38 protein-coding genes, 5 pseudogenes and 1 other annotated feature (1 of these 44 running past the window's edge) are annotated in these 57,671 nt (G+C 67.8%); of the genes and pseudogenes, 19 read left to right on the plus strand and 24 right to left on the minus strand.

The window, feature by feature from the left end; all coding sequences use genetic code 11:
* A pseudogene (locus ACFPMG_RS30730) lies at positions 1–609 on the plus strand (hypothetical protein); the annotation flags it as partial.
* Here ACFPMG_RS30730 and ACFPMG_RS30735 read toward each other — a convergent pair.
* Positions 521–947, minus strand: a pseudogene (locus tag ACFPMG_RS30735) (Tn3 family transposase); the annotation flags it as partial. The pseudogenes ACFPMG_RS30730 and ACFPMG_RS30735 overlap by 89 nt on opposite strands.
* Before the next feature lie 391 nt (positions 948–1,338).
* On the opposite strand from ACFPMG_RS30735, the pseudogene ACFPMG_RS30740 reads away from it, so the two are divergent.
* Positions 1,339–2,569, plus strand: a pseudogene (locus ACFPMG_RS30740) (IS3 family transposase).
* Positions 1,623–1,739: a sequence feature (AL1L pseudoknot), on the plus strand. It overlaps the preceding pseudogene by 117 nt.
* 36 nt (positions 2,570–2,605) lie before the next feature.
* On the opposite strand, the gene ACFPMG_RS30745 reads toward ACFPMG_RS30740, so the two are convergent.
* On the minus strand, positions 2,606–3,175 hold the full coding sequence (locus tag ACFPMG_RS30745; protein ID WP_376999364.1) for a hypothetical protein: 570 nt from the start codon (positions 3,173–3,175) through the stop codon (positions 2,606–2,608).
* Between the two features lie 132 nt (positions 3,176–3,307).
* Between ACFPMG_RS30745 and tnpC the strand changes: the two are divergent.
* Positions 3,308–4,076: pseudogene (gene tnpC / locus ACFPMG_RS30750) on the plus strand (IS66 family transposase); the annotation flags it as partial.
* Between the two features lie 314 nt (positions 4,077–4,390).
* On the opposite strand, the gene ACFPMG_RS30755 reads toward tnpC, so the two are convergent.
* Genes ACFPMG_RS30755 through ACFPMG_RS30765 form a run of 3 tightly spaced genes read right to left on the minus strand, consistent with a single transcriptional unit; the run spans position 4,391 to position 18,240 of the window.
* Positions 4,391–4,927: an invasion associated locus B family protein gene (locus tag ACFPMG_RS30755; RefSeq protein WP_376999366.1), complete on the minus strand. Its 537-nt coding sequence runs from the start codon at positions 4,925–4,927 to the stop codon at positions 4,391–4,393.
* 30 nt (positions 4,928–4,957) lie between these two features.
* Entirely contained in the window at positions 4,958–6,733 is a 1,776-nt protein-coding gene (locus ACFPMG_RS30760; RefSeq protein ID WP_376999368.1) for a ShlB/FhaC/HecB family hemolysin secretion/activation protein, read from the minus strand.
* The gene (locus ACFPMG_RS30765) at positions 6,733–18,240 is read right to left on the minus strand and encodes an MBG domain-containing protein (protein WP_376999370.1); all 11,508 of its coding nucleotides are present in this window, start codon (positions 18,238–18,240) and stop codon (positions 6,733–6,735) included. The genes ACFPMG_RS30760 and ACFPMG_RS30765 overlap by 1 nt, the downstream gene beginning before the upstream one ends.
* Before the next feature lie 294 nt (positions 18,241–18,534).
* Between ACFPMG_RS30765 and ACFPMG_RS30770 the strand changes: the two genes are divergently transcribed.
* Entirely contained in the window at positions 18,535–19,620 is a 1,086-nt protein-coding gene (locus ACFPMG_RS30770; RefSeq protein ID WP_376999372.1) for a helix-turn-helix domain-containing protein, read from the plus strand.
* A 304-nt stretch (positions 19,621–19,924) separates the two neighbouring features.
* Positions 19,925–20,956: a helix-turn-helix domain-containing protein gene (locus tag ACFPMG_RS30775; RefSeq protein ID WP_376999374.1), complete on the plus strand. Its 1,032-nt coding sequence runs from the start codon at positions 19,925–19,927 to the stop codon at positions 20,954–20,956.
* A 164-nt stretch (positions 20,957–21,120) separates the two neighbouring features.
* On the opposite strand, the gene ACFPMG_RS30780 is transcribed toward ACFPMG_RS30775, so the two are convergent.
* The 4 genes from ACFPMG_RS30780 to ACFPMG_RS30795 all read right to left on the minus strand — a co-directional run bounded on the left by ACFPMG_RS30780 (position 21,121) and on the right by ACFPMG_RS30795 (position 26,977).
* Positions 21,121–22,125, minus strand: coding sequence for an IS481 family transposase (locus ACFPMG_RS30780; protein ID WP_376999376.1), 1,005 nt, complete (start codon positions 22,123–22,125; stop codon positions 21,121–21,123).
* Positions 22,126–22,408: 283 nt separating this feature from the next.
* The gene (locus ACFPMG_RS30785; protein ID WP_376999378.1) at positions 22,409–22,609 is read right to left on the minus strand and encodes an SDR family NAD(P)-dependent oxidoreductase; all 201 of its coding nucleotides are present in this window, start codon (positions 22,607–22,609) and stop codon (positions 22,409–22,411) included.
* Positions 22,610–22,733: 124 nt separating this feature from the next.
* A complete protein-coding gene (locus tag ACFPMG_RS30790; protein ID WP_376999380.1) occupies positions 22,734–25,844 on the minus strand; it encodes an efflux RND transporter permease subunit in 3,111 nt (1,036 codons plus the stop codon).
* Positions 25,844–26,977 carry an efflux RND transporter periplasmic adaptor subunit gene (locus ACFPMG_RS30795; RefSeq protein ID WP_376999382.1) on the minus strand — a complete coding sequence of 378 codons (1,134 nt, stop codon included), beginning with the start codon at positions 26,975–26,977 and terminating at the stop codon, positions 25,844–25,846. Before ACFPMG_RS30795 ends, ACFPMG_RS30790 begins: the two co-directional genes overlap by 1 nt.
* A gap of 155 nt (positions 26,978–27,132) precedes the next feature.
* On the opposite strand from ACFPMG_RS30795, the gene ACFPMG_RS30800 reads away from it, so the two are divergent.
* The 6 genes and pseudogenes from ACFPMG_RS30800 to ACFPMG_RS30825 all read left to right on the plus strand — a co-directional run bounded on the left by ACFPMG_RS30800 (position 27,133) and on the right by ACFPMG_RS30825 (position 34,141).
* On the plus strand, positions 27,133–27,948 hold the full coding sequence (locus ACFPMG_RS30800) for an oxidoreductase (protein ID WP_376999384.1): 816 nt from the start codon (positions 27,133–27,135) through the stop codon (positions 27,946–27,948).
* A 143-nt stretch (positions 27,949–28,091) separates the two neighbouring features.
* Entirely contained in the window at positions 28,092–29,426 is a 1,335-nt protein-coding gene (locus ACFPMG_RS30805) for an MATE family efflux transporter (protein WP_376999386.1), read from the plus strand.
* A gap of 73 nt (positions 29,427–29,499) precedes the next feature.
* A complete protein-coding gene (locus tag ACFPMG_RS30810) occupies positions 29,500–30,078 on the plus strand; it encodes a TetR/AcrR family transcriptional regulator (protein WP_376999388.1) in 579 nt (192 codons plus the stop codon).
* Between the two features lie 18 nt (positions 30,079–30,096).
* Positions 30,097–30,750, plus strand: coding sequence for a TetR/AcrR family transcriptional regulator (locus ACFPMG_RS30815; protein WP_376999390.1), 654 nt, complete (start codon positions 30,097–30,099; stop codon positions 30,748–30,750).
* Positions 30,751–30,950: 200 nt separating this feature from the next.
* A pseudogene (locus ACFPMG_RS30820) lies at positions 30,951–31,409 on the plus strand (DUF4158 domain-containing protein); the annotation flags it as partial.
* A gap of 497 nt (positions 31,410–31,906) precedes the next feature.
* Positions 31,907–34,141 (plus strand): Tn3 family transposase, encoded by a 2,235-nt coding sequence (locus ACFPMG_RS30825; protein WP_376999392.1) that lies wholly within the window; start codon positions 31,907–31,909, stop codon positions 34,139–34,141.
* A 296-nt stretch (positions 34,142–34,437) separates the two neighbouring features.
* Here ACFPMG_RS30825 and lipA read toward each other — a convergent pair whose 3' ends face one another.
* From lipA to ACFPMG_RS30860, 7 genes are read right to left on the minus strand one after another with little or no spacing between them, the layout of a single operon-like run.
* Positions 34,438–35,394, minus strand: coding sequence for a lipoyl synthase (gene lipA, locus ACFPMG_RS30830; protein WP_376999394.1), 957 nt, complete (start codon positions 35,392–35,394; stop codon positions 34,438–34,440).
* Positions 35,391–35,885, minus strand: coding sequence for a MaoC family dehydratase (locus tag ACFPMG_RS30835; protein WP_376999396.1), 495 nt, complete (start codon positions 35,883–35,885; stop codon positions 35,391–35,393). Before ACFPMG_RS30835 ends, lipA begins: the two co-directional genes overlap by 4 nt.
* 22 nt (positions 35,886–35,907) lie before the next feature.
* Entirely contained in the window at positions 35,908–36,144 is a 237-nt protein-coding gene (locus ACFPMG_RS30840) for a lipoyl domain-containing protein (RefSeq protein WP_376999398.1), read from the minus strand.
* Between the two features lie 10 nt (positions 36,145–36,154).
* Positions 36,155–36,946 carry an enoyl-CoA hydratase/isomerase family protein gene (locus tag ACFPMG_RS30845; protein WP_376999400.1) on the minus strand — a complete coding sequence of 264 codons (792 nt, stop codon included), beginning with the start codon at positions 36,944–36,946 and terminating at the stop codon, positions 36,155–36,157.
* Positions 36,943–37,923 (minus strand): alpha-ketoacid dehydrogenase subunit beta, encoded by a 981-nt coding sequence (locus ACFPMG_RS30850; protein WP_376999402.1) that lies wholly within the window; start codon positions 37,921–37,923, stop codon positions 36,943–36,945. The genes ACFPMG_RS30845 and ACFPMG_RS30850 overlap by 4 nt, the downstream gene beginning before the upstream one ends.
* A gap of 5 nt (positions 37,924–37,928) precedes the next feature.
* Positions 37,929–38,885 (minus strand): thiamine pyrophosphate-dependent dehydrogenase E1 component subunit alpha, encoded by a 957-nt coding sequence (locus tag ACFPMG_RS30855; RefSeq protein WP_376999404.1) that lies wholly within the window; start codon positions 38,883–38,885, stop codon positions 37,929–37,931.
* Positions 38,886–38,905: 20 nt separating this feature from the next.
* Entirely contained in the window at positions 38,906–40,057 is a 1,152-nt protein-coding gene (locus ACFPMG_RS30860) for an acyl-CoA dehydrogenase family protein (RefSeq protein WP_376999406.1), read from the minus strand.
* Between the two features lie 362 nt (positions 40,058–40,419).
* On the opposite strand from ACFPMG_RS30860, the gene ACFPMG_RS30865 reads away from it, so the two are divergent.
* The 4 genes from ACFPMG_RS30865 (at position 40,420) to ACFPMG_RS30880 (ending at position 45,662) form a co-directional block, all read left to right on the plus strand.
* Entirely contained in the window at positions 40,420–42,000 is a 1,581-nt protein-coding gene (locus tag ACFPMG_RS30865; protein WP_376999408.1) for an AMP-binding protein, read from the plus strand.
* A gap of 31 nt (positions 42,001–42,031) precedes the next feature.
* The gene (locus tag ACFPMG_RS30870; protein ID WP_376999410.1) at positions 42,032–42,622 is read left to right on the plus strand and encodes a TetR/AcrR family transcriptional regulator; all 591 of its coding nucleotides are present in this window, start codon (positions 42,032–42,034) and stop codon (positions 42,620–42,622) included.
* A gap of 182 nt (positions 42,623–42,804) precedes the next feature.
* The gene (locus ACFPMG_RS30875; RefSeq protein ID WP_376999412.1) at positions 42,805–44,052 is read left to right on the plus strand and encodes a CaiB/BaiF CoA transferase family protein; all 1,248 of its coding nucleotides are present in this window, start codon (positions 42,805–42,807) and stop codon (positions 44,050–44,052) included.
* 14 nt (positions 44,053–44,066) lie between these two features.
* The gene (locus ACFPMG_RS30880; RefSeq protein WP_376999414.1) at positions 44,067–45,662 is read left to right on the plus strand and encodes an AMP-binding protein; all 1,596 of its coding nucleotides are present in this window, start codon (positions 44,067–44,069) and stop codon (positions 45,660–45,662) included.
* Positions 45,663–46,153: 491 nt separating this feature from the next.
* Here the strand turns inward: ACFPMG_RS30880 and ACFPMG_RS30885 are convergent, their stop codons facing one another.
* The 7 genes from ACFPMG_RS30885 to ACFPMG_RS30915 form a co-directional block, all read right to left on the minus strand.
* The gene (locus ACFPMG_RS30885; protein ID WP_376999416.1) at positions 46,154–46,807 is read right to left on the minus strand and encodes an EthD domain-containing protein; all 654 of its coding nucleotides are present in this window, start codon (positions 46,805–46,807) and stop codon (positions 46,154–46,156) included.
* A 33-nt stretch (positions 46,808–46,840) separates the two neighbouring features.
* On the minus strand, positions 46,841–48,022 hold the full coding sequence (locus ACFPMG_RS30890; RefSeq protein ID WP_376999418.1) for an NADH:flavin oxidoreductase/NADH oxidase: 1,182 nt from the start codon (positions 48,020–48,022) through the stop codon (positions 46,841–46,843).
* Between the two features lie 35 nt (positions 48,023–48,057).
* Positions 48,058–48,765, minus strand: coding sequence for an ABC transporter ATP-binding protein (locus tag ACFPMG_RS30895; RefSeq protein ID WP_376999420.1), 708 nt, complete (start codon positions 48,763–48,765; stop codon positions 48,058–48,060).
* Positions 48,749–49,510 carry an ABC transporter ATP-binding protein gene (locus tag ACFPMG_RS30900; RefSeq protein ID WP_376999422.1) on the minus strand — a complete coding sequence of 254 codons (762 nt, stop codon included), beginning with the start codon at positions 49,508–49,510 and terminating at the stop codon, positions 48,749–48,751. The genes ACFPMG_RS30895 and ACFPMG_RS30900 overlap by 17 nt, the downstream gene beginning before the upstream one ends.
* Positions 49,511–49,519: 9 nt before the next feature.
* On the minus strand, positions 49,520–50,524 hold the full coding sequence (locus ACFPMG_RS30905; protein WP_376999424.1) for a branched-chain amino acid ABC transporter permease: 1,005 nt from the start codon (positions 50,522–50,524) through the stop codon (positions 49,520–49,522).
* Between the two features lie 8 nt (positions 50,525–50,532).
* Positions 50,533–51,399 carry a branched-chain amino acid ABC transporter permease gene (locus tag ACFPMG_RS30910; RefSeq protein WP_376999426.1) on the minus strand — a complete coding sequence of 289 codons (867 nt, stop codon included), beginning with the start codon at positions 51,397–51,399 and terminating at the stop codon, positions 50,533–50,535.
* Positions 51,400–51,475: 76 nt separating this feature from the next.
* Entirely contained in the window at positions 51,476–52,750 is a 1,275-nt protein-coding gene (locus tag ACFPMG_RS30915; RefSeq protein WP_376999428.1) for an amino acid ABC transporter substrate-binding protein, read from the minus strand.
* A 455-nt stretch (positions 52,751–53,205) separates the two neighbouring features.
* Between ACFPMG_RS30915 and ACFPMG_RS30920 the strand changes: the two genes are divergently transcribed.
* The 3 genes from ACFPMG_RS30920 to ACFPMG_RS30930 are packed head-to-tail and all read left to right on the plus strand — an operon-like array spanning position 53,206 to position 56,077.
* Positions 53,206–54,372 (plus strand): acetyl-CoA acetyltransferase, encoded by a 1,167-nt coding sequence (locus ACFPMG_RS30920; RefSeq protein ID WP_376999430.1) that lies wholly within the window; start codon positions 53,206–53,208, stop codon positions 54,370–54,372.
* A 27-nt stretch (positions 54,373–54,399) separates the two neighbouring features.
* A complete protein-coding gene (locus ACFPMG_RS30925) occupies positions 54,400–55,149 on the plus strand; it encodes an electron transfer flavoprotein subunit beta/FixA family protein (protein ID WP_376999432.1) in 750 nt (249 codons plus the stop codon).
* A gap of 1 nt (position 55,150) precedes the next feature.
* On the plus strand, positions 55,151–56,077 hold the full coding sequence (locus tag ACFPMG_RS30930) for an electron transfer flavoprotein subunit alpha/FixB family protein (protein WP_376999434.1): 927 nt from the start codon (positions 55,151–55,153) through the stop codon (positions 56,075–56,077).
* Positions 56,078–56,297: 220 nt separating this feature from the next.
* On the opposite strand, the gene ACFPMG_RS30935 is transcribed toward ACFPMG_RS30930, so the two are convergent.
* Positions 56,298–57,436, minus strand: a protein-coding gene (locus ACFPMG_RS30935; protein WP_376999436.1) for an IS3 family transposase whose coding sequence is annotated in 2 segments (ribosomal slippage) — positions 56,298–57,181 and positions 57,181–57,436 — 1,140 coding nt in all. Because the reading frame shifts where the segments join, the coding sequence is not laid out codon by codon here.
* Between the two features lie 108 nt (positions 57,437–57,544).
* Between ACFPMG_RS30935 and ACFPMG_RS30940 the strand changes: the two genes are divergently transcribed.
* On the plus strand, positions 57,545–57,671 hold the 5' portion of the coding sequence (locus ACFPMG_RS30940; RefSeq protein WP_376999438.1) for a hypothetical protein. 65 nt of this gene lie beyond the right edge of the window; the window shows 127 of its 192 coding nt (coding positions 1–127); its start codon is at positions 57,545–57,547; its stop codon lies beyond the right edge, outside the window.

The following is a 57,671-nucleotide window of genomic DNA, read 5'->3' on the forward strand; positions in this document are numbered from 1 at the left end:
GCCTTTCTGTGCACCGACCTGTCGGTGCCGCCACGTACGGTGCTGGAATGGTTCAACCGCCGCTGGGCGATGGAGACGACCTATGAGGAGAGCCGGGCCCTTCTCGGCATCGAAACCCAGCGACAGTGGGCTGACCCGGCGGTGTTTCGCACCGCACCGCTGCTGTTCGGGCTTTACTCGTTGATCACGCTGTACGTCCATCAGAATGCCGGCCGCCTCGCTCTCTCGCCCCGACGCGCCATCTGGTATCCGAAACCAGCGCCCACATTCGCCGACGCCTTGGCCCGTCTGCGCCAGCACCTGTGGTTCGAACAGGCCGCCATGTCGCCCGAAAGGCGACATGCTCAGAACGCCGCCGCCTCTCCTTCGACGGCTCGTCGACGTCGCCTGCTCCGCGCCGTAACCCCCGTCACCCCGCACTGCTGCTGGATGTGTGAACCGGCTCCCAACCGAGACGGCTGTCCCAAAATGCGCAAAGTCGAACGAACAGATTGTCCGGTTCGTGAGAACGGACCAGAAACTATGCTGCCAGCAGAGACATCGGCCGGCGGAGCGGCCGTAGTCCCTCTGTTGGCATCGGGTCGGCGCCCTAGACGTAGTCGCCGGTGAGGCCGATGTGTTCCCAGCCGAGCGGCGCGACGTGGCGGGCCAATTCCGGCCGGACATCAATTCCACTCTGACCGAGATTCCTCCAGGGCGGCCTGCAGATACCGGGTGTTCCACAGGATGATTGCCGACACGAGCAGGTTCAGTCCCGAGGCGCGGTAGGCTTGGTTCTCGAAGTTGCGGTCGCGCATTTCGCCGAGCCGGTTGAAGAAGATGGCCCGCGCCAAGGCGTTGCGCGCCTCGCCCTTGTTGAGCCCGGCGTTGGCCCGCCGCCGCAGCGCCGGATCGCGCAGCCAGTCCAGGGTTATGTGGAATCTGTCTGTCCAGCAAAATGGCCGTAGTCCGGCGGTGTTGGACAGCGCCTCCGGCATCCGGGCCGGATGGTCCGCCTTAGCCAGCCCCTGGTCAAGCCTGGCCCTGGCGGGCCACCGCCGGAGGCGGCGTTGGGCTTGACAAGGGCCTGTCGTCAGGCGGTTTTGTTCCACTATCGGATGCAGGGGCACGGGTCGCTGTTCCGTCAAAAGCGGCCCCGGCTGACGGTGCAGGGACCCTGGTCAGTTCGCGGGGAGTCGGACCGGCCGGCGTCGGGGTGTCGGCCAGCCGCTCCAGCAAGCGGTCGAGCGCATCACGGTCGTTTTCGACGGCGGCCTGCTCGTCCTCGGTCAGCGGAATCGTTGCCTGAACCGCGCCGGGTTTGTCGGAGGCTCCATTTCTTGAGAAGATGGAGTCATCATGACGAAGCAGAGATCAGCGAAATACGCCCCTGAAGTCCGCGAGCGCGCGGTTCGGATGGTGTTCGAGCATGAGGGGGATCACGCCTCGCAGGGGGCGGCGATCGGCTCGGTCGCGTCCAAGATCGGCTGCATGGCGGAGACGCTGCGGGGCTGGGTCCGGCAGGCCGAGCGCGACCAGGGCAAGCGGCCCGGCCCGACGACGGACGAGCAGGAGCGGATCAAGGCGCTGGAGCGCGAGGTCCGGGAACTGCGTCAGGCGAACGAGATCCTGCGCAAGGCGTCGGCGTATTTCGCCCAGGCGGAGCTTGACCGCCCGTTTCGGAAATGATCGCCTTCATCGACGCACACCGCGCCGTCCACGGGGTCGAGCCGATCTGCAAGGCGCTGCCGATCGCCCCGTCGACCTACCGCGCCCATGCCACCCGGCGGGCCGATCCGTCCAAGGCGCTGGCCCGCTCGCGAAGCGACGCGGAGCTGAGTTTGGCTATCCGACGGGTCTGGGATGCAAACTTCCAGGTCTATGGGGTACGGAAAGTCTGGCGGCAGCTGCGACGGGAAGGCATCGATGTGGCGCGCTGCACGGTGGCCCGGCTGATGAAGCACATGGGTCTGAAGGGGGTGACACGCGGCAAGGCGATGCGCACCACGATCAGCGACCGGGCGATGCCATGCCCCGCCGACCGGGTGAACCGCCAGTTCCAGGCGCCGCGTCCGAATGCCATGTGGGTGGCCGATTTCACGTACGTCGCCACGTGGCAGGGCTTCGTCTACGTCGCCTTCGTCATCGACGCATTCGCCCGCAAGATCGTGGGCTGGCGGGTGTCGCCCACCGCCTGCGCCGGCTTCGTTCTGGATGCCCTGGAGCAGGCGCTTTACGACCGCCGACCGGTTAAGGGTAGCGGTCTCATTCACCACTCGGATCGTGGGGCGCAATATGTTGCTATTCGGTATACGGAACGCCTCACCGAGGCCGGCGTCGAACCGTCGGTCGGCAGCGTCGGCGACAGCTACGACAACGCCTTGGCCGAGACGATCAAAGGCCTCTACAAGACCGAGGTGATTCGGCGCCGCGGACCCTGGCGCACACTGGAGGCCGTCGAGTTCGCCACCCTGGAATGGGTCGACTGGTTCAACCACCGACGTCTACTCGAACCCATCGGCAACATTCCCCCGCCGAGGCCGAAGCGCGCTACCATGCCCAAGCCGAGAATGTCGCCATCGCGGCGTGACTCAACAAAATCAGCCTCCGGGAAACCCGGGGCGGTTCAGCCCACCAGCGGGTCGACCGGCTTGGTGAACGCCGTGCCGGTCTTGTGGACCGGCACGTCGAGTAGGCACACCGGCGGGGCTGCCGGGTCGGCTGCGTCCGGCTGCCAACGTACGCAGCCCACGCGCAGGCGGACGATCTCGTCGCTGCGCTGGGCGGCGAAAAGCCAAGTGATCGCGAGCGCGCGCACGAGTTCGACCGGATACTCGCGTCGAACCTCGGGCGTCTGCGTGGCGGTGGCGAACCAGCGGTCCACCACGTCGAGCCATGCTGCCGGTACGCCCTCGACCGGCATCGACTGCCCGTAGGCCGGGATCGCGGGCGGGGTGGCGACTCCCAGCGCCGCGAGCGCCCGGTGAACGGCATACAGCCGGCCACCCGCCCACGCGGCGAACCCGGCATCGGCGCGCAGGCGTGCGAGAGCGTCGTCGGTGAGATCCTGGAGGCGAGGACTGCGGTTTCGGAGCAGGAGTTCACAGACGGTTGTGCGGATCATCGGATCATCCAATCCGGAGCGGTAGCCCAGGCGGGTCAGCGTGCCCGCGACCTCATCAATGGCCCGATCCACGGCCGCACGCCCGAACACCCGCCAGATCAGCGCGAAACAATTGAACGACCCGAGCTGGTGAAAGGAATCGAAGTTGCCGAGAAGGTAGGCGTAGGCGGCAACGCAGGAGCGGACCGAGGGGTCGAGCCAGCCAGGCCGCCGGCTGCGCTGTTTCACTATTCGCGCGACCGTAAGGGCGAACACCCCGAACGGCACCTGGCCGGCTTCACGGGCTGGCTCCAGGCCGATGCGTTCGCCGGCTACAACCGGCTGTACGAACCCGACCGCCGGCCGGGGCCGATCAGGGCCGCGCTGTGCTGGGCGCATGCCCGGCGCGGCTTCTTCAAGCTGGCCGACATCGCTGCGAACACGAAACGCGGCAAGGATGCCCCGCCGATCTCGCCGCTGGCGCTGGAGGCCGTGACGCGCATCGACGCCATTTTCGATCTCGAGCGCGCCTTGAACGGCAAGCCGGCGGCCGAGCGGCTAGCGGCACGCCAGGAACACGGCGTCACCCTGGTAGCCGCGCTGGAGAGCTGGTTGCGGACGGAGCGCGCCCGGCTCTCCCGCCATGCGCCCGTGGCCAAGGCGATGGACTACATGTTGACCCGCTGGGACGGCTTCACCCGGTTCCTCGGCGACGGCCGGCTGTGCCTGACGAACAATTCCGCCGAGCGTGGCCTGCGCGGGATCGCTTTGGGCCGGAAAGCGTGGCTGTTCTGCGGCTCCGATCGCGGCGGGCAGCGGGCAGCGGGCGGCGATCATGTACGGCCTGATCACCACGGCGAAGCTCAACGACGTCGATCCCCAGGCATGGCTCGCCGATGTGCTGGCGCGCATCAACGACATCCCCCAAACCCGCCTGCACGAACTCCTCCCCTGGGAATGGAAGGAAATCCGCGAGCAGACGAAAGCTGCCTGACCGCGGCACTCAGCGGATGCTTACAATCGACGGGCGGCAGCGTCGGCTTGGCAACCAGCGCTCTGGCGGCACCACCGAGTGCCAAAGCATCGCTTTGGCGATCCCGAAACGCCGCCTGCCAGTCCGCATCGTTGAGCAATTGGCCGATTCCTCTGCGCCAATGGCGTCCCTGCGCCTCATGCGACTGTATTCCGCGAGCCGCTGGACGTGACGACTGCAACTCATGCAAACCGTCTCGGTAATGTGACTGACGCCCGCGTCCTGCATCACGCTGAGAGATCCCGGAAGTCCCAAGGGTCGTTCACCATATCGCTTCAGCCTCCCTGCTTTCCTACGCTGGCCGCGTAGGCGTTGCGCAGCCCCTTGGCGGACAGCGGCAGGGTCATCGCCTTGCCGGGACCGTCGGAAAAACCCAGGCTGATCGGCTGGGATGCCGTCGCCAGGGCATCCAGACTCTGTTTCGAGAGATCCGCGTCGGCGTAGCAGGATTGCAGGCACCGACGGAAGGCGAGCGAGACAACCGGCTTGTCACCGACGCGAATGGTCGCCCCGTCAGGCAGCCACACGCCGGCTGGCAACTCGACGAGGATCTTGTCGCTGGCGGCTCCGGCCGGCCGGCCGATCACTGTCTGCGCGATGATGCGCCCATCCGGCCCGGCAACCGTCTGCACGCTCTCACAGACCTTCGTGTCCTTGGCACCGTCGCGCCCCATTTCGCAGCGCACGATCCAATCGTCATAGTTGGCCGTCGTCCGGTTCGGTGCCGGCTGCTGCGCCGATGCGGCACCGGCGGCAACGCAAAGCATCAGCGACAGAAGGGCAACACTCGGGCGGGTCATGGTTGCGATCATCGGTGGCCTTCTCAAGAGGGTTGCATAGGGTCAGTAGATGGTGGAGATCCGGACCCTCAGGTCGAGATCGCCGGCACGCCGCTTATCCTCGTCAAGCAGGGCGACGCCCGCGGTCAGCCCCATCGTCAGATGACCGGCGAAGCGGTAGTCGAGGCCGAGGCCGGTACCCGCGAGGGAAAGCGTGCGGCGCCCTCCGAAGTCGGTTCCGATGGCGCCGTCCAGGAAGGCGAAGGGGTGTACGGCATCGTCCCGGATCAGCGGGAAGCCGGGCAAACGCAGGTCGTTGCGCAGGATGAGGCCGCGATCGGCCACGCCGTCCCCAAGGTCGTATCCGCGCACCGCGTAGAGACCGCCGAGCGCGATCTGCTCCGTATCGGGCAGCGCCCGCCCGGCGAGTTGGACCGTCAGCTCGTTGACGAGGCCGAAGCCGTCGCCGAGGTCCGTGCTGCGGCTCGCCACGCCGGTCATGTACGCGTAGTCCAGACGCCGCACCCGGCCGTTCGAGAAAGCGCTCCAGCCCTGGTCGTCGTTGCCGGTCAGGACGCCGCCGGGATTGGCCTTGCCGGTCAGGCCGATCGCCGTCGTCCCCAGGCGGTCGCTCCAGCTCCGGTCCCAGCCGAGACCGATCTGGAAGAGGTCCACGCGCGCCCGGCCCAGCCACACATCCTGGAACGCGACCCGCCGCTCCAGCCTCTTGATCTCGATTCCGGCTTGGACGTCGCCGAAGTGGACGCCAGGGAGAAGGTCGGAAAGCGCGGAACGGTAGTAGACCGGCAGCTCGAAGAAGGTGTTGTCGGAGGTGAAGGGATCCGTCTTCTGACGCGTCGCCACAAAGTTCGGGCTGACCTCGATCGCCTGGCGATCGCCGGTCGGCAGAACGAAGCGGGCCGAATGGCTGAGATAGCGGGCGCGGTCGCCGTCACCCGGAAACAGACGCCCGGCATCGGAGAACAGGTCGCGCGATCCGGTCGTCTGCCAGGAGCCGTAGGCGTGGTTGAGCCCGGCAAGGCCGAACCCGCCGCCGACGAACAGGCGGTTGCGGTCGGTCTCGCGCGTGCCGGTGTTGGAATAGCCGGCGAAGACCTGCCAAGGCTTCTGCCGGGTCACTTCCAGCGTCAGATCGGACCGGCCGAAACCGTCGCCGGGTGAAAAGACGCCCTGCACCCGGCGGTAGGGATAGCGGTTGAGCCAACGCAAATCCTCGTCGATCCGCGCCGCCTCGATCCGCTCACCCTCGGCGCCACGAATCCGCTCCGCGACGGAAGCGCCGGGTTCATCCTCTTCCCCCTGGGTGGAGACCCGGCCCAATGCGAACTCGATCACCTGCAGGCTGAGGATGCCGGCGGAAATTTCCTGCGGGGGAACGCTGACCGAGACGAACGGGTAGCCGACGTCCCGATAGACCCCCGCGACGGCCGCTTGCGCATCGGCGATCAGCGCCATGGACAGCGGCCGGCCGATGAAGCCGGCGAGTGCCGCGCGCAACTCGCTCCGCAAGGCCGGATCGGGCTCCACACCTCCCAGGCCGATCCGGCCGATGACGACCTCGTCCCCCTCTGGAAGCGGGGCGGCCGCATCGCGGCCGATCAGGCGGAAGGCGCGCAGCGAGACGCCGAGCGGCGTTGGGTCCGCCGCCACGCGGCTGCCAGGATCGACCGTGATTGTGGCGGACGGCGCCGCCTGCTCCGGCGGCGGGTTCCGTTCGACCGGCACGGACTGCGCGAGCGCGCCGCCGCCCGACAGGACCAGGACCAGGACACCCAGGGCGAAGGCTTGGATGGGGAAACGGCAAGGGTTTGACGGCATCACGGGGATTTCACGCTCAGGAAGGTTCCCAGAACCCGGTTGGCGGGGTGGGGAAGGGATGCACAGCCTTCGCCGCCGGCCGCGCCGCAGGCGTCCTGGGTTCCATCGCCGCCCCCATCCTGTTCTGATGCGAGGCCCGGCGATCCGGCTTCGCTTCCCGAGCGGCCTGCAACGGGGGGCGCAGCCGGAGACGGCGCGACCGGATCGATGAAACGCGCAGGCAAGAAGGCGGCGATCCCGGACGGCGGAGGCAACTCCACCGGCACGCCCGGGGTGGCGCGCGGATCGCTTGCGGTTGGACGATCGGTGGACGGCGGATTGTCGGTGCCGGCCGGACGGGACGGGTCGTCAACGACCACCACCGGCGGGGGCTGGACGATCACCAGGTTACCATCGACATAGCGAAGCGTGTAGTTTCCTGCCGCATCTCCGGAGAGGACCCCGCCCGTCGCCGTGCTGACGTATCGTCCGACGCTCGACAGAGATGTGGCGCTGGTGGAGACGCCGACGCCGGACAACAGGGCGTCGCCTTGACCATTCTTCCAGCCCGACACGCTGTAGCCCAGCGACGGCACGCTGTCACCAAGGACCATCGTGCCGTTGGCTGCGGTCACGGTCAGCGGCGCCGGGGTCACCGCGAAGGCACCGTTGACGTAGCGGATCGTGTAGTTGCCGGCCGCCGCACCCGACAGCGTTCCACCCGTCGCCGCACTGGCATAGGCCCCGACGTTCGACAGCGCGGTGGCGTTGGTGGAGACGATGACACCGGACAGCAGGGCGTCGCTTTGGCCGTTTCTCCAGCCCGACACGCCGTAGCCCAGCGACGGCACGGCGTCGCCGTAGACCATCATGCCGTTGCCCGCCGTCACGGTCAGTGGCGCCGGGGTCACTGTGACGGTGCCGGTTATATGGCTGAGACTGTAGTTGCCCACCGCCGCTCCGGACAGGACACCGCCCGTAACTGTGCTGACATAGGCTCCGGCATTCGACAGCGACGTAACGGCGGTGGAGACGCCGATGCCGGAGATCAGGGCGTCACCCTGGCCGTTCTTCCAACCCGATGTGGTGTAGCCCAACGCCGGCACGGCATCGCCGTAGACCATTGTGCCGTCGGCCGCCGTCACCGTCAGCGTCGCCGGCGTCACCGCGAAGGTACCGCCCAGATGAGTGAGCGTGTAGTTTCCAGCCGCGGCGCCTGACAGAACCCCGCCCGTCGCCGTGGTGATGTAGGCGGTTCCGACATTCGACAAGGACGTGGCGTTGGTAGAGACGCCGACGCCGGACAGCAAGGCCCCGTTCTGGCCGTTCCTCCAGCCCGATACGCTGTAGCCCAGTGACGGCACGGCATCTCCATAGGCCATCGTGCCGTTGGCCGCGGTCACCGTCAGCACCGCCGGCGTCACCGAGAAGGCGCCGTTGACATAGCTGAGCGTGTAGTTGCCGGCCGCCGCCCCGGACAGCGTCCCGTCTGTCGCCGACGTGAGGTAGGCGCTGCCGACGTCGGACAGAGCCGTGGCGTTGGTGGACACGGTGACGCCGGACAGCAACGCGTCGCCCTGGCTGTTCTTCCACCCCGACACGCTGTAGCCCAGCGACGGCACGGCGTCACCGTAGACCCTCGCGCCGTTGCCGGCGGTCACGGTCAACGGCGCCGGGCTGATCAAGACGGTGCCGCCCACATGGCTGAGCGTGTAATTGCCGGCCGCCGCGCCCGACAACATCCCGCCCGTCGCGGTGCTGGCGTAAGTCCCAACATTCGACAGGGATGTGGCGCCGGTGGAGACACTGATGCCCGAGAGCGAGGCGTCACCCTGGCCGTTCTTCCACCCCGATGTGGTGTAGCCCAATGCCGGGACGTTCTCGCCGTAGATCATCGTCGCGTCGGCTGCCGTCACCGTCAACGTCGCCGGCGTCACCGAGAAGGCACCCCCAACGTAGGCGAGAGTGTAGTTGCCCGTCGCGCCGCCCGACAGCACTCCGCCCGTCGCCATGGTAAGGTACGAGGTTCCGACATTCGACAAGGACGTGGCGTCCGTAGAGATGCCGACGCCGGGCAGCAGGGCGTCGCTCTGGCCGTTCCTCCAGCCCGACGTCGTGTAGCCCAGCGACGGTACGGCATCGCCATAGACCATCGTCCCATTGGCCGCTGTCACGGTCAGCGTCGCCGGCGTCACCGAGAAGGCACCGTCGACGTAGCTGAGCGTGTAGTTGCCCGCCGCCGGCCCGGACAGCGTTCCGCCCATCGCCGTGGTGGTGTAGGCGGCCCCTACATTCGACAAGGACGCGGCGTCCGTGGAGACGGTGACGGCCGAGAGCAGAGCGCCGCCCTGACCGTTTCTCCAGCCCGACGTCGTGTAGCCCAGCGACGGCACGGCATCGCCGTAGACCATCGTCCCATTGGCCGCCGTCACCGTCAGCGTCGCCGGAATCACGGAGAAAGCGCCGTTGACGTGGTTGAGCGTGTAATTGCCGGCCGCTGCTCCGGACAGCGTTCCACCGGTCGCCGTGCTGGCGTAGTTCCCGACATTCGACAGCGACGTGGCGTCGGTGGAAACGCCGACGCCGGACAAGAGAGCGTCGCCTTGGCCGTTCTTCCAGCCGGAGATGGCGTAGCCCAGCGACGGCACGGCATCGCCGTAAACCATCGTGCCGCTGGCCGCCGTCACCGTCAGCGCCGCCGGCGTCACCGAGAAGGCCCCCCCGACGTAGGCGAGAGTGTAGTTTCCCGCCGCCGCGCCCGCCAGCGTTCCGCCCATCGCCGTGGTGGTGTAGGCGGCCCCCACATCCGACAGCGTGGTGGCGTCGGTGGAAACGCCGACGCCGGACAAGAGAGCGTCGCCTTGGCCGTTCTTCCAACCAGAACTGGTGTAGCCCAGCGACGGCACGGCATCGCCGTAGACCATCGCGCCATTGGCAGCGGTCACCGTCAGGATCGCCGGCGTCACCGAGAGGGAGCCACCGACGTAGCTGAGGGTGTAGTTGCCGACGGCCGCTCCGGACAACGCTCCGCCCGTCGCCGTGGTGAGGTAGAAGGTTCCGACGTCCGACAGGGATGATGCGTTGGTGGAGACCGTGACCCCTGACAGCAGGGCGTCGCTCTGGCCGTTCCGCCAGCCCGACACGCCGTAGCCAAGCGTCGGCGCGGCATCGCCGTAGACCATCGCGCCATTGGCGGCGGTCACCGTCAGCGTCGCCGGGGTGATCGTGACGGTGCCGGTCGCACGGCTGAGTGTGTAATTGCCCGCCGCCGCGCCCGACAAGATTCCTCCCGTTGTGGAGGAGGTGTAGAGCCCGACGTTCGACAGCGACGTGGCGTCGGTGGAGACGGTGACCCCGGAGAGCAGCGCCTCCCCCTGGCCGTTCTTCCAGCCCGCCACGCTGTAGCCCACCGACGGCGCCGTGTCACCGTAGACCATTGCGCCATTGGCGGCGGTCACCGTTAGCGTCGCCGGGGTCACCGAAAAGCTGCCGTCCACATGGCGGAGCACATAGTTCCCGGTTGCCGCGCCCGACAGCGTGCCGCCCGCTGCCGTGCTGGCGTAGACCCCGACGTTCGACAGCGACGTGGCGTCGGCGGAGACGATGACCCCGGAAAGCAGCGCGTCGCTCTGGCCGTTCCTCCACCCTGCCACGCTGTAGCCAAGCGACGGTACGGCGTCGCCATAGACCAACGTCCCGTTAGCCGCCGTCACGGTCAGCGTCGCCGGCGTCACCGAGAAGGTGCCGCCAACATGGCTGAGCGTGTAGTTGCCCGCCGCCGACCCGGACAGCGTGCCGCCCGTCGCTGTCGTGACATAGGCGCTCCCCACGTCGGACAGCGTGGTGGCGTTGGTGGAGACTGCGACCGCCGAGAGCAGCGCCCCGCTCTGGCCGTTCTTCCAGCCGGAGCTGGTGTAGCCCAGCGACGGCACGGCATCGCCGTAGACCATCATGCCGTTGCCCGCCGTCACCGTCAGCGCGGCCGGAGTCACCGAGAAGCTGCCGCCGACATGGCTGATGGTATAGTTGCCGGTTGCCGCGCCCGCCAACGTGCCGCCCGTCGCTGTGGTGATGTAGGCGGTTCCCACATCCGACAGTGACGTGGCGTCGCTCGAGACGGTGACGCCGGAGAGCAGCGCATCGCTCTGGCCGTTCTTCCATCCCGAAATCGTGTAGCCCAGCGAGGGTACGGTGTCGCCATAGATCATCGTGCCGTTGGCAGCCGTCACCGTCAGGGTGGCCGGAGTCACCGCGAAGGAACCGTTGACGTAGCTGAGCGTGTAATTCCCTGCCGCCCCCCCGGACAGCGTGCCGCCCGTCGCCATGGTGGTATAAGCACCAACGTTCGACACGGATGTAGCGCTTGCGGAGACGCTGATGCCCGGGAGCGAGGCGTCACCCTGGCCGTTCTTCCACCCCGACACACTGTAACCCAGCGACGGCACGGCATCGCCGTAGACCATCGTGCCGTCGGCAGCCGTCACCGTCAGCGGCGCCGGGGTGATCGTGACGGTGCCGGTCGCATGGCTGAGCGTATAGTTGCCGGCTGCAGCGCCCAACAACGTCCCACCGGTCGCCGTGCTGGTGTAGATCCCAACGTTTGACAGCGTGGTGGCGTTTGTCGAGGCGGCGACCGCCGAGAGCAGGGCATCGCTCTGGCCATTCCTCCAGCCCGACGTCGTGTAGCCCAGCGACGGTACGGCGTCGCCGTAGACCATCGTCCCATTGGCCGCCGTTACCGTCAGCGTCGCCGGCGTCACCGAGAAGGCACCGTCGACGTAGCTGAGCGTGTAATTGCCGGCCGCTGCTCCGGACAGCGTTCCACCGGTCGCCGTGCTGGTGTAGTTCCCGACATTCGACAGCGCTGTGGCGTTGATGGAAACGCCGACGCCGGACAAGAGAGCGCCGCCCTGTCCGTTCCTCCAACCGGACGTCGTGTAGCCCAGCGACGGCACGGCGTCGCCGTAGACCATCATGCCGTTGCCTGCCGTTACTGTCAGCGTCGCCGGGGTCACCGAGAAGGAACCGCCCACATGGCTGATGGTATAGTTGCCGGCCGCCGCGCCCGACAGCGTGCCGCCTGTTGCCGTGGTGGTATAAGCGCTCCCCACGTCCGACAGCGTGGTGGCGTTGGTGGACACGCCGACGCTGGACAGCAGCGCTCCGCTCTGGCCGTTCTTCCAACCCGATGTCGTGTAGCCCAGCGACGGCACGGCATCGCCGTAGACCATCGTCCCGTTGGCCGCCGTCACCGTCAGCGTCGCCGGCGTCACCGAGAAGGACCCATTGACGTGGCTGAGGGTGTAGTTGCCCGCCGCCGCGCCCGACAGTGTCCCGCCCGTCGCCGTCGTGACATAGGCGCTCCCCACATCCGACAGCGCGGTGGCGTTGGTGGACACCCCGACACCGGACAGCAAGGCGCCGCTCTGGCCGTTCTTCCAGCCGGACGTCGTGTAGCCCAGCGACGGCACGGTGTCGCCGTAAACCATCGTGCCGTCGGCCGCCGTCACCGTCAGCGTCGCCGGAGTCACCGAGAAGGACCCATTGACGTGGCTGAGCGTGTAGTTGCCCGCCGCTGCGCCTGACAGCGTGCCGCCTGTTGCTGTGGTGGTGTAGGCGGTTCCGACATTCGACAGTGACGTGGCGTTGGTGGACACGCCCACACCGGACAGCAGCGCCCCGCTCTGGCCGTTCTTCCACCCCGACACGCTGTAGCCCAGCGACGGGACGGCGTCGCCGTAGACCATCGTCCCATTGTCCGCCGTCACGGTCAGCGTCGCCGGTGTGATCGAGAAGCTGCCGCCGACATGGCTGAGCGTGTAGTTGCCGGCCGCTGCGCCCGACAGCGTGCCGCCTGTTGCCGTGGTGGTGTAGGCGGTTCCGACATTCGACAAGGACGTGGCGTCCGTGGAGACGGTGACGCCGGACAGCAGCGCGCCGCTCTGGCCGTTCTTCCAGCCGGACGTCGCGTAGCTCAGCGACGGCACGGCGTCGCCGTAGACCATCGTCCCGTCAGCCGCCGTCACCGTCAGCGTCGCCGGCGTCACCGAGAAGCTGCCGCCGACATGGCTGAGGGTGTAATTTCCCGCCGCCGCGCCCGACAGCGTCCCGCCCGTCGCCGTGGTGGTATAAGCGCTCCCCACGTCCGACAGCGCGGTGGCGTTGGTGGACACGCCGACACCGGACAGCAACGCCCCGCTCTGGCCGTTCTTCCAGCCGGACGTCGTGTAGCCCAGCGACGGCATAGCGTCGCCGTAGACCATCGTGCCGTTGTCCGCCGTCACCGTCAGCGTCGCCGGTGTGATCGAGACGGTGCCGGTCGTGTGGACAATCGTGTAGTTGCCCACCGCCGCGCCGGACAGAACCCCACCCGTCGCCGTGCTGGCGTAGTCCCCGACGTCCGACAGCGCGGTGGCGCTCGTCGACACGGCCACGCCAGACAGCAGAGCGCCGCTCTGGCCGTTCTTCCAGCCGGACGTCGTGTAGCCCAGCGACGGCACGGCATTGCCGTAGACCATCGTCCCGTTGGCGGCCGTCACCGTCAGCGTCGCCGGCGTCACCACGGCGCCCACATTCACCACACGGGCCGCCCCGCCCGCGCTGAAGGTGGCGGAAACCCCCGATGTGTCGAGGAAGTTCAAATAGGTTCCGACATTCGTACCGGCCGCCAGAGTGCTCGACGCCGAGCCGGTGACCCGGCTCCAGGCCCAACCGCCCAGCAGGGACACGGGCACCGTCTGCGGATCGTCGCCATAGACGGCGGACTGCACCACGCCGACCACGCCGGACACGCCATACAGCAGGGGCGCGTCCGTTCCGTCAGCCGGCGCCCAGACCATGCGGTCGAAGCCGGTGAAGCTGCTCGCGTCGCGCATCCCCGCGCTGTCCAGACCGGTCACGCCGGTGACCGACCCGGCCCCGGCGCCGGTCGCCATGCCGCTGGTCTGCGTGTTCCAGTAGGACAGCGTGGTCGTGCCGTCGTTGCGCCCGACCAGCCCGCCGAGCGCGGCGCCCTGCCCGGACACCGCGCCCGTGGCGTAGGATTGGGTGATGGAGCTGCCCGCGCCGTTGTTCCCCACCAGCCCGCCGGTGCCGAGGCCCTGCCCGGTCACTGCCCCGGTGGCGTAGGACTGGGCGATGGAGCCGCCCACGTTGTTGTCGCCCACCAGCCCGCCGACGCCGTCGCCCTGCCCGGTCACCGCGCCTGTGGCGTAGGACTGGCGGATGGTGGCGGTGTTGAGGCCCACCAGCCCGCCGGTGCCGAGGCCCTGCCCGCTCACGCCGGCCCACGAGAAGGACTGGAGGATGGTGCCGCCGTTCAATCCGGCGATGGCCCCGACCCGGTCGCGGCCGGTCACGGTGCTGGTCGCGTCCAACCCGACGTAGCCCACCGTCCCGCCCGAGCCGATCCCGCCGAACAGCCCGACGTCGTCGCTCGTCGGACGGTTGATGGTCAGCCCGCGGATCAGATGGCCGCGCCCGTCGAACCGACCGGTGAAGCCGGCGCCCCCCGTCCCCAAGGGCGTGAAGCCGCCCGCTCCCCAGACGCCGGCCGCATCGGCGCCTGACGTCGCCTGCGCGTCGATGTCCGCCCCGAGCCGGTAGGACCCCGCCGGGTTCGCGTCGATCAGTTGGAGCTGGTGGAGGTTGGTGACGGTGGCGACGCCATCGCTTCCCGGCGTCGCCGCCTCCCACCGCCCGATGGGCCGCATGTCCGCGGACTGGTACCAGTCCTTGGCGAAATCCCAGCCGACATAGGAGGATGCCTGGCGCGCCTCGGCGGTGGTCAGCCCGGTCAGGCCGGTCACCACCTTGTTGCCGACGCCATTCTGCTGCCCGCTGGTCTGCGTGTCCCAATAGGAGTTGGTGATGGTGCCTTGAGTATGCTGGCCGATAAAGCCGCCGACGTTGCTGGCTCCCGTCACACGGCCGGAAGCGTACGATTCGTTGATCTCTGCGGAACTTCTTCCGACAAGCCCTCCAGCCGAGCTTCCTGCAGCGGTGACCGATGCGGCCGCGTAGGATCGTTTGATCCGGTCCGTAGAGCTTGCGGCTCCAACAAGCCCTCCAACAACACTGTGGCCGGAAACAGTTCCAATGAAGTAGGAGTTCTCGACAATCACTCCTCCAGCTGTGCTACCGACAAGACCTCCGACAAAGATTGATGACGCCCCAGAGAATTGGCCATTGACAATCCCGATATTTTTGATGATGGCACTTCTGCTAGCCGATCCTGACGCCCGACCAAAGAATCCCAAGTTCGAGATTTGTGGACGATTGATAAAAAGATTGTTGATTACATGGCCATTCCCGTCGAAGGTCCCACGGAATGTAACGTCCCCTACCCCAATCGGGACGAATCCGCGCGTGCCCCAGATGCCTGCAGGGTTGAGGCCGGCGGTCTCGGACGCGTCGATGTCCATGCCCAGCCGATAGTTGCCACTGTAATATTGAAACCAATCGGTGGCTGCGTTTATCAGGACGAGCTGATGCAGATTGCTGACGACGGCATAACCGTCCGCTCCCTTCCTGGGCGCCTCCCACATCCCAATGGGCCTGAAGTCCGGATCGGGGTAGTAGAAATTCAGGTACCATTTGCTAGTACCGACGGCAAAATACTGGCCGTCCTGCACCACCGAGTCGGAAGTCCGGATCTCGTCTGAGGTCAGGCCTCTTATTCCGTTGGCCGTGCCGCTGCCGGTGCCGATGCCATTATTCCCAAGGCCGGTGGTCTGCGTGTCCCAAAAGGACCATTCGACCGTGCCGCCGTTGGCACCGATCAGCCCGCCGGCATCCTGCCCCGTCACGGCGCCGGTGGCGTAGCTCTCGGTCACCGTGCCGCCATTGTCGCCGATCAGGCCGCCGACCGACCTCGTTCCCGTCACGCTGCCCAGGGCGTAGGCTTCGGTCACGGACCCTGCGGTCATCCGTCCGACCAGCCCGCCCACCTGATCGCCCCCCGCCGTCACGGCGCCGCTGGCATAGGCCTGGAGGATCGTCCCGCTGTTGCTGCCGGCCAGTCCGCCGACAGCACCACCCTGTGCCGTCACCGCGCCGGTGGCGAAGGACTGGCCGACCGTCCCGGCATTGCTGCCGACCAGCCCGCCGACCTCGCCGCCCCGCCCGGTCACCGTGCCGGTGGCCGACGCCCAGGTCACCGTCCCGGCATTGCTGCCGGCCAGGGCTCCGACCCTGTTCGCCCCAAGCACGCTGCCGCCCACCATGCGGACGTCCCGCACCGCGCCGCTGGTGCCGACGACGCCGAACAGGCCGACATCGTCGCTGCCCGGCCGGTTGATCGTCAGCCCGTCGATGGCATGATCCCGGCCGTCGAACCGCCCTGTGAAGGGGGTGGCGGCGCTGCCCAGCGGGGCGAAGCCGGCGCCGCTGTTCCAGCCGGCGGTGGCCTGCGCGTCGATGTCGCGGCCCAGCGCGTAGGTGCCCGCCAGATTGGTGCCGATGGCCTGCAGATTTTCCGCCGTGTTCACCAGCATGTAGCCGGTCACCACCGTGCCCGCCCCGGCGATGCCGGAATAATCGGTCGGCGCGGTGTAGGCGGTGGGGTTGTAGAGGATGGACGCTCCGCCGGAGGCCGTGACGGTGGCTCCCGCGCCGAACCGCACCGTTCCCGTCCCGATGCCGCCGTAATCCGACCACAGCACCACCTTCGCCCCGCTCACGGCGGTGTTCACCGCGACGTCGCGCTTTGCCAGCAGCGAAACATCGGACCTGTTTTCGCCGGTGACGGCCGCGTTCACCGCGACGTCGCGACCGGCCATCAGCACGATCATCCCCTCGCTGCCTTGCGCGGTGAGGGCGGCGTTCACCGTGATGTCCCGGTAGGCCGACAGGGTGAGCGTCGTCGACGCGTTCCAGGTGAGCGGTGCCGCCACCGTGATGTCGCCGGCCTGGGTTCCGCCCTCCCCCGTCGTCACCAGAACGTTGGCGAAGTTCAACGCCGACTTCAGCGTGTTCACGTTCAGCACGCTGTCGTCGCCGCTGGCGCTGAAACCGGACATTCCGCTGTCGGCGGCGTCGGAGATGGTCAGGTTGTAGGGGTCGAGCAGCAGCGTGCCGAAGCCCGCCGTCCCGCGCAGGTCCGCCGTGCCGGTGAAGGCCAGACGCGCCTTGCCCGACACCTCCGCGTCGCCGCCCTTGGCGGCGCCCCGCGCCGAGATCGCCCCGGCGAAGGCGGTGTCGCGGTCGGACCACAGCACGACCCGGCCGCCGTCCCCCCGCGTGCCGTCGGCGCGGAGCTGCGCCCCCGCCTCCACCGTCACCGTCCGCGCCGTCGCCACCGGCTCGGCGAGGTAGCGCGTCGCCGCGTTCCGTCCGCCCTGGTAGTCGCCGCCGACCAGCAGCGTGCCGCCCGCCGTCCCGGACACGTCCAGCGCCGCCGTCCCGGACAGCACCACCGTCCCGCCGGTCGCCACCAGCGTCCCGCCCCGTCCGGTCGTTCCCGAGGCGTCGAGCGTTCCGGCGACCCTCACCGACTCGCCGGACACCCGGATGTCGCCGCCCGACACGTCCGGCCGCCGTGACGGCCGCGGCGGCCGCTTGGCCGCCCCGTCCCTCCGCCCCGGCTCCCGGACCTCCAGCGTCGGGCGCTCCGGCTTCGGGCGGTCCGGCTTCGGGTTGGCCTCGGCGGTCCGGCGCTGCGCCACCACCGGGCTGTCGACGGTCACCGCGCCGCCGTCCCCCGCCGTCAGGAAGACGCGGCCGTCCCGCGTGGCGGCCCCCGTCGCCTTGACCACGCCGCCGGTGTTGCCGGCCAGCGCGTAGAGGTTGCCGCCGTTCGCCCGCATCTCGGCGTTGGCCGCCGCCAGCGTTCCGGCGTTGACCGCCTCGGTGTCCGCCCCGCCGATCCTGACGACGAACCGACCGTCGGCGTCGGCCTTCTCCTTCGCCAGCACCTCGTAGCCCGCCACCAGGGCGGCGGTTCCCTTGGGCGCCGCGATGGTGCCCTCGTTGCGCACGGAGCGGGCGATCAGCGCCACGTCGCCGCCCCGCGAGGCGATCGTCCCCATGTTGACCACGGCGGCCTTCGACGTCCCCGCGAAGGTCAGGTCGCCCCGGGCGGCGAAGGCGGCGTCGGGCACGTCGTGGGTGGACGCGATGAAGCTGCCGCCGGTCGCGACCCGCCCCTCCTTGCCGACCACGATCCCGGCGCGGTTGACGAGATAGGCGGAGCCGGTCGCCGTCAGCGACCCGTCGATGCGCGAGGGCAGAGCGCCGGTGACGCGGTTCAGGGTGGCGCCGGCGCCGTTGTCGATGTGGACCGACTTCCCGGCGCCGATGGAGAAGCCCTGCCATTCGACGATGCCGGTGCGCGAGCCCTGGTCGATGCGCAGCCCGCCGGCCTGCTCGGCGATGCGCCCGCTCCCGGCGGTGAAGCGCCCGCCGGTCGGCAGCGCGTCGTCGGCAGCGGCCGAATGCAGGGGAGTGAGCGCCGTGCCGCTCAGCAGAAGGAACAGCAGGCTGCCACGGCCGATGGTCCGTCCGGTGGAGCGCCGGCGCCCCGTCGTCACGTTTTGCATTCCCTTGGCACCGGTCCCTGTCGGCATGGGCGGCAGCGTGGTCCGGGCGCGCCGGGTGCGGCCACGACACGGCCGCAATCCCGCTCCCCATCGACCGACCGGCCCACGGCTTACTCCTTATGGAGAGGGAAATTTATCGGATCGGTCCCGCCCCCGCCCGACGATCCGTCCCAAAAACTTGGCACCGCGTCTCACGGCGGCGGCCCGGCCCAACGTCCTGTTGCGGGCGGTGGGCGGAGCTTGCTAAAGGACACCGCCTCCGTCCCCGTCATGGGAAGCCCTGCGGTGCCCGCCGACAAACCCGCGATCCCGGTGCTGCGCTTCCCTCCCGATGGCCTGTCGGGCCGGGAGCGCGTCCGCCAGTGGCGCGACATCCTGTCGGTCTTCTTCGACGCCGAGCCGGTCGGCGCGATAGACGACAAGGAAGACCACACGGAGGACGGCGGGTCCGGCTTCGCCGGGTCGATGACGACCCACCACCTCGGCAGCTTGCTGATGGCTCGCATCGACGGGCCGCCGGCGACCCTGCGCCGCACGAGCGCCACCATCGCCCGCGGCGCCGTGGACCACTGCCTGATCCAGGTCTATCTCGACGGGGGCTGCACCGGCACGGCGGGCGAACGGGCGTTCGCGATGCGGGCCGGCGATGTCGGCGTTCTGGATTTCGCCCGGCCGCTGGCCGTCGAGACCACGGCTTTCAGCGCCCTGACGCTGGTGATCCCCCGCGCGGCCCTGATTTCCCCGAACAAGGCGCCGGAGGTCCTGCACGGGCTGGTGCTGCCGGCCGCGTCGGCGGTGGGAACGCTGCTGAACGACCATGTCCGCAACCTCCACGCCCAACTCCCCGGCCTGAGCATCAAGGTGGCCGCCACGGTGGCCGGCGGCACCATCGGGGTGATCGCCGCGGGCATCGGTTCGGCGCTCGACGCCCGCGGCCCGTTCGACGAGCCGCAGGGAGCCCTGCTCGACCGCATCACGGGCTTCATCGACCGGAAGCTCGACGCCGCCGACCTCGGGACCGATCTGATCTGCGACGCCTTCGGCCTGTCGCGCTCGACCCTCTACCGCCTGTTCGAGCCGCTGGGCGGGGTGGCGAAGCATGTCCGCGACCGTCGGCTGGCGCGGGCGCTGCACGATCTGGCGGCGCCCCAACCGGACCGGCCCCGGATCGCCGACATCGCCTATCACTGGGGATTCGGGTCGGAAGCCGCGTTCAGCCGGGCGTTCCGCGCCGCCTACGGCATGGCGCCGGGCGAGGCGCGGGACACCGCCGAACGCATGCGGCAGTCCGCGCCGAAGGACGATGGGGCGGCGGAGCGTGTTCTCGAACGGTGGATACGCTCCCTGACCCCGGGCGGCTTGCCGTCCTGACTCTCGCCGTTCCGGCCCATGTCTGTTCTCACCAAGCCATGAAGCCGTGCGCCATCGCGCGCCGGGAGCGCTGATTGATTGGCTGGAAAGATAATGTTCACCCACTCCTGTTCTTGCAAAGATTGAATACAGCACCGCCTCCGCCCGTCGAAGGGGGCGTCGTTGCAAGTCGGAGCTTATCCATCCGGGCCAAAGTTCGGCCCGGCCAAGCCACTGTTGCTTATAAAAGCCATGCCCGTTGAATCTTGACAGCGGTGCGGACGAGTGGCTTTCCTTCCCGAAGGGAATTGTTTGGGTACCATTGATGGCCGATACAACCCACGGCACCGCTCCGTTTCTTTCCTTCGACAGCCTGGAGAGTCCGGGAGAAGAAGGATTCTGGCTGTGGCGGGACCAGATGTCGCCGGTCTTCGACATCAGCCTGCCCAAGGAGGAGGTCGGCGCGTTCCGCGGAACGTTGCAGACCTATCATCTGGGCGGCGTGCTGCTCGGCCGCTGCGCCTCGGTGACGCAAACCTTCCACCGCACCCCCCAGGTCATCACCCGCAGCGGCATCGACCATTACCTGATCCAGGTGCAGCGCCGGGGCGGTTCCTGCGGGACGATGGGGCGGCGCGACGTCCAGGTCGGTCCGGGCGACGTCTGCGTCCTGGATCTGGCGCAGACCGTCCACACGGTCGACACCGACATGGACACTCTGACGCTCTGCCTGCCGCGGGAGATGCTGGCCCCGCTGGTGAGCGCGCCGGATGAATTGCACGGGATGGTTCTGCACGGCGACACGCCGCTCGGCGCCCTGCTTTCCGGTCACATCCAATCGCTGTACCGGGCGGCCGACGCTTTGTCGGCCCGCGAGGCCCTGATCCTGACCAAAGGCAGCGCCGCCTTCGTCGCCGGGTGCCTGGGCCCGACCGTCGATGCGCTGGATCTCGTCCGGCCGCAGATGCAGGCGTCCCGCATGGCGGCCATCAAGCGCCACATCGACGCGCGTCTCGGCGATCCTGATTTCGGAGCGGTCCAGGTCGCCGAAGCGTTCGGCCTGTCCCGCCCGACCCTGTACCGGCTGTTCGAGCCGCTCGGCGGGGTGTCCGCCTACATCCTGCGGCGTCGGCTCGACCGCTGCCTCGCTGAACTGACCGCGGCGCATGGGGGCCTCCGCATCGCCGAGATCGCGCACCGCTGGGGCTTCCGCTCCGAGGCCGCCTTCAGCCGGGCGTTCCGATCCGCGTTCGGGATGACGCCGCGCGACGTCCGCAACAACAAACAGCGCCCGCGCTCCCTGGCGGCCGGCTCGTCCGACGCCTTGAAGCGCTGGTTCCATGAACTGGCCGTTTGACGGCCAGCCACCAAAGTGTCCGGAAACCCGCGTTGACGACGGCTTTCCGGACACATAGTTTATCGGACGGGTTTCCGGACAAACGGAGCGGGCGATGGCGAACATCGGCTATGCCAGAGTCTCGACTGCCGATCAGGATCCGGCCCTGCAACTCGACGCCTTGGCTAATTGTCCGGTGGTGACACGTCCTTGGCGGCATACACCGTGAGCTGGGCGGCCAGCTTGGTTTTCGTGAGGTCGCACGGACTGGGCGACCGATAGGCCGGGTTGGCCAGTTCGGGTTTGTCGGCGAGGCGCTCACGGACGACGTCGTTGGGGGAGCGGCCGGTGAGGACGCGCTGTCGGCGGGCGTTGTAGGCGAGCCGGTAGCCGTTCAGCAGGCGCTCCAAGGCGTCGTGAGTGCCGATGCACATGACCAGCACCTCCCGTCCGATGCGGCCGTTGAAGCGTTCGACCATGCCGTTGGTTTGCGGCGTGTAGGGCTTGGTCGTGCGGTGCTGCACGCCCAGGGCGCGGCAGGCGGCCTCGAAGCCGGCGGCGGTGAAGCAGCTGCCGCGGTCGGTCAGGACGTGGGTGACCTGGAAGGGAAAGGCGGCGACGGCCTCTTTGAGGAAGGCGGAGGCGGCGGCTTCCGTCTCCTCGTCCTTGACCGCTAGGTGGACCATCCGCGAAGCGCGGTCGATGGCGACGTAGAGGTAGCGTTTGCGGGGGCCGGAGCCGATCACATGCAGTTTGGGCAGGTGTTTGATGTCGATGTGCAGGAAGCCGAGGTCGTACTCCTTGAACCGTTTGGTGCCCTTCTTGGGCGCCGTGACCGATGGGGCCGGCAGCCGGCCCAGGCCTTCAGCTTTCAGGATGCGGTAGATGGAGTCGCGGTTGAGGTGCGGCAGGAAGTGGCGGAGTGTAAAGGTGAGGTCGTCCAGAGCAAAGCCAGTGCTCCGGCGCAACTCGCAGACGATGGCCCGTTCTTCGTCGGAGGCTCTCCAGCGCAGATGTTGGGGCCGCGAGGGATGATCTTGGACGTCGTCCGGACCGCGCTTGCGCCATTTGCGGATGGTTTCGCTGCTGACGCCGTAGCGCTTGGCCAGCATCCCCGAGGGCTCCGCGGAGGCGGCGATGGCGGCGCGCACGGCCGGGGTGGTGCGGGCGTTGGGGTGGATCTGGAACATGGCGGCCCCCTTCCGGCTGGCACCGAAGGGCTCCCCGTCGCCGCCACAAGGGATGATGCCCGCCGCGGTCGGCCCGTCAACCCTGGCCCTGGCGGGCCACCGCCGGAGGCGGCTTCGGGGTTGACCGGCCGCCGCGCGACGGGCGCTTGGGGCTCGTCATGGCGACGACGGAGGACACTGCGCCGGGACCCGCCTCACGGCCGGTCCGCGGCCAGGCGCCCTTTGATCCAGCAGCTGTAGTCCTGAATGGCCCAACAGACCGGATCCCAACAACGTTCCGCCATCACACAGCCCCCGCCTGCATGGAGGCATCGTTGGTGACGTCCATCGCCAGGGTGCGGATGCCGGCCCCTGCCAACTGCTGCATCCGCTCCACGCGCCGGGCGGCGCCATAGACGGTGTAGCCGAGTTCCTTCAGTTTCCGTGCAGTGGCCTCCCCAATACCGGAGGAGGCGCCCGTGACGAGTGCGACTTTGGTGTCCATTTGGATTTCGCGTTCCAGTGGTGGTCCATTCGGCGCGATCGCCAAAAGGCCGCACCGGATGGGAACAACCCTATTCGCATCGACACGCCATATCATTGGCATCTGGCGCCATTTTAATTGCTCCTTACGCCAAATGGCGGTCTGGACACCCTTGCTGACGGGCATGGGAGCTTGACGTGTCGCTGACAGCTGCCGGCTTGATGCGGAACCATGCCGCATAGAGAGCGGGGAGGAACAGCAGGATCAGTACCGTGCCGACCGCCGTGCCGCCGATCAGCGTGTAGGCCATCGACCCCCAGAAGACCGAGTGCGTGAGGGGGATGAAGGCCAGCACCGCAGCGAGGGCGGTCAGGATCACCGGCCGCGTCCGCTGCACAGTGGCTTCGATGACGGCGTGATAATCGTCGAGGCCGGCCGCCTGGTTCTCCTTGATCTGTTCGGTCAGGATCAGAGTGTTGCGCATCAGGATGCCGGCCAGACCGATCAGCCCGAGGATGGCGTTGAAACCGAAGGGCTGGTTGAAGGCGAGCAGCATGGGCACGACGCCGACGACGCCGAGCGGTGCGGTCAGCAGGACCATTGCCATCATCGAGAAGGACCGCACCTGCAGCATGATGAAGACCAGCATGGCGGCGATCATGACCGGGAAGACCTTGCCGAGGGCGGTGTTGGCCTTGTTGGCCTCCTCGATCGACCCGCCCACTTCGATGCGATAGCCGGTCGGAAGCGAGGCAATCAGCGGCTGAAGGGCCGTCATGATCTGCTTGGAGACCTCCGGCGGCTGGGTCGCCTCGTTGTAGTCCGAACGGATCGTGATGACGGATGTCCGGTCCCGGCGCTTCATCATCGGCTCCTCCAGGCAGATATCGGCGTGGCCGATCTGGTCTAGCGGGATTTGCTGGCCGGTCCGGCTCGTCAGCGAGAAATCCGCCAGACGCGCCGGGTCCAGGCGTTCGCCGCCGGCGCTGCGCGCCACGATGGGGACATTGCGGATGTCCTCGCGCACCTGGGTGACGGCGATCCCGGTCAGAAGGAACTGGAGTTGCTGCCCGACCTCCGCCGGTGAGAGGCCGATGAGGTTCAGGCGATCCTGGTCGGGCGTGAAGCGGAGCACCGGCGTGCGGTTGCCCCAATCCCGATTGGCCTGCCGGACATCCGGCACGCTCCGCATGATGGCGAGGGCCTTTTCGGAAATGTCGTAGAGCTTTGCCGCATTGGGGCCCATCACCCGGAATTCGATTGGGAACGGCGTGTAGGGGCCGAACACGAGCTGGGTGACGCGGACATAGGCCTCGGGCACCAGTCCCTGCGCCACCGTCTGCCGCAGCCGGTGCTTCAAGGCCTCGCGCGTCTCGGCGTCCGGCGTCAGCACGACGATCTTGGCGAAGGCAGGATCGGGCAGTTCGGGCGACAGGGCGATGAAGAAGCGGGGAGCGCCCTGGCCGATATAGCTGGTGACGATCTTCGCCTCCGGCTGATCGGCCAGCCAGCGTTCGATCTTCTCGACCGAGGCCGTCGTCGTCTCGATGCTGGTGCCTTCCGGCAGGCGGACCTCCACCAGCACCTCGGGACGGTCGGAGGTCGGGAAGAACTGTTGCTTCACACCGCCCATGCCGACGATGGCAACGGCAAAGGCGAGGCCGACGACGCCGCAGGTCAAGGCCTTGTGCCGCACGGCGAAGCTGATGACCCGCCGCAGGCGCTGGTAGTTCGGGGTGCCGTAGATCGCCTCGTGACCGCCGGCGACCGGTTTGATCGCCGGCAGCATCCTGACGCCCAGATATGGGGTGAAGACCACCGCCACGATCCAGGAGACGATGAGGGAGAATCCCACGACCCAGAAGATGTTGCCGGCATATTCGCCGGCGGTCGAGCGCGCGAACCCCACCGGCAGGAAACCGGCGATCGTCACCAGCGTTCCCGACAGCATCGGCGCCGCCGTGTGGCTCCAGGCATAGGCCGCCGCCCTGATGCGGTCGACGCCCTCCTCCATCTTCACCACCATCACCTCGATGGCGATGATGGCGTCGTCCACCAGCAGGCCGAGCGACAGGATCAGCGCGCCGAGCGTGATGCGGTCGAAGAAGCGTCCGGTTTCCAGCATGATGAGGAAGACGACGGCGAGCGTCAGCGGCACGGCCGCCGCCACGACGATGCCGACGCGCCAGCCGAGGCTGAGCAGGCTGACCAGCAGCACCACGCCCAGCGCCATGGCGAATTTGATCATGAATTCGTCGACCGCCGAGGTGATGTTGACGGCTTGGTCGGTCACCTTGTCGAGCGTCATCCCGAGTGGCAGCGACCGCGCGCTGACGGCCGCCCTGTCCTCCAGCGCCTTGCCGAGCGCCAAGCCGTCCCAGCCCTCCTGCATGACCACCGCCAGCATAACGGTGGGCTCGCCCTGGTGACGGATGATGTAGGTCGGCGGATCCTCGTAGCCGCGGCGGACCTCCGCGATGTCCGACAGCTTCAGCGTCCGACCGGCGGCGACGATCGGCGTGTCGGCGATCGCCTGCACGCCGTCATAGGCACCGTCGATCCGGATGAAGACCTGCGGCCCCTGCGTGTCGATCGAACCGGACGGCGTGACGGTGTTCTGCCGCTGCAAGGCGGCGATGATGTCCTGGGCCGACACGCCGAGGGTCGCCAGCCTGGCATAGGAGAACTCGACGAAGATCCGTTCCGGACGCTCGCCCAGGATGTTGACCTTCTTGACGCCCGGCACATGCAGCAGGTCCTGGCGGATCGTCTCCGCCTGCCGTGCCAGCTCGCGCATCGGCAGGCCCTTGGCCTTCAGCGCATAGAGCGCGAAGCTGACGTCGGAATACTCGTCGTTGACGAAGGGGCCGAGCACGCCGGGCGGCAGGTTGCGCGTCTCGTCGCCCATCTTCTTGCGAGCCTGATAGAACTCCTCCTGCACCTTGGCCGGCGGCGTGCTGTCCTTCAGCGTGAGCGTCATATAGGCGTAGCCGGGCCGCGTCGTCGTCTCCACCCGGTCGTACCAGGTCAGTTCCTGAAGGCGCTTCTCCAACGGTTCGGCGACAAGATCCTGCATCTCGCGCGCGGTAGCGCCCGGCCACACGCTGGTGACCGTCAGGGTCTTGATGGTGAAGGAAGGATCCTCCGCCCGGCCGAGCATGACGAAGGCGAAGGCGCCTCCCGCCGCCAGCAGGAGGATGAAGAACAGGGTGACGGCCCGTTCACGGACGGCGATGGCGGAAAGATTGAGGCTCATCACTGGCCCCCGCTCTCGGCGGCGGTCCTGACGCGGACCCCGTCCTGGAGAAGATGGGCGCCGAGCGACACCACTGGGTCGCCAAAGCCGAGCCCGGAGATCACGGCGGTGTCGCCGCTGACCCGGACCAACCGGATCGGTTGGAAGCGCACCGTCGAGCTGGCGCGGTCCAGGGTCCAGACACCGGTCCTCCGGCCGTCGTCCAGCACGGCGCCCAGCGGCACCTGCATGTCCGCCTGACCCGTCCGATCCACTGCCCGGCCCGCCGTCCATCCGGCCAGCCTGATGGTGACCGTCGCCCCGAGCGGTGCCGAGGCGGCGTCGCCGTCGAGCACGTAGCGCGCCTCGTAGGTGCGGGTCTGGGCATCGGCGGCGTCCGACAGCTGCCGCAGATGCGCGCCGTAGCGCTGCCCGTCTGCGCCGTAGAGGCTGGCCTCAGCCGGCGAGCCGATCTGCGGCCGGATGGTTTCGGGCAGCGCCACCACCGCCTCGCGCGGGCCGGCCTGGGCGATCCGGACGACAGTCTGGCCGGCGGCGACGACCTGCCCCGGCTCGCCGAGCGTTTCGACCACCGTGCCATCGCTGTCGGCGACCAGGATCGAATAGGTCGCCTCGTTCTCGGCGACCCGCGCATCGGCTTCCGCACTGGCGAGCTGCGCCCTCGCGGTGTCCAGCGCGGCCTTCGCCTGTTCATGACGCTGCCGGGTGGCCCAGCCGTCGTTGACCAGACTGGCGTAGCGCCGCTCGTCCGCCTGGGTCTGCACAGCCGTCGCCCGCGCCGCGGCGACCGCGTTGCGCTTCGCCGTGAGCGCGAGGCGCAGGTCCGTCTCGTCGATGCGCATCAGCGGCTGGCCGGCTTTGACCGGCTGGCCGACCGTCGCCAGCCGCTCGATGATCTTGCCGGGGACGCGGAAGCCGAGATTGCTCTGCACCCTCGCCCCGACGACGCCGGTGAAGCCGCGCTCGGATCCGGCGACCGGAACCGCCGCGGCAAGCCGGACGATCGGCGCCTCCTGCCGGGGGTCGCTCACCGCCGACGCCTCTTGTGTGTGCATGGACAGCGTCACGACCGCGGCAGCGCCGAGCGCCGCCGTCAGAATGCCACCCGCTACGACCATGGGTCTCTTTTTCATGCCCGCCGCCTCAGTCGCTTTAGATTGCGTACGACATCTATATCGACTATAGAGGTCAAACGCAATCTAAATGACGGGGCGCTCTCACATGGCGGCACCGCTATCGGCGGCGCTTCCGGGGCCGATCCCGACACAAGGAAGAAAGAGAGAGTTCGATGGCAAAGATCGATCGCGGCATCGCCTTGGTGACGGGCGCGTCGTCCGGCATCGGCTACGCGGCGGCCAAGGCCCTGCAAGCCGCAGGATTCGATGTGTTCGGAACCAGCCGTCACGCGGATGCCAAGGGCCCCGAGGGCGTCACCATGCTGACCTGCGACGTCACCGACGACGCCTCCGTGGCCGCCCTGGTCGATAAGGTGCTGGACGACGCCGGCCGCATCGATCTGCTGGTCAACAATGCCGGCGTCGGTCTTTTCGGCGGTGCGGAGGAGTCCTCGGTCGCCCAGGCGCAGTCCCTGTTCGATGTGAACATGTTCGGCGTCATCCGCATGAGCAACGCCGTGCTGCCGATCATGCGGCGCCAGAAAAGCGGCCGGATCGTCAACCTGAGTTCGGCGCACGGATTCATTCCGGTCCCCTATTTCGCGCTCTATGCGGCGACGAAACATGCGGTGGAGGGCTACTCCCAATCGCTTGACCATGAACTGCGCACGCTCGGCATCCGGGTCACGCTGGTCGAGCCCGCCTATACCCGAACCTCGTTCGACGGGAACCTCATCAAGCCGGACCGCTCGCTCGACGCCTATGCGTCGGCGATTGCCGACGTGACCGTGGCCGTCGAGGATGCGATCAGGAAGGGCGACACGCCCGAGACCGTGGCCGAAACCATCGTCAAGGCCGCGACGGAGACCGAACCGAAGCTGCGCTACCCGGCCGGGAAACTCGCCCGGCAGGTCAGCGTCCTGCGCCGCTTCGTCCCGGCCGCCGCCTTCGACAAGAGCCTGCGCAAGATGCTGCGGCTGCCGGTCTGAGCCCGTTTCAAGAGGAAACCTGCCATATCCGCTGCAGAGGAGGAGATTCCATGACCGCTCTGTCCCGTCGGGAGGGTCCGGCGGCCCCGGCGCCCGCCTACACAGTGCCGCCCGGCGTTCTCGACGGGCCGGTGGTGCCGACAATGCTCCGCCTTGCGGTGCCGACGATCCTGGTGCTGGTCGTCCAGACGCTGGTCGGGGTGGTCGAGACTTGGTTCGTCGGCTTTCTCGGGACCGATGCGCTCGCCGGGGTCGCCCTGGTCTTTCCCGTGCTCATGCTCATGCAGATGATGGCGAATGGCGGCATCGGCGGCGGCGTCTCCTCTGCTGTCGCGCGGGCCTTGGGGGCGAAACGCCGCGAGGAGGCCGAAGCGCTGGTCTGGCACGCGGTCGTCCTGGCCGGCGCATTCGGCATCCTCTTCATGGTGGCGGCTCTCCTCGCCGGACCGATCCTCTATCGGGCGATGGGGGGAACCGGACCGGCGCTGACGGCGGCGCTCACCTATTCCGGGGCCGTGTTCGCCGGCTCCATTCCGGTCTGGATCACCGCACTGCTGTCGTCGGCCCTTCGCGGCGCCGGGAATGTGAGGGTGCCGGCGCTCGTGATCTCGATCGGCACCGTGCTCCTCATCCTCCTGTCGCCGGCCCTGATCTTCGGCTGGGGCCCTTTTCCCCGTCTCGGCGTTGCTGGCGGCGGGGTTGCGGTGGTCGTCTACTACCTGTTCGCGGCGCTTGCACTGACGCTGTATCTGCGCTCTTCGAGGAGCTTGCTGAAGCTCAGGGTCGTTCCCCTGCGCGCCCGCCTGTTCAAGGATATCCTCGGGGTCGGTTTCCTGTCGGCGATCGGCACCGTCCAGGTCAATCTCACCGTCACCCTCGTCACCGCCGCGGTCGGCCGGTTCGGCGCCGATGCCATCGCCGGGTACGGCATCGCCTCACGGCTCGATTACATCCAGATTCCGCTGATCTTCGGGCTCGGCACCGCCTTGGTCACCATGGTCGGCCACAACATCGGGGCCGGGCAGCCGGCACGGGCGCGCAGCATAGCCTGGACCGGCGCAGCCATCGCCTTCGGGATGACCGAGACCATCGGCCTTGCCGCCGCACTCTTCCCGCAAGCCTGGATCGGCCTGTTCAGCGATGATCCTCAGGTGCTGGCGATGGGCACCCTCTATCTGCGGACCGTGGCACCGGCTTACGGTGCAGTCGGGTTGGGGTTGGCGCTCTATTTCGCCAGCCAGGGAGCCAAGCGCGTCCTGTTTCCCGTCCTGGCCGGCACCGTCCGCATGATCATCGCCGCCTTCATCGGCTGGGCGGCGGTGATCTGGTTCGGTGCCGGACTTTCGACCCTGTTCCAGATCACGACCCTGGCAGCGGTTTCGTACGGGCTTCTGACGGCCGCCGCGATGATGGGTGGGGCGTGGGGCCGGCATCACGCCTCTCATCCGGCGGTGCCCCGCAGACGTCCGGCGGAATAGGGCGAGGTGGAGAATTGTGTCCGTCATCCACATCTCCTATAGAGGTTGGTTGAAATCTAAGAAGGGGCATACCATGCGTGTGAGTCGCGTTCAGGCTGAGGAAAACCGGCAGACTGTGATCACCGTCGCGAGCCGTCTTTTTCGCGAGCACGGTTTCGACGGCATCGGTCTCAAGGATCTGATGGAGGCGGCGGGCCTGACCCAGGGTGCCTTCTACAAGCAGTTCGCCTCGAAGGAGGATTTGGCGGCTCAGGCGTCGGCGCGGGCGTTGGAAAGCGCTTACTGCCGATGGACGGCGGCGGCCACTGCAAATCCAGAGGATCCGCTTGGCCCGGTGATCGGCTTCTATCTCAGCGCCGGGCACCGCGAGGAAAAGTCCGACGGTTGCCCAATCGTGGCGCTCGGTTCCGATGCCGCCAGACACGGCATCGTGGTGAAGGCGTCGTTCGAAGCCGGGATCAGGACCCATCTCGACATCCTCGAACGCCTGATTTCGGAAACGCAGGGCGAGGAGTTCAAAAGCAAGGCGATGGCAATTCTTTCACTGATGGTCGGCGCGCTGACGCTCTCGCGTGTCGTCAACGATCCCGGCCTTGCTCAGGCCTTTCTGGATACGGCTGCTGAGCAAGTCCGAAATATTGCCGCCGCGTGACCGCGGCATGACCACACCGTGAACTGGTCGATCGGAGGGTGTTTGACCATGCCAGCAGGTACATCCGTCCGGCGGACCGCAATCCTGACGATCGCCGGCCGAACCTTTCTTCGACAGGGCTATGCCGATGCCTCGATGGATGGTATCGCCGCCGAGGTGGGCGGCTCCAAGAGCACGCTCTATCGTTATTTCCCTTCCAAAGCGGCGCTGTTCGCAGCCTATGTCGAGGAAATCTGGACTTTGACATGGTCCGCTCTTGCCGCTGTACAGGTGGAGAAAAAGGGACCCGAGGCTGTACTGGAGGACACGGCGCGAGCCTATCTGGACTTGATACTGTCCCCTTCAGCGCTTGCCGTGACCCGCCTCGTGATGGCTGAAACCGGTCGTTTTCCGGAGATTGGCCGCATCTTCTACGAGCGTGGAATTCGGCGCGCGGAAAGTCAAATCGCAGCCATATTGCAGCGCTTGGCAGAGCAGACTGACGTACCCGGCTGGAACTTTCTGGCACTGCCCGGCGCTGCTGCTCATTTCCGGGCTCTCTGTGAAGCCGGTCTGCATGAGGAATGCCTGTGGGGTGTATACGAATCGGCTTCCCAGGAAGATGTTGGCAACGTTGCCCAGCAGGCGGTCGCCCGGTTCCTGCGAGGCTGTCTGGGACAAATTTATCTTTGATTTTCGAAATAATGAGAAGAAACGAATGGGATTTTCCCGTATGTCCGTCAAAGGGTGGCAATGCGGACAGTCGGACAACGCGGTTCGGTGACAAGCGGTCCTGCATTCGTTCATAACCCTCTCCGGTCATATGCCAGCCTCAGGATCTGGCGCCGGCTGGAGAGGGAGATGGCGTGCCGCGACATCGCTTGTTACCCGACGTGGACCTGCGACGGCTTCTTGGCGTTCCCACGGATCGGGATGCCTTGGCGCGTTACTTCACGCTCACCTCTTCGGACCAAGATCTCGTTCTGACACGGCGGGGCGCGGCCAATCGGCTGGGCTTCGCCGTGCAGCTGGCGCTGCTTCGGCATTCCGGCCGTGCGCTTGCCCAAGTCGAGGAACCGCTCGACGCTCTGGTCGCCTGGATCGCCACCCAGATCCATGTGCCGGCGCACCTGTTCACCGATTATGCGCGCCGGCCCCAGACGATGACCGATCATGCCCGGCAACTCGCCGCCATGCTCGGGTTGCGGCCATCCACCAATCTCGATCTTCCCTTCATGATCGAAGCGGCCGCCCAGGCCGCCTGGACCACGAACAGGCCGGAACCGATCGTCACAGCCCTCGTCTCCGCCCTCCGCTCCCAAAACCTCATCCTACCGGTGTTGCCGGTGATCGAGCGCACCGGCGCCGCTGGGCGCGCCCGTGCCCGCAAGCGGGCGGTGGATGCTCTGCTTGCCGGCCTCACCGACGAGCAACTGGCCGAACTCGACCGTCTGCCGGTGGTCGATCCTGACCTCGGCGGGACTCCTCTTTCCTGGTTGAAGGCGATGCCGAGCGCGCCGAAAGCCGGACATGTCCGTGATCTGCTCGACAAGCTTCAGTTCGTCCGCGCCATTGGGATCGCATCCGATATCGACACGCGCATTCCCGAAGTCCGGTTCCGCCAGTTCGTCCGGGAAGGTCAGGCATCGCCCGCCTATCTGCTCGGCCGCTACACCGCTCAACGGCGGCGAGCAACCCTGGTTGCCGTGCTGTTCGATCTGGAATCCCGATTGATCGACGCCGTGCTCGACATGGCCGACCGGCTGATCGGTGGCGCCTTCACACGGGGCAAGCACGCCAAGGAAAAGCCTGCCAACGGCTGGACGAGACCACGGCTCTGCTGGCCGACGTGCCCGATCCCGCCGATGTTCCCCAGGCGGTTCGCCGGCAACTCGGCCAGTTGTGCCGGCGCTATGACGGGCGAGCCCTGCGGCGCTTTGGCCCCGCCAAGCGCCACAGCCTGCTGGTCTGCTTCCTGTTCGAACGGCGCCAGGGGTTGCTCGACGACCTCGTGCAGGCCCACGACACCCACATGACCGGCCTGATGCGCCGCGCCCGCCATGCCGCCGAGGCGGAAGCCCAGCGCTTGCGGCGCGCCGCCGAGGACGGCCTGCTGACCCTGGTCGATACCGGCAAGGCGGTGCTCGCCGGCGATCACACGGAATCGGTGGGCGGGCTGCGCCAGCGTCTCGGCGCCGACCGGCTTCACGGTGCGGTCGCGGCGTGCGAGGCGGTGTCCCGGCAGGACGGCCGCGGCGTGGTGGACGCCGTGCTCGCCCGCTACCCGGATCTGCGCAAGTCGCTGCCGGCCTTCCTGGCGCTGCCGTTCGCCTCCGACACTGGACACGACAGCCTGCTGCGGGCCATCGATCTGGTCCGGCAGCTCGATCATGGTGACCTCAAGGCCTTGCCGGACGACGCGCCGACCGACTTCGTCCCCGCCGGCTGGCGCGCGATGCTGCGCGACGACCAGGGCCGGCTGCGCCGCTCGCTGTGGGAGATGGCGCTCGCCCTGGCGGTTCGCGACGCACTGCGCTCCGACGACCTTCACCTGCCCGACAGCCGGCGCCATGCCGGCTTCTGGACGCTGGTGCTCGACGAGCGGCTGTGGGCCACCGCCCGCACCACCGCCTACGCCGACCTCGGCCTGTGCGACCGGCCGGGCGACCACCTCACCGACCTGACCCGGGCGATCGAGACCGCCGCCGCGGTCTTTTCCGCTGGCCTCGGCAGCAACAATTTCGACGCCATCGAACAAGACCAACTGTGTCTGCGCCGACCCGATGCCTTGCCCGTGTCGCTGGAAGTCCGTCACTTGCGCCGGGAGATCGAAAGCCGGATGCCGCGGGTGCGGATCGAGGACATCCTGCTCGCCATCGACCGGCGTTGCGGTTTCACCCGCGCCTTCCGCCCGCTCGCCGGCTACGAGCCGCGCGCCCGCGACACCTACCGCGCCCTGCTCGCCACGCTGATCGCCCACGGCACCAACCTCGGCCTGACCGCCATGGGCGACAGCGTGGAGGACCTGACCGCGGCCGATCTGCAGCAGACCTCCCGCTGGCTGGTGCGCGAGGCTACGGTGAAGGCGGCCAACGCCCAGATCATCGAGGCTCTCCACCGCCTGAACTTCGCCGCGCTCTGGGGCGACGGCCGGCTGTCCTCCTCCGACGGCCAGCGTTTCCGGGCGCCGCCGGGCACGCTGATCGGCGCCTACCATCCCCGCTACTTCGGCCATTACGACAAGGCCGTCACCGTCTACACCCACGTCAGCGACCGCCTCGGCGTCTTCGCCACCCAGGTCATCTCCTGCGCCCCGCGCGAGGCGACCTACGTGCTCGACGGACTGCTCGACAACGACAGCGGCCTGGAGCCCCTTCTGCACACCACCGATACGCATGGGTTTACCGAGCCCCTGTGGGGTCTATGCCATCTTTTGGGGATCGACTTCATGCCCCGGCTGAAGGACTTGGCCGACCAGCGGCTGTGGCGCCCCGATGGCGCCCGGGTTCCCGACGCGGTCGCCGGGCTGTTCGCCGGGACCATCGACACCGCTCTCATCGTCGAGCACTGGGACCAGCTCGTGCGCATCGCGGCCTCGCTCAAGGCCCGCACCGCCCCGGCCCACGTCGTACTGCAACGCCTGACTGCCGGCGGACCCAGCAACCGCATCGCCAAGGCGCTGACCGCGCTGGGCCGCCTCGTGAAGACGCGGAACATTCTGCGCTATCTGCACGACGCCCCGTTCCGCCGGCTGATCCAGGCTCAGCTCAACCGCGGTGAATCCCGCCACGCCCTGGCCCGCTGGCTGTTCTTCGCCAACCAGGGCGAGTTTCGCACCGGCGACGTCGAGGCGATCATAAACAAGGCCAGCTGCCTGAGCTTGCTGTCCAACGCCGTGGTGCTGTGGAACACCCTGCAGATGGAGCGCATCGTGACCCAGCTGCGCAGCGACGGCTTGGCCATCGCCGATGACGATCTCACCCACGTCTGGCCGCTCCAGCGCCGCCACGTCGTGCCCAGCGGCGTCTACTTCGTCAACCGCATCATGCCCGTCTTCACCCTGCCGGAACCGGTCGAAGCCTGACCCTCGGGCGCGCCAGAACCCGCGGCGTCGATCTCTCCGGTCAATATGGCGTGCAATACGCTACAGTATATTTTCGCAGAGTTGCTGGAAACACCCCTTCCAACGCGAAGGTGCACCAATGAGCGCCTCAGGAGACGTGCGTCCGCAAGGCTGCGTGGTCGCTGCTTTGGACGGCTGCAGGCCACCTCCCCTCCCCTCTCCACGCTCAAGTTAACGTGACGATGCCTGTCACGCTGCTTGAAGTGTCTTGCAACCGAAAACAGCAGAGCCTGACATCCATAAACATGTTCTTGGGGTCAGAAATGGCCTCGGTTGGCGAGCCGAAGCCGCTGCAGCTTCTCGAAATCCGTACCCGCGTGGTAGGACGAGCGGGTCAGCGGCGTCGAGGCCACCATCAGGAAGCCCTTGCCGCGGCCAAGTGTTGCGTAGCTCTCGAATTCTTCGGGAGTCACGAACCGGTCTACCGCCGCGTGCTTGGGCGTCGGCTGGAGGTACTGCCCGATCGTCATGAAGTCGACGTCGGCGGCGCGTAGGTCATCCATCACCTGCCCGACCTCCTCCTTCGTCTCGCCCAGGCCCACCATGAGGCCGGACTTGGTGAAGATCGTCGGATCCAGCTCCTTCACCCGCGACAGCAGCTGCAGTGAGGTGAAGTAGCGGGCCCCCGGACGGACCCTCGGGTAGAGGCGCGGCGCCGTCTCCAAATTGTGGTTGAAGACGTCGGGCCTGGCCTCGACGACCACTTCAAGCGCGCCCTTCTTCTTCTGGAAGTCGGGGGTGAGGATCTCGATGGTGGTGCCGGGCGACGCCGCGCGGATGGCGCGGATGGTGCGCGCGAAATGCGCCGCCCCGCCGTCCGCCAAGTCGTCGCGGTCGACCGAGGTCACCACGACGTGGCTGAGCTTCAGCTGGGCGACCGCCTCGCCGACATTGTCGGGCTCGTGCGGATCCAGCTGGTCCGGGCGGCCGGTCTCGACGTTGCAGAAGGCGCAGCCGCGCGTGCAGATAGAGCCCAGGATCATGAAGGTGGCGTGCTTGCGCGTCCAGCACTCCCCGATGTTCGGGCAGGCCGCCTCCTCGCACACCGTGTTCAGTTTCAGCCCGCGCATCAGCTGGCGGGTCTCGTCGTACTCCTGGCCGTTCGGCGCCTTCACCCGGATCCAGCCCGGCTTGCGCTGGATGGAGTTGTCCGGCTTGTGGGCCTTTTCGGGGTGGCGAAGCTTTGCCGGTGAACCGATGGCGAACGCTGTCATGGCTGCCGGACTCCGCGTGAACGGGCTCCACCGTTGGCCGGCCCGTCGGGGCGCCGGGCGACAAGGGCCGACAACCCCATGGTGAGCACCGTCTCGCCACCATGATTTTTGGTTTCAAGGCGACAGGTGACGACTCCACGATCCGGTCTGCTCGATGGCTTCAGTTTGGCGACGGTCACGTCGACATACAGCGTATCGCCCGGCCGGACCGGCTTCAGAAAGCGGACGTCGTCGATGCCGAGCCCGGCCAGCGCCGTTCCCTCCAGCAGCGCCAGCTGGAAGTACATCCGGTAGGTGAGCAGGATCGTCTGAAGGCCGCTGGAAATCAGCGAACCGAACATCGACGTCGCCGCTGCTTCCCGATCCACATGGAACGGCTGCGCGTCCCATTCCAACGCAAAGCGGATGACGGACTCCTCCGTCACCGTCACGCCAGCCGACCGGTAGTGGGCGCCCTCCTCAAGCTCCTCGAAGAACATACCGCGGGTCATCACCGCTTCTCCGGTTGTCGCCTCAGGCATCGATGACCGCGAGTTCAGCCCCAATGGGAAGCACCGTTCCCGGTTCGGCCGCGCGGGCGATCAGACGCCCGGTGGTTGGAGCGACGATCTCGTACGTCGCCTTGTCGGCCTCGACGGTCGCAATGACGGCGCCCGCTTCGACGGTTGCGCCCAGCTCGGCTTCCCACGCCGCGAGCGTCACCTCTTCAATGGTCAGCCCGAGCTTCGGGACCTTGACACGCACCTTCATGACTTTCCCCTCACATTCCACGGTAAATCGGATTGCGCTTCTCCAGGAAGGCGCGCATGCCTTCCTTCTGGTCCGCGGTCGCGAACAGACGCAGGAACTCCTGGAGTTCATATTCGAGCGCCGCGTCGAAGCCGGAGTCGGCGCCGACGTTGACGCTGGCCTTGGCTGCGCCGAGAGCCAGCGGCGCCTTCGTGGCCAGCTCGTCCGCCAACGCCTGGGCCGCTTCACGCAGTTCACCCGGCGGCACGCAGCGGTTGGCCAGTTGCAACTCCACCGCCTCCCGCCCCTCGACGAGCCGGCCGAGCATCAGCAGTTCCTTGGCCTTCAGCCGGCCGAGCCAGCGGGTCAGCCGCACCGCCGCCCCCGCACCCGGAATGACCCCGATGTTGATCTCCGCCAGCCCGAAGCGGGCGGCCTCCGTGCACAACACGAAGTCGCAGGCGAGCGACAGCTCGGTGCCGCCGCCGGTGGCCCAGCCGTGCACCGCGGCGATGACCGGCTTCCGGCACATCTCGATGTCGCGGAACAGGCCGAGCCACCCCCGGTTGTACGTCAGCATCTCGTTGGGGCCGTAGTCCACCATCTCCGAGATGTCGGCCCCGGCGGTGAAGGCGCGGTCGCCGGCGCCGGTGAAGACGATGCTGCGCACCGCCGGGTCGGCCCCGGCTTCCTCCACGGCTTGCCGGCATTCGCGGATGCACTGGCTGTTCATCGCGTTGTGGACGCGCGGGCGCGACAGCGTGATCCAGCGCGCGGCGCCGCGGGTGTCCACGGCGATGGTTTCATACGCCGGCCCGCTCATGACGCCAGCATCCCCTGCACGGCCTCGGCGATGGAGGCGGGGGTGGGCAGGTAAAGCGATTCCAGCCCTGGGGCGAAGGGGCTGGGCGCGAAGGGCGGCGTGACGCGGCGGGGCGGCGCCTTCAGCAGCGGCAAGCCGCGCTCGACCACCGACGTGATGATCTCCGCGCCCAGCCCGCAGGGCGCGTGCCCCTCATGGACGACGCACAGCCGTCCGGTGCGCTCCACGGAGGACAGGATGGTGGCGACGTCCAGCGGGCTCACCGTCCGGGGATCGACCACCTCCGCGTCGATGCGCTGTTCGGCGAGCAGGGCGGCGGCCTGGAGCGCCGTGCCGACCATCTGGCCCAGCGCGACGATGGTCACGTCGCGGCCGGGCCGCTTCACCTCCGCCACGCCCAGCGGCAGCAGCGCGTCCTCGCCGTCCGGCACCTCGCCGGACGTGCCGATCAGCTTCTTGCTGAGCAGGCAGAGCACCGGGTTGTCGTCGCGGATGCCGGCCTTGACCAGCCCCAGCACGTCGGCCGGCGTCGCCGGGGTAACGACCTTCAGCCCCGGCACATGCGCGAACCAGGCGGCAAAGCTCTGCGAATGCTGCGGCCCGGCGTTCACCCCGCCCCCGCCGAAGGTGTAGAGCAGCAGCGGCACGCCGACCTGCCCGCCGAGCATGTAGCGCAGCTTGGCCGCCTGGTTGACCAGCGGATCCATGCAGCAGGTCAGGAAGTCCTCGAAGCCGATCTCCACCACCGGGCGCAGGCCGGTCATGGCGGCCCCCACCGCCGCCGAGACGAAGCCGTTCTCGGCGATCGGCGTGTCACGCACGCGGTCGGCGCCGAACTGCTGGTAGAGCCCCCGCGTCTGGGCGAAGATGCCGCCGCTGGCGCCCACGTCCTCGCCCATCAGGATGACGCGCTCGTCGCGCGCCATCTCCTCGCGCAGCGCGCGGGTCAGGGCCTGGTAATATTTGATGCGAGCCATATCCTTCACCCCGCGTAGACGTCTTCGCCGATGGCCGAGGCCGGCGGGCTTTGCAGGCCGGCGGCCCACTCCGCGGCTTCGCGGATGCGCGCCTCCGCCTCGACGCGCAGGCCGGACAGCGCGTCGGCCGGCAGCCCGCCCGCCCCCTGCCGCTCGAAGCGCAGGATCGGGTCGAAGTCCGTGCCGGTGTCGCGCTCCGCCTGCGTTTTGTAGACCTGCGGGTCGCCCTCGTAGTGGCCATGCCAGCGGTAGGTCCTGGCCTCGATCAGCGTCGGCCCCCCTCCGGCGCGGGCCCGCTCCGCGGCTTCCGTGACGGCGGCGTGCACCGCCAGCACGTCCTCGCCGTCCACCGTCACGCCGGGGAAGCCATAGGCCGCGGCGCGGTCGGCGATGCGCTCGACCGAGACGTGCACCGCGTAGGGCGACAGCTCGGCATAGCGGTTGGCCTCGCAGAAGAAGACGATGGGCAGCTTCCAGATCGCCGCCATGTTCATCGCCTCGTGCGCGATGCCGGTGCCCGATGCCCCTTCCCCGAAGAAGGCGACGACGCAGTGGGGTTCTTTGCGGATTTGCAGCGACAGCGCCGCGCCGGTGCCGAGCCCGAGCGACTGGCCGACGATGCCGTTGGCGCCCAGCACGCCCATCGCCACGTCGGCAATGTGCATCGAGCCGCCGCGGCCCTTGCCGTAGCCGGCCGACTTGGCGAACAGTTCCGCCATCATCAGCCTGGGGTCGGCGCCCTTGGCGAGGCAATGGCCGTGGCCGCGGTGGGTGCTGGTGATGAAGTCGCCCGCGCCGAGCGCCGCGCAGGCACCGACGGCGCAGGCCTCCTGCCCGAGCGAAAGGTGGATGAAGCCGGGCAGATCCCCCTCCCGGTAGCGGTCGGCGGCGATCAGTTCGAAGGTCCGCACCTCCCACATCAGGCGGTACAGCCGGGCGGCCAGTTCAGTCGAGACGGTCATGGCGTCCATCCCCTTTCCGATCAGCAGCCGAGCGCGCGGGCGATGAGGATCTGCTGGATCTCGCTGGTGCCCTCGCCGATCTCCAGGATCTGCGCCTCGCGGTAGAGGCGGTTGACGCGGTAGTCGTGCATGAAGCCGTAGCCGCCGTGGATCTGGTAGGCGTCCTGCGCGGCCTGGACGGCCAGCCGCGTGCCCATCAGCTTCACCATCGCCGCCTCGGTGTGGCACTCGCGCCCCTGCGCGTGCAGCCAGGCGACGTAATGGGCGAAGCGGCGCGTCCCCTCGGCGTGCGTCGCCATGTTGGCGAGCTTGGCCTGGGTGAGCTGGAAGGCGCTCAGCGGCTGCCCGAACTGCTTGCGGTCCTTGGCATAGGCCAGCGTCTCCTCCAGGCAGGCGCGGGTCAGCGCGCAGCCCAGCGTGCCGAAGACGATGCGGCCCAGGTTCAGCCCGGCCAGCGCCTGCTTCAGCCCGGCGCCCTCGCGGCCGAGCAGGTGGTCGGCCGGAACGCGGCAATCCTCGAACACCAGTTCGCGGTTGTCCATGCCGTGCCAGGCCATCTTGTCGAAGGACTGGCCGAGCTGATAGCCGGGCGTGCCAGTCGGGATGATGAAGGAGGAGATCGCCTTGCGGCCGTTCGGCTGCTCGCCGGTCACCGCCATCACCACGGTGCCGTCGCTGATCGCCGTCCCGGCGTTGCTGATGAAGATCTTGTTGCCGTCGATCACCCACCCGTCGCCGCCGCCGTCGCGCACGGCGCGGGTGCGCAGGCCGCCGGCGTCCGAACCGGCGCCCGGCTCGGTCAGCGCGATGGCGCCCAGCTTGTCGCCGCGGGCAAAGGGCGGTAGCCAACGTTCCTTCTGCTCCGGCGTGCCGAGCTGCACGTACATGTTCGCGACCAGCACGTGCACCTGCCAGATCAGCGCGAAGGTTTGGCTGACCGTCCCCATCTCCTCCATCGCGATGATGTAGCTGAGCGAGTCGAGGCCGCTTCCGCCGTATTCCGGCGGGATCATGATCCCGGCCATGCCGAGGTCGCTCCACTTGCGCCAGAGTTCGTAGGGGAACTCGTGGTCGGCCTCCATGCGGGCCTGGACCGGCGCGACTTCCGCCTGCGCGAAGTCGCGCACCATGCGCTGCAGCTCGATCTGCTCGGGGGCAAGTTCGAAGTCCATCTTTCCCTTCCTTCTCCTCGCGGAACAGAAATCAAACGATTGTTTGCTTTTTTGGGTGAGGTTGCCCCCGGTGGGGCGCATTGGGTTCGAGACCGGCGGGTTCGAGACCGGCACCGTGCCGGAGCAGGGCCGTGCACGTTCGTCGCACCGATGCGTGCCCCAACCCGACCAGCCTCTTGTCTTCCGCGGCGGCGTTTCCGACTGTGGTCCGGCTCCATCATACACAGCGCTGATCATCAATCAAATGGTTGTTTGATTTTTTCGGCAGGCCGCGAGCGAGGGCGCTGAAAGCCGTTGCAATGGCGCCAGCCCCGGCTTATTGATGGAACTACAAGCAAACAAGCGTTCGACAAGGAGGGGAGATGTCCAGCCAGAACCGGATCCGCAGCTTGCCGCGCACCCTGCACAGCCTGCTGGAGATGCGGGCCAGCGAGCGTCCGGACCACCCGTTCCTCATGGCGTCTGGACAGACCTGGACCTTTGCCGAACTCGACCGGCACGCGAGCCGCCTGGCTCATGGATTGAAGCGGCGTGGCGTCGGCAAGGGAGACCATGTCCTTGTGATGATGGCCGGATCGCCCGCCTATCTCGCCCTGTGGTTTGCCGTGTCCAAGCTGGGCGCCGTCGAGGTTCCGGTGAACGGCGCCTACCGCGGCGCGATGCTGCGGCACGTTCTCCAGACCGCCCAGGTTCGGCTCGCCATCGTCGAGGACGCCCACCGCGCCGTGTTCCTTGAGGCGTCCGACGGGCTGGTCGATCCCGCGGCCGTGCTGGATCCCGACGCTCTGTTCACTGAGTCCGACGAAGACGGTCCGTTCGCCAGCGCCGATGTTGCCGCCGGGGACCCGGCCGGCATCATCTTCACCTCCGGCACGACCGGGCCGTCGAAGGGCGTGGTGATGAGCCACCGCCACCAGATGTCCTTCGGGCTGTTCTTCTCCGAGATCACGGGATTCCGGGCCGACGACGTCGCCTACAACTACCTGCCCTTCTTTCACATCGCCGCCAAGTTCCTCACCCTCGGCACCATGCTGGCCGGCGGACGGATGGCCTTGCGGCCGGTGTTCAGCCTGTCGCGCTTCTGGAGCGACGTGCACGAGTACGGCGTCACGGTGTGCGTCGCGGTCGGCGGTCTCTGCCACCTGCTGAACAGCGCCCCGGAACGCCCGACCGACGCGGAGAACCCGCTGCGGCTGATCTATGCGGTGCCCGTCCCCTGGGAGTTCAAGGAGCGCTTCGAGGCGCGCTTCGGACTGGAGCTGGTGGAAGGCTATGGCGGGACCGAGAGCAACCTCGTGGCCTACAGCCGCCTTGGCGAGGACACGCCGCGGGGCTCCTGCGGCCGACCGAGCGACCATTTCGAGGTCGTGATCCTCGACGAGGACGGCCACGAGGTGCCGCGCGGCGAAGCTGGGGAGATCTGCGTCAGGCCGCGCCATCCGCGCACCGTGATGACCGGCTATCTCGGGTTGCCTGAGAAAACGCTGGAGGCGTTCGACGGCTGCTGGCTCCACACGGGGGACCGTGCCTATATGAACGAGGACGGCTATGTGTTCTTCCTCGACCGCATGAAGGACGCCATCCGGCGCCGGGGCGAGAACATCTCGTCCTTCGAGGTCGAGCGCATGCTGAACGCCCACCCGGACGTCGCGGAATCGGCGGTCGTGCCGGTGCCGTCGGAGGTCGGCGAGGACGAGGTGAAGGCCATCGTCGTGCTGCGCGAGGGCTCGCGCCTGACGCCCGAGGCGCTGCTGCGTTTCGCCGTGGAGACCATGCCCTACTTCATGGTACCCCGGTTCGTCGAGTTCCGCGCCGAGCTGCCGCGCACACCGACCATGAAGGTTCGCAAGGTCGAGCTGCGGAGCGAAGGCCGGACGGACGGCACATGGGATTGCGAACAAGCGGGCCTGCGCATCACCCGGCGCGGGCTTGAACCGTTATAGAGTTTCGGTGAGCGTTGGAGAAACAGGAAGCATGGCATACACCAAGGCCGATCCCGGCAGCCGCCGGGATGCCATCATCGAGGCCGCCGCGCGGCAGTTCGCCAAGGCTGGCTACGACGCCACGACCATGCGCGACATTGCTTCGCTGACGGGCATGCTCCCCGGTTCTCTCTATTACCATTTCCGGTCGAAGGAAGAACTGTTCGCGGCGGTGCATGAAGAGGCGATCCAGAAGATCTGCGACAGCGTGGTCCGTGCCATCGACCCGGCGGCCGACCCATGGACCCGTCTGGAGCAGGCGGCATCCGGCTATCTGGAAAGCATGCTGATGCACGATTCCGTGTATGCGGGCATCATCGTCACTGAATTTCCGCGGCGCCGATCGCGCAACCTGCGCGAACAGCTGATCAGCCACCGCCAGCGCTTCGAACGCCTGTTCGCCGACATCGTCGACGAATTGCCGCTGAAGGACGGGGTCGACCGAAGCTATTGGCGTCTGGCGCTGCTGGGCATGCTGGCCTGGACCTATGTCTGGTACCGTCCGGGCGGCGACCCGCCGAAGGTCATCGCGCAGACCATGGTCAGGATGCTGAGGAACGACACCGCACAGGCCGACTCCTAATCTTCAAGCGCGAGCTTCCCCTCTCTCGCGGCCCCGCCGGGAGAGAGGGGCTCAAGGTCAGCACCGATGGGCGCCACGGGGAGTGCGGGCGCCGCATGACGAGACGCCGAAGCCGGCGTTCCTTGGAGCCTTGGCCGGCTGAATTACCAAACATACGTTTGTTTTAAGGGGACGAGACGCCCATGACCATCGATGCCGGGAGGGCCACAACCGTGGACGACCGCAGCAAATCCGCAGCAGAGGCCGCAAGCCCGGCCGGACCTTTGATGGGAGTCCGGGTGCTGGACCTGACCCGCCTGCTGCCTGGTGCCTACTGCACGCAAATGCTTGCCGACCTCGGCGCCGACGTAATCAAGGTCGAGCAGCCGGGCCGCGGCGATTACTGGCGCTGGTCGCCGCCCACCGTGCGCACGCAGGGCGCCCAGTTCCTGGCGCTCAACCGCGGCAAGCGCAGCGTCACGCTGGACCTGAAGACCGACGGCGGACGCGAAGCCCTGCTCCGGCTGTGCGCCACGGCGGACGTCCTGATCGAGGGGTTCCGGCCGGGGGTCATGGGCCGGCTTGGGCTCAGCCCCGAGGCGCTGCACGCCAGAAACCCGAAGCTGGTGGTCTGCGCGCTGACCGGCTTCGGCCAGGACGGCCCCTGGGCGCAAGTCGCGGCCCACGACCTGAACTATGTCGGCATGACCGGCCTGCTCCAACTCGTCAACGGCCGTTCCGCCGCGCCGCGGGCCACGGGCCTGCCGATCGGCGACATCGGCGCGGGCGCGCTGATGGCCATCGGCGGCATCCTCGCCGCGCTGGTCGACGCGCGGAGCAGCGGACGCGGGCGGTTCGTCGACGTCTCGGTGGCCGACGGGCTCTATTCCTGGGTCGGCTTCATGACGGCCTGCTGGAACGTTCCGGGCATGGAGGGCGTCGACGTGCCCTTCGACGCCCCGTTCGACAAGCCCTTCTACAGCGTCTACGAGACGGCCGACGGCCGGCATCTGGTCGTCGGCGCCTACGAGGAAAAATTCTGGCAGACGCTCTGCGCCGCGCTGGACCTGCCGGAGTGGCTCGATCGGCAGTGGTGCGGGGGTGAGGAGGAGGACCGCCTGCGCGCGGCGATCGCCGCCGCCTTCAAGCGCAGGACGCTCGATGACTGGCTCGCCGTCTTTGCCGAGCACGAGGCCTGCGTCACCCCGGTGCTGACCACCCGCGAAGCCCTGGAGAGCCCGCACGCCAAGGCGCGCGGCTCCGTGATCACCGTGGACGACCCGGTGGAAGGACCGCTGCGGCACGTTGGCAACCCGTTGCGCTTCGACGGGCACGCCTTCAACGCCCTGGCCCCGGTCCCCCGGCTCGGCGCCGACGGCGAGGCGCTGCTGCGCGAGGTCGGCTACACGGCCGCGGACATCGAAGACTTGCGCGCGAACGGCGCGATGTGAGTGGGAGGAGAACCATGCAGGACATCGCCTTGGAAGACCGGGTCGTCAGCCTTCAGCTGCGCCGCGCCGCCGAACGGACGCCGGACTCCGTCTTTCTGCAGTTCCCGTCGACCGCTTTCACCTACGGCAGCTTCGAGCTGCGCACCAACGCCGTCGCCAATTCCCTGACCCAACTCGGCCTGGGCAAGGGCGGCCGGCTGGCCATCTTCGGCCGCAACTCGCCGGAGTTCCTGGAGGCGTGGTTCAGCGCGGCGAAGCTCGGCGCGCTCTATGTGCCGATCAACACGGAATACCGCGGCGAGGTGCTGCGCCACCAGCTCGACAACGCCGAGGTCACGCACATCGTCGTCGATCCCGACTATCTGGACCGCCTCGACGCGGTGATCGACACCCTGCCCCGCCTCCGCCACGTGCTGGTCACGCAAGCCGCCGAGGCACCGGAACGGCTGGCGCGGCTGACCACGGTGCAACCGTTCGACAGCCTGCGCGCCGGGAGCCAGAGCGACCCCGGCGTGACCGTCGCCTTCGACGATCCGCACGCCATCAGCTTCACCTCGGGCACGACCGGCCCGTCCAAGGGGGTGCTGGCGCTCAACGCGCACGTCGTGCGGTTCGGCCACGACTGGGGCCGCTCGCTCGCCTACCAGCCTCATGAAGCGGTCTACACGCCCCTGCCCCTCTTCCACGCCATCGCCGCTTGGCTGGGCGTGATCCCGACCCTGCTCAACGGCGCCCGCATCGCCATCGCGCCGCGCTTCTCAGCCTCGACCTACTGGGACGAAGTGCGCGCGGCGAAGGCGGACATCGCCCACGGCATCTTCTCCATGGTGCCGATCCTGCTGAAGCAGCCGCCGCGTCCCGACGACGCCGACCAGCCGGCCCGCGCCTTCTACAACGGCAACGAGAACCCGGCCTTCGAGGAGCGGTTCCGCTGCCGCATCGTCGAGGCCTATGGCGCGACCGAAACCGGAATTGTCGCCTCCACGGCGATCGGCGAGGCGCGCGTGCCGAAATCCTGCGGCCGGCCCAACACGGAGACCTTCGAGGTCGCCATCGTCGACGATCTCGACCGGCCCGTGCCGCCGGGCACGGTCGGCGAGATTCTCGTCCGCCCGAAGGAGCCTTTCAGCATGTTCCGGGAATATCACGGCCGCCCCGACGCGACGCGCGACGCCTTCCGCAATCTGTGGTTCCACACCGGCGACAATGGGAAGATCGACGGCGACGGCTACCTGTACTTCATCGACCGCAAGAAGGACGCAATCCGCCGGCGCGGCGAGAACATTTCCTCCTACGAACTGGAGTTCGCGGTCAACCAGCATCCCGACGTTCTGGAATGCGCCGCCGTGTCGGTGCTGTCCGACCTCGGCGAGGATGAGGTGAAGGTGGTGATCGTGCCGAAGCCCGGCAGCGCGATCACCGCCGAGGCGTTCTGGGACTTCTGCGACCGGACCATGCCGCGCTTCTGGGTTCCCAGCTTCCTGGAGATCCGGGACGCCCTGCCGAAGACCGCCAACGGCAAGGTCCAGAAGCAGTTCCTGAAGCCCCACGACGCCGGGGACTCCCTGTACGCCCGCGACTGGAAGTCCGGCGCGATCCGGAAGGTCTGAGGGGCGCGCCTATTCGCCTCCGCGAGGGATGGCAGCCGGTCGCCATCTCCCGCGATCTCGCCGTCATCCCAGCGAAGGCTCTACAGTATGCACACATTTCGCGAGTGCTGTAAGGGACTGAGATACCTGAAAAACCCCTCTTCCTTGAGGGGGTGAAGCTGTAGGAGGCCGCAGGCGTCCGTAAGCTTCACGGGTTGGGGTGAGGGTGGCGCCGGCCTATGGCCGGCCGGAAGCATCTGAACGCGACCAAGAACACGGCTTGTTCTGGGCTGCCGCCCGTAACGCCCCCTCACCCCAACCCCTTTCCCCCAAGGGAAGAGGGACCTTTTATCGCATTCTCAATAACTTACAGCATACGCGAGATGTGTGCATACTTTAGAGCATTCGCTGGAATGACGGCCGGAAAACGTGTTTGAATCATAACCATCCATGCGGACGCGCCCTCCGGCCCATGGGGACCGGAGGGCGCGTCATCGCAGCGGCTGGCGGCGTCAGGCGGCGCCCGTGTCCACCACCTCGCGCGTGATGATGATCGGCAGATGCCCGTCGGGGAGGAAGTTCACCTCGTCCGCGCGGGTCACCTCGTATTCCGGCGTTTCGGCGCCGCGGCGCATCTCGGCCGTCGAGGCGAACCAGGTGATCGCCAGCCCGTCGAAGAGCGGCGCCGTGCCGTCCGTGTATTCGCCGGCGTGCAGATGGTTCTGCTCGTAATGCAGGATGGTGGCAATTTTCGCTCCGATCGGGCCGTGCACCTTGCGCCAATAGCGGCGGAACGGCTCCAGCGCCATGCCGGGGCGGCGGTTGACGAACTCGATGTTCTTCACCGCCCCCGCCGGGACCGCGCCGGGCTTGGCGACGTGGACGTCGACCAGCATGTGCACCGTGCGCGCCGGGTCGGCCAACGGCACGTCGACCGCGTTCCGGCGGGCGTCCCTGGCGGCCTCCAGCGTGTCGAAGGTCCATTCGCTCACGCCGTCAAACAGCAGTTCGCCACGCTTGTAGCCCTGCACCAACGTGTGGGACTGCACGTAGCGCACCGCACCGGCCGCCCCCTGCATCGTGTCGGCCAGCCCGAGCAGGTGGGCGTGGAAGTCCTCCACCGCCACGTCGGGACGCCGCTTGTAGAGCGACACCAGCTTCACCATCGTCGTTTCCTTCCTGTGCCAATCAGCGTTGGTTCAGCCCTGGTGCCGCGGCACCGGCTTGTTGAAGCTCTCGCCCTGCTGCCGGGCGCGGCGTTGCAGCCACCAGCCGAACTGCTCCGGCCAGTCCCCCCACCCCGCGTCGCCGCCGAGCGCCAGCGCCGCCTGCGCCGCCCAGTTCGGCTGCACCAGCGCTTCGCGGGCGACGGCGATCAGATCGGCGTCGCCGGCCCGCAGCACGGCGTCGGCGTGTTCCGGGTCGCGGATCAGGCCGACCGCCACTGTCGCGATCCCCGCCTCGCGCCGCACGCGGGCGGCGAAGGGCACTTGGAAGCCGGGAACCCGCGAGATCAGCATCTGTTGGCGCGTCAGCCGCTGGCCGCCCGACGAGCAATCGACCGCGTCGATCCCGCGTGCGCGCAGTTCCCTGGCGAAGGCGACGGTGTCGTCCATCACCCAGCCGACGTCCACGCCGTCCACCGCCGACACCCGGACGAACAGCGGCTTGTCCGCCGGCCATGCCTTGCGTACAGCCTCGGCGACGCGCAACGGGTAGCGCATCCGGCCCGTCAGGTCGCCGCCCCAGCCGTCGGTGCGCGTGTTGGTGATCGGCGACAGGAAGGAGTGCAGCAGGTAGCCGTGCGCGCAATGCAGCTCGACCACGTCGAACCCGGCCTCGTCGGCCCGCCGTGCGGCCGCCACGAAGTCGGCCTCTACCGCCTCCAGATCCTCGTCCGTCATGGCGTGCGGCGCGGGCCAGCCGGCGTCGAACGGCTCCGCCGTGACGCTGGCGGTTTCCCACGCCTGTGGCCCGGACAGCGGCTTGCCACCCTCCCACGGGCGCTGCGAGGAGCCCTTGTGGCCGCTGTGGCAGAGCTGGATCCCGGCGGCGGCCCCGAAACGGTGCAGGAACTCAGCGATCCGCCGCACGCCGGGAATCTGGGCGTCGAGCCACAGGCCGGCGCAGCCTTGCGTGATGCGTCCCTGCCGGCTGACCGCGGCGGCCTCCATGAATACCAAGCCGGCACCGCCGAGCGCGAAACGCCCGAGATGGACGAGGTGGAAGTCGTCGACGAAGCCGTCCTGCGCGCTGTACATCGCCATGGGCGAGACCATGATGCGGTTCTTCAGCGTCAGCCCGCGCAGGGTCAGCGGCTGCCAAAGCAGCGCCGGACCGTTTGCGTCACCCGCGTCGTCGTTCCTGTTTGCACAATCCACGAAATACCTCCGAAAACTCAGGAAAGCCCCCAGGCTCAGGAAAGCCCAAGGAAGGACTCGCGCACGCGCGGATCCGCCAGCAGCTCGCGGCTGGGACCGGACAGCGTCGCGCGGCCCTTTTCGATGACGACCGCCTGCTCGCTGACCTCCAGCCCGCGGCCGACGTCCTGCTCGACCAGCAGCACCTGGACGCCTTCCCGGGTCAGGCGGGGGATCAGCTCGAAGATCTGGTCCACGATGATCGGGGCCAGACCCTGCGACGGCTCGTCGAGGATCAGCACGCGCGGGTCGCTCATCATCGCCCGCGCGATGGCCAGCATCTGCTGCTCGCCACCCGACATCATGCCGGCGATCTGGCCGCGCCGCTCGCGCAGGCGCGGGAAGCGGTTGAACTCGCGCTCCAGCCGGGTCGCCAGCACCGCGGCGGACAGGCCGTAGCCGCCGACCTTCAGGTTCTCCTCCACCGTCAGGGTCGGGAAGGTGCCGCGTCCCTCCGACACCATGCGCACGCCAAGCCGCGCGATGTCGTGCGGGGCGAGGCGGTCGACCCGCTCGCCGTTCAGCACCACCTCGCCCGTGCACCAGGGCAACAGGCCGCAGATGCCGCGCAGGAAGCTGGTCTTGCCGGCGCCGTTGGACCCCAGGATGCTGGTCACCGCGCTCTGGCGCAGGTCGATCTGCAGCCCGTCGACCACGGCCACGCCTTTGCGGTAGCCGCCGCGGAAGTTAGACACCTTGAGCATAACGCCCTCCGAGATAGACGGAGATGACCTCGGGCATGCGCGCCACTGCGTCGGGCTCGCCCTCGGCGAGTTTGCGGCCCTGCGCGATGACCACCACGCGGTCGCTGATCCGCATCACCGAGCGCACGTCGTGCTCGACGAAGATGATGCTGATGCCTTCCCGCTTGAGCCCCTGAAGCATCTGCAGGATGCCCTCGCTGTCCGCCGCGTTGAGGCCGGCGAGGATCTCGTCGGTCATCAGCAGCTTCGGCCCGGTCGCCATGGCGCGGGCGATCTCCACCCGCTTCTGGTCGCCGATGGACAGCGTCTCCGCGATCTCGTCGCGACAGTCCTCCAGGCCGCAGAAGGCCAGCGCGCGGCGGGTGCAGGCCGCGGCGGACTCGGTCCGGGCGCGCTCGGCCGGGCGGAACAGGCTGGCGACGTGGACGTTGTCCCACACCGTCATGCCGGACAGCAGCGATGCGGACTGGAAGGTCCGCACGGCGCCCAGCGCGCAGATCTCGTCCGGGCGCAGGCCGCCGATGGAGCGGCCGCAGAAGGCGATGGTGCCTCCGGACGGCGGCAGCAGCCCGGAGATGACGTTGAACAGCGTGGTCTTGCCGGCCCCGTTCGGGCCGATCAGCCCGACGACCTCGCCCGGATAAACCTCGAAGCCGACGCCGTTCAGCGCGGTGACTCCGCCGAAGACCTTGGACAGGTTCTCCACGCGCAACAGCGGGGGCGGTGGGGGGGATGCGGTTGCCATCGTGCTCTCCTAGGCGCGGACGTGGGCGGACGGCCGGGGCACCGGCTTGGCGGCGGCGCGGCGGCGCTCGACCCAGGCCCAGAAGACGCTGGCCAGCCCGCCGGGGTGCAGCGTGGTGATCGCGACGATCAGCGCGCCGTAGATCAGCCGGTGGTATTCCAGGAAGTTGCCCCAGGCGATCTGGTCGATGACGCTGAGCGCGATGCCGCCGATGATCGGGCCGATCACCGTGCCGGCGCCGCCGAAGATGGTGATCAGGATCATGTTCAGCGTGATCGAGACGTCGAAGACGCTCTGCACCGAGACGTAAGCGAGGAACGGCGCGAAGGCCGCGCCCAGAACGCCCGGCCACGCCGCGCTGATCATGAAGGCGATGGCCTTGTAGGTGGTGGTGCGCACGCCGATGCTGGAGGCCAGCACCTCGTCCTTGCGGATCGCGTGGAGCGCGTAGCCGATCTTCGAGCGGACGACCACGATGATCGACCCGACGATCAGGCCCAGCAGCCCGAGGAAAAGGTAGAAGAATCCTTCCAGCGGCAGCGACGGCGCCAACGTCCAGCCGAGGTCGTGGGAGCGCAGGCCGCGGGTGAAGGTCCAGCGCTGCAGCACCGTCTCGAACACCAGCATGACGGCCAGCGTGGACAGCGCGAAATACAGGCCCTTCTGCTTGAACACCGGCACGAAGAGCGCCGCCAGCGCCGCCGCCAGCACCCCGCCGATCATCATGACGACGGGCAGGGGCAGGCCGTAGCGCACCATGCCCACCGCGCCCGCGAAGGCGCCGATGCCGAAGAAGACGCCGTGCCCGAAGCTCGCGTAGCCGCCGAAGCCGCCGATCAGGTTCCACGAACTCGCCAACCCGATGTTGACGAACACGAAGATCATCAGGCGCAGCCAGTAATCGTTCATGACCAGCGGGCAAAGGGCCACCACCAGCAGGAACACCGCCAGGCAGAGCAGCTGGTTGCGCACCGGCCCGGTGCGGATGGCGTAAGCCATGGAGACGAAGTTCATGGGAATGCTCACTTCCTGATGGCGGGGCCGGCCCCGAGCAGGCCTTGCGGCCGGAAGACGAGGAAGACCAGCAGCACGCCGAAGGTGATCGCCGGCGCGATGGTCGGCGCGTAGAAGGACGCCCCGAAGCTGAGAACGCCGAAGATCAGCCCGCCGACGAGCGCGCCCAGCATGCTGCCGAGCCCGCCGATGGTGATGACGAGGAAGGAATCCACCGTCCACGTGAAATGCATGTACGGGGCCACGGGGCTGAGCGTCACGAACATGGCGCCGGCAAGGCCCGCCCAGGTCCCGGAAAGGAACATCGTCTTCTCGAAGGTCCGTCCGAGGTTGATGCCGCTGAGCTGCGCTGACTCCCGGTTGTCGCGGCAGGCGCGGATCGCCCGCCCGAACTCCGTCCGGCCCAGCACAAAGAACAGCACGGCGGCCGACATCAGGCTGACCGCGAAGACGACAAGGTCGAAGGAGGGCACGAAGGTGTTGCCAAGCTCGAAGCCCGGCGGCAGGCCGGTCTTCAGGCGCAGCATGCGCTCCTCGCTGCCCCAGCCCAGCGTGCCCAGTTCGGTCACCACGGTGGCGATGCCGAAGGTCTGCACCAGCACCATCAGCGGTTCGAGCTTGAACGTCCGGGCGATGAACAGGCGCTGGATGACGGCGCCGAGCAGTCCGGTCCCGAGCGCACCGCCGACCACCGCGGCGGCGTAGGGCACCCCGAACTTTATGGCGAGGTATTGTGTGAGCAGGCCGCCGAACACCACCAGGGCGCCGTGCGCGAAGTTGACAATTCCGATCACCCCCAGCACCAAACTGAAACCGAAGGCCGCCAGGGCGTAGATGCCGCCCCGCAACAGCCCGTACACGAGCACGTCTTCCATGACCTGATCCCATCTGTGCGCGTCGCGCCGGACGCCGGGGCTTGGAGCCCCGGTGTGGCCGGCGCGCCGCGGCTGCTCACCACGCCGGCTTGGGATAGACCCCCGCCGTTTCCGCCATGTCGGCCGGCGCCACGATGGCCGCGGCGACCGGGTCGCCCGTCCATTGCACGGCGGGGGCGGAATCGCGGCGGATGCGCCCGCGCTCATCGAACGACACCGGGCCCCAGATCGTGTCCTTCAGGTCGAGCCGGCTCAGCCGCTCGCGCAGCGTCTTGGGGTTGAACGGGTCCTGCGGATCGGCCTCGCGCAGGGCCTGCTGGTAGATGTAGGGCAGGATGTAGGAGAAGGCCGCCTGGTAGGTCGGCATGTAGCCGTAGGTCGCCTTGAACCTGTCCGCGAACTCCTGCGCCGAAGCGTGCTTCTCGTCACGGTACTTGAACTGCGGCAGCCAGACGGTAGAGCCGATGATGCCCTGCATCTTGGGGCCCAGCGTGTCCTTGACCGCCGGGCTGGTGGTCAGGTGCCCGCCGACGAACGCCTTCGGGTTCACGCCGATGGCCGACATCTCCTCGGCCAGCTTGATGCAGATGACGTCCCAGCCGGTGTTGTAGATGATGTCGAGCTGGCCCGCCCCGCGCAGTTTCAGCGCCGTCGGCCGCAGGTCCTGCACGTTCATCGGCAGCACCACCTCGGTCACCACGTCGATGCCGTGCTGCTTGCACTTGTCTTTCACGCCCTGGCCGATCTCGTGGTAGACGGGATCGTCCATGATCACGAGCCCGAGCTTCTTCGGCTTGGGCGTCCGGGACGCCAGGAAGTCCATAGCGCCGGTGCAGTAGGTGCCGACGCGGCCGTTGGCGGTGAAGGCGGTGTGGCCGCCGAGTTCCTCGTCCACGCGGATCGACGACGCGCCGGACTGCACGAAGACATGACCGTGCTTGCGGACGATGGCGCCCTGTGCCAGCACCGTGTCGGTTCCGTAGGTGCCGACGATGAGGTCGACCTTGTCGTCGCTGATCAGCTTTTCCGTGAGCTGTGCCGCACGCGAGGCGTTGTTCTCGTCGTCGTAAATGGTCCATTTGACCGCGCGCTCGCGCCCGGCGACGACCATCTTGCCGTCGTAGGTGCGGGTCCAGAAATCGAAGGCGTCCTTGCAGATCCGGGACACCTTCTCGTACGGACCGGTGAGCGGCAGCGAGGCCCCGATGTGCACAACGCCGTCGGCGCCGCCCGCCGCGCCGGCGAAGCGTGGCAGAGTGACCCCGACCGCCAGGGCCCCGGCCCCGAGAACGCCCCCCTTGAGAACGGCGCGCCGCGACGGACGGCGCGGATTCGCGGCTCGATCGAGCATGCTCCCCCCCTTATTGATGATTTGCGGCGCCGCAGGTCTGCGCCCCAGCAACCAAACGATAGTTCAAATTGAGACCCGAGGTCAACCGGGATCATTCGTTGATGAAGCAAACCTTCGAAGGTGCGAAAAGAGGAGAAATCTGGCGCGTTACCGTGGGCGCTTCAGGGTCTTTCGCGGTTCGGCCGTCCAAACCCGCACTCTGGCGGGATGCCGGCCAACGCTCTGTTACCAAACAACCGTTTGAACAACCGTCGGAGATCGGGTATAGAGCGCTCCACGACGCGCCGACGCGCAAGCGGGGGCGACGTTTGCAAGAACATGCATAACCGTGCGTGGACCGGCGGCACGCCTTATGGCGATGGCGGTTCGCCGTTTCCCAAGCGGTCTTTCGCACCCGAACGCGATCACGCTTTGCGCGCCAGCAAAGTCATCCAGTGACAAGGAGAACATCGCCCATGAGCGCCTGCATCGTCGGTTGGGCTCACACGCCGTTCGGAAAGCTGGACGGCGAAACTTTGGAAAGCTTGATCGTTCGCGTTGCCTCCGATGCCCTTGCCCACGCCGGGATCGCGGCACAAGACGTCGACGAGATCTTCGTCGGCCATTTCAACGCCGGCTTCTCGCAGCAGGATTTCACCGCATCACTGGTCCTGCAGGCCAGCGATGCGTTCCGTTTCAAGCCCGCAACCCGCGTCGAGAACGCCTGCGCCACCGGCTCCGCCGCTGTGCACCAAGCCATCCACGCCGTGCAGTCCAAGCGCGCCCGCACCGTCCTCGTGGTCGGTGTCGAACAGATGACGGCCACACCCGGCGCCGAGGTCGGCCGGAACCTGCTGAAGGCGTCTTATCTACCAGAAGACGCAAACACGCCGGCCGGCTTCGCGGGCGTGTTCGGCCGGATCGCCGATCAGTATTTCCAGCGTCACGGCGACCAATCCGATGCGCTGGCGAGCATTGCGGCCAAGAATCACGCCAACGGAGTCGCCAACCCCTACGCGCAGATGCGCAGGGATCTCGGGTTCGAATTCTGCCGCCAGGAAAGCGAGAAGAACCCCCATGTCGCCGGGCCGCTGAAGCGGACCGACTGCTCGCTGGTGTCCGACGGGGCGGCCGCGCTGGTCATCGCCAGCGACGACCTCGCCGCCCGCATGCCGCGCGCCGTCGCCTTCCGGGCGGCCGTCCACGTGCAGGATTTCCTGCCTTTGTCGAAACGCGACATCATCCGCTTCGAAGGATGCGCCAGGGCATGGAACCGCGCGCTGATGCAGGCTGGTCTCTGGCTTTCGGACCTGTCCTTCGTCGAAACACACGACTGCTTCACCATCGCCGAGCTGATCGAGTACGAAGCCATGGGCCTTGTGGCGGAAGGGCAAGGCGCCGTCGCGGTGCTTGAGGGGTGGACGCACAAGGACGGCAAGCTGCCGGTCAATCCGTCCGGCGGCCTGAAGGCCAAAGGCCATCCCATCGGCGCCACCGGCGTGTCGATGCACGCACTCGCCGCCATGCAGCTGTGCGGTGAGGCTGGAGACATGCAGGTGAGAAATCCGCAGTTCGCCGGCATCTTCAACATGGGCGGGGCAGCGGTCGCCAACTACGTCAGCATCCTTGAACGCACCGCCTGATCGCAACGAGAGCCAGGATCAAGCCTCATGAGAATCCTCGTCCCGGTCAAGCGGGTGGTCGATTACAACGTCAAGATCCGCGTCAAGGCGGACGGTTCGGGCGTTGAGACCGCCAACGTGAAGATGAGCATGAACCCCTTCGACGAAATCGCCGTCGAAGAGGCGGTACGCCTGAAGGAAGCCGGCAAGGCGACCGAGGTCATCGTGGTCACCGTCGGCCCGACCGCCGCGCAGGAGACGCTGCGCACGGCGCTGGCCATGGGCGCCGACCGCGGCATCCTGGTCCAGACCGACGCCGAGACGCAGCCGCTGGCCGTCGCCAAGGTGCTAAAGGCCCTGGTCGACAAGGAAGGCCCGACTCTGGTCATCCTGGGCAAGCAGGCGATCGACGACGACTGCAACCAGACCGGCCAGATGCTCGCCGCCCTGCTGGGCTGGCCGCAGGGCACCTTCGCCTCCAAGGTCGTGGCCGGCGAGGGCGCGGTGACCGTCACCCGCGAGATCGACGGCGGCCTGGAGACGGTGGAGCTGACGCTCCCGGCCGTGGTCACCGCGGACCTCCGCCTGAACGAGCCGCGCTACGCCTCGCTGCCCAACATCATGAAGGCCAAGAAGAAGCCGATCGACACCGTCGCGCCCGACGCCCTGGGCGTGGACGTGGCGCCGCGGCTGAAGACGCTGAAGGTCGCCGAGCCGGCCAAGCGCAAGGCCGGCGTGAAGGTGGCCGACGTCGCCGCCCTGGTCGACAAGCTGAAGAACGATGCGCGGGTGATCTGACATGTCCATTCTCGTCATCGCCGAACACGATAACGCCGCGCTGAAGCCCGCCACGCTGAACGCGGTCAGCGCCGCCGCCAAGATTGGTGGCGACATCCATCTGCTGGTCGCCGGCCAGGGCGCGCAGGCCGTCGCCGACGCCGCGTCCAAGGTGGCCGGCGTGTCCAAGGTGCTGCTGGCCGACGACGCGGCCTACGCCCACCCCCTGCCGGAGAACCTGGCCCCGCTGGTCGTCGGCCTCGCCAAGGGCTACGGCCATGTGCTGGCCGCCGCCTCGTCGGAGGGCAAGAACCTCCTGCCGCGCGTGGCGGCCCTGCTCGACGTGGCGGCGATCTCCGACATCACCGGCGTGGTTTCCGCCGACACCTTCGAGCGCCCGATCTACGCCGGCAACGCCATCGCCACAGTGCAGTCCTCGGACGCCATCAAGGTGATCACCGTCCGCACCACCGCCTTCGAGGCGGCGACGACCGGCGGTTCGGCCACCGTCGAGAGCATCGCCGGGACGGGCGAGGCCGGTTCGGCCAGGTTCGTCGGCCAGGAGCTGACGAAGTCGGAGCGTCCGGAGCTGACCCAGGCCAAGATCGTGGTGTCGGGCGGCCGCGGCATGCAGTCGGGCGAGAACTTCAAGCTGCTGGAAGCGCTGGCCGACAAGCTCGGTGCCGCGGTCGGCGCCAGCCGCGCGGCGGTGGACGCCGGCTTCGTGCCGAACGACTATCAGGTCGGCCAGACCGGCAAGATCGTCGCGCCGGAGCTGTACATCGCCGTCGGCATTTCGGGTGCCATCCAGCACCTCGCCGGCATGAAGGACAGCAAGGTCATCGTCGCGATCAACAAGGACGAGGAAGCGCCCATCTTCCAAGTGGCGGACTACGGTCTGGTCGCCGACCTCTTCGAGGCGGTGCCGGACCTAACAAACATCGTTTGATCGTTCCCATGCTTATTCGCGCGACCGAGTTGCGTCGAGGCGGCCGGCTGCGGGACACGGGGTGAGCTGAGCTGATGTGGTGGACGGCCCTTCCACCTTCTTGAAACGGTGGCAAGCTGAGGTCGTCGAAGAAACCAGCTCAGAGGGGCCGTCCATGGGTGAGATGGTCCCCGTTTCCCGGACAGATTTGCGGCTAGAATAAGCTTGGTTCAGGTTCGTGTCATGCCGCCAATCTGATCCGGTCCGATGGGCCTTGATAGGCCTCGTCCGGGGTTTTGCCGCCGAGCGCCGAATGCGGGCGGTCGGAGTTGTAGTAATCGATCCAGCGGCCGATCCCGGCCCTGGCCTCGCTGCCCGTTTCGAAGGCGTGGAGGTAGACGCACTCGTATTTCATCGATCGCCACAGCCGCTCGATGAAGACGTTGTCCATCCATCGGCCGCGCCCGTCCATCGACACCCGGATGCCGGCCGCGGTCAAGAGCCCGGTGAAGCGCGGGCTGGTGAACTGGCTGCCCTGATCGGTGTTGAAGATCTCCGGGCGGCCGTGCCGCGCCATCGCCTCCTCCACCGCCTCCAGGCAGAACTCGACGTCCATGGTGTTCGACAGCCGCCACGCCAGCACCCGGCGTGTCGCCCAGTCCATCACGGCGACCAGGTACAGGAAGCCGCGGCGCATGGGGAGGTACGTGATATCGCTGCACCACACCTGGTCGGGGCGGTCGATGGACAGGTCGCGCAGCAGGTACGGCCAGATCTTGTGCTCGGGATGCGGCACGCTCGTCTTTGGGCGCTGGTAGACCGCCTGCAAGCCCATCCGCGCCATCAGGCGGCGAACCCGCTTGCGGTTGATCTCATGGCCGTGCCGGCGCAGATGCCGGGTCATCTGCCGGCTGCCGTACCAGGGCGTTTCCAGGAACTGCTCGTCGATCAGCCGCATCAACCCCAGGTTCGCAGCCGGTTCGCCCTTGGCCGGCCCGTAGTAGCTGGATCGGCTGATGGAAATCAGCGCGCACTGCCGGGTGATCGACAACTGCGGATGCTCCGGCTCGATCAACTCCCGCCTCCGGCCGACGCTCATCGACCGGAGGCCTTGCGCAAAAAATCGCGTTCCACGACCAGTTGGCCGATCAGCGCGTGCAGCTTTTCCACCTCGCCCTGATGGCTGGCTGCGGCGACCTCCGCCTTGCCGGAGAACACCCCGGACATCCCCTCGATGGCCTGCTTCTTCCAAGCGTTGATCAGCGTCTGGTGCACCCCGTGCTTTGCGACAAGCTCCGACACTGTCAACTCGCCCCGGATCGCCTCCAGCGCCACCTTCGCCTTGAACTCCGCCGAATACCGTTTCCGTTTTCCCGTCATCGGGTCCGTCCTTCATCCTGGGCGAACCAAGCTTAGCGAACTGTCCGGAAAACGGGGACCATCTCAACCATGGGGCGCCCCCGGCTTCTGGTCATCGGTCCGTACCGCATGGGCTTCGAGATTGAACCCAAGGGGGACGGTTCGGCGCTGCGCGTGTTCATCGACTTCTCTCGCCCCGCATCACCGGACGGGCGCATCCTTGGCGTCCTGCTCGCCAGGATCTACGCCCGCTGGT

The sequence above is a fragment of the Azospirillum himalayense genome, from assembly GCF_042657465.1.
GTDB classification, from domain to species: Bacteria; Pseudomonadota; Alphaproteobacteria; order Azospirillales; family Azospirillaceae; genus Azospirillum; species Azospirillum himalayense.

What these genes read in the sequence shown, in the direction of transcription:
- ACFPMG_RS30755 (WP_376999366.1), bottom strand. Translation starts at nt 4,927, where the DNA reads ATGATCGCAACCATGACCCGCCCGAGTGTTGCCCTTCTGTCGCTGATG.
- ACFPMG_RS30760 (WP_376999368.1), bottom strand. Translation starts at nt 6,733, where the DNA reads ATGCCGTCAAACCCTTGCCGTTTCCCCATCCAAGCCTTCGCCCTGGGT.
- ACFPMG_RS30775 (WP_376999374.1), top strand. Translation starts at nt 19,925, where the DNA reads ATGGCCGATACAACCCACGGCACCGCTCCGTTTCTTTCCTTCGACAGC.
- ACFPMG_RS30780 (WP_376999376.1), bottom strand. Translation starts at nt 22,125, where the DNA reads ATGTTCCAGATCCACCCCAACGCCCGCACCACCCCGGCCGTGCGCGCC.
- ACFPMG_RS30785 (WP_376999378.1), bottom strand. Translation starts at nt 22,609, where the DNA reads ATGGACACCAAAGTCGCACTCGTCACGGGCGCCTCCTCCGGTATTGGG.
- ACFPMG_RS30790 (WP_376999380.1), bottom strand. Translation starts at nt 25,844, where the DNA reads ATGAGCCTCAATCTTTCCGCCATCGCCGTCCGTGAACGGGCCGTCACC.
- ACFPMG_RS30795 (WP_376999382.1), bottom strand. Translation starts at nt 26,977, where the DNA reads ATGAAAAAGAGACCCATGGTCGTAGCGGGTGGCATTCTGACGGCGGCG.
- ACFPMG_RS30800 (WP_376999384.1), top strand. Translation starts at nt 27,133, where the DNA reads ATGGCAAAGATCGATCGCGGCATCGCCTTGGTGACGGGCGCGTCGTCC.
- ACFPMG_RS30805 (WP_376999386.1), top strand. Translation starts at nt 28,092, where the DNA reads ATGCTCCGCCTTGCGGTGCCGACGATCCTGGTGCTGGTCGTCCAGACG.
- ACFPMG_RS30810 (WP_376999388.1), top strand. Translation starts at nt 29,500, where the DNA reads ATGCGTGTGAGTCGCGTTCAGGCTGAGGAAAACCGGCAGACTGTGATC.
- lipA (WP_376999394.1), bottom strand. Translation starts at nt 35,394, where the DNA reads ATGACAGCGTTCGCCATCGGTTCACCGGCAAAGCTTCGCCACCCCGAA.
- ACFPMG_RS30835 (WP_376999396.1), bottom strand. Translation starts at nt 35,885, where the DNA reads ATGACCCGCGGTATGTTCTTCGAGGAGCTTGAGGAGGGCGCCCACTAC.
- ACFPMG_RS30840 (WP_376999398.1), bottom strand. Translation starts at nt 36,144, where the DNA reads ATGAAGGTGCGTGTCAAGGTCCCGAAGCTCGGGCTGACCATTGAAGAG.
- ACFPMG_RS30845 (WP_376999400.1), bottom strand. Translation starts at nt 36,946, where the DNA reads ATGAGCGGGCCGGCGTATGAAACCATCGCCGTGGACACCCGCGGCGCC.
- ACFPMG_RS30850 (WP_376999402.1), bottom strand. Translation starts at nt 37,923, where the DNA reads ATGGCTCGCATCAAATATTACCAGGCCCTGACCCGCGCGCTGCGCGAG.
- ACFPMG_RS30855 (WP_376999404.1), bottom strand. Translation starts at nt 38,885, where the DNA reads ATGACCGTCTCGACTGAACTGGCCGCCCGGCTGTACCGCCTGATGTGG.
- ACFPMG_RS30860 (WP_376999406.1), bottom strand. Translation starts at nt 40,057, where the DNA reads ATGGACTTCGAACTTGCCCCCGAGCAGATCGAGCTGCAGCGCATGGTG.
- ACFPMG_RS30865 (WP_376999408.1), top strand. Translation starts at nt 40,420, where the DNA reads ATGTCCAGCCAGAACCGGATCCGCAGCTTGCCGCGCACCCTGCACAGC.
- ACFPMG_RS30870 (WP_376999410.1), top strand. Translation starts at nt 42,032, where the DNA reads ATGGCATACACCAAGGCCGATCCCGGCAGCCGCCGGGATGCCATCATC.
- ACFPMG_RS30875 (WP_376999412.1), top strand. Translation starts at nt 42,805, where the DNA reads ATGACCATCGATGCCGGGAGGGCCACAACCGTGGACGACCGCAGCAAA.
- ACFPMG_RS30880 (WP_376999414.1), top strand. Translation starts at nt 44,067, where the DNA reads ATGCAGGACATCGCCTTGGAAGACCGGGTCGTCAGCCTTCAGCTGCGC.
- ACFPMG_RS30885 (WP_376999416.1), bottom strand. Translation starts at nt 46,807, where the DNA reads ATGGTGAAGCTGGTGTCGCTCTACAAGCGGCGTCCCGACGTGGCGGTG.
- ACFPMG_RS30895 (WP_376999420.1), bottom strand. Translation starts at nt 48,765, where the DNA reads ATGCTCAAGGTGTCTAACTTCCGCGGCGGCTACCGCAAAGGCGTGGCC.
- ACFPMG_RS30900 (WP_376999422.1), bottom strand. Translation starts at nt 49,510, where the DNA reads ATGGCAACCGCATCCCCCCCACCGCCCCCGCTGTTGCGCGTGGAGAAC.
- ACFPMG_RS30905 (WP_376999424.1), bottom strand. Translation starts at nt 50,524, where the DNA reads ATGAACTTCGTCTCCATGGCTTACGCCATCCGCACCGGGCCGGTGCGC.
- ACFPMG_RS30910 (WP_376999426.1), bottom strand. Translation starts at nt 51,399, where the DNA reads ATGGAAGACGTGCTCGTGTACGGGCTGTTGCGGGGCGGCATCTACGCC.
- ACFPMG_RS30915 (WP_376999428.1), bottom strand. Translation starts at nt 52,750, where the DNA reads ATGCTCGATCGAGCCGCGAATCCGCGCCGTCCGTCGCGGCGCGCCGTT.
- ACFPMG_RS30920 (WP_376999430.1), top strand. Translation starts at nt 53,206, where the DNA reads ATGAGCGCCTGCATCGTCGGTTGGGCTCACACGCCGTTCGGAAAGCTG.
- ACFPMG_RS30925 (WP_376999432.1), top strand. Translation starts at nt 54,400, where the DNA reads ATGAGAATCCTCGTCCCGGTCAAGCGGGTGGTCGATTACAACGTCAAG.
- ACFPMG_RS30930 (WP_376999434.1), top strand. Translation starts at nt 55,151, where the DNA reads ATGTCCATTCTCGTCATCGCCGAACACGATAACGCCGCGCTGAAGCCC.